Annotated in this window: 62 protein-coding genes, 1 tRNA gene and 1 riboswitch; of the genes, 58 read left to right on the top strand and 5 right to left on the bottom strand. The window is 44.2% G+C overall.

The window, feature by feature from the left end:
• A partial coding sequence (locus OCV99_RS04990; RefSeq protein ID WP_262574921.1) for an S-layer homology domain-containing protein occupies positions 1-721 on the top strand: 721 nt, incomplete at its 5' end.
• Between the two features lie 81 nt (positions 722-802).
• On the opposite strand, the gene OCV99_RS04985 is transcribed toward OCV99_RS04990, so the two are convergent.
• Positions 803-1,390 carry a TetR/AcrR family transcriptional regulator gene (locus OCV99_RS04985; RefSeq protein WP_158368799.1) on the bottom strand — a complete coding sequence of 196 codons (588 nt, stop codon included), beginning with the start codon at positions 1,388-1,390 and terminating at the stop codon, positions 803-805.
• A 109-nt stretch (positions 1,391-1,499) separates the two neighbouring features.
• Complete coding sequence (locus OCV99_RS04980; protein WP_158368797.1) at positions 1,500-2,534, bottom strand: proline racemase family protein; 1,035 nt, start codon at positions 2,532-2,534, stop codon at positions 1,500-1,502.
• 312 nt (positions 2,535-2,846) lie between these two features.
• On the opposite strand from OCV99_RS04980, the gene OCV99_RS04975 reads away from it, so the two are divergent.
• The 17 genes from OCV99_RS04975 (at position 2,847) to OCV99_RS04900 (ending at position 19,424) form a co-directional block, all read left to right on the top strand.
• A tRNA-Sec gene (locus OCV99_RS04975) sits at positions 2,847-2,944 on the top strand.
• Positions 2,945-3,108: 164 nt separating this feature from the next.
• A complete protein-coding gene (locus tag OCV99_RS04970; RefSeq protein ID WP_158368795.1) occupies positions 3,109-4,509 on the top strand; it encodes a proline reductase-associated electron transfer protein PrdC in 1,401 nt (466 codons plus the stop codon).
• 165 nt (positions 4,510-4,674) lie between these two features.
• Complete coding sequence (gene prdA, locus OCV99_RS04965) at positions 4,675-6,543, top strand: D-proline reductase (dithiol) proprotein PrdA (RefSeq protein ID WP_158368793.1); 1,869 nt, start codon at positions 4,675-4,677, stop codon at positions 6,541-6,543.
• A 16-nt stretch (positions 6,544-6,559) separates the two neighbouring features.
• A complete protein-coding gene (locus OCV99_RS04960) occupies positions 6,560-6,856 on the top strand; it encodes a CBO2463/CBO2479 domain-containing protein (protein ID WP_158368791.1) in 297 nt (98 codons plus the stop codon).
• Between the two features lie 2 nt (positions 6,857-6,858).
• Complete coding sequence (locus OCV99_RS18475; RefSeq protein ID WP_465245501.1) at positions 6,859-7,311, top strand: glycine/sarcosine/betaine reductase selenoprotein B family protein; 453 nt, start codon at positions 6,859-6,861, stop codon at positions 7,309-7,311.
• 27 nt (positions 7,312-7,338) lie between these two features.
• Positions 7,339-7,584, top strand: coding sequence for a proline reductase (locus tag OCV99_RS18470; RefSeq protein WP_004607306.1), 246 nt, complete (start codon positions 7,339-7,341; stop codon positions 7,582-7,584).
• A gap of 126 nt (positions 7,585-7,710) precedes the next feature.
• Positions 7,711-8,478, top strand: coding sequence for a proline reductase cluster protein PrdD (gene prdD / locus OCV99_RS04950; RefSeq protein ID WP_158368994.1), 768 nt, complete (start codon positions 7,711-7,713; stop codon positions 8,476-8,478).
• 13 nt (positions 8,479-8,491) lie between these two features.
• The gene (locus OCV99_RS04945) at positions 8,492-8,971 is read left to right on the top strand and encodes a glycine/sarcosine/betaine reductase component B subunit (protein WP_158368787.1); all 480 of its coding nucleotides are present in this window, start codon (positions 8,492-8,494) and stop codon (positions 8,969-8,971) included.
• 262 nt (positions 8,972-9,233) lie between these two features.
• Positions 9,234-9,330, top strand: a riboswitch (glycine riboswitch).
• Positions 9,331-9,477: 147 nt separating this feature from the next.
• Entirely contained in the window at positions 9,478-10,566 is a 1,089-nt protein-coding gene (gene gcvT, locus OCV99_RS04940) for a glycine cleavage system aminomethyltransferase GcvT (RefSeq protein ID WP_158368785.1), read from the top strand.
• A 30-nt stretch (positions 10,567-10,596) separates the two neighbouring features.
• Complete coding sequence (gene gcvH, locus OCV99_RS04935) at positions 10,597-10,974, top strand: glycine cleavage system protein GcvH (protein WP_158368783.1); 378 nt, start codon at positions 10,597-10,599, stop codon at positions 10,972-10,974.
• A gap of 21 nt (positions 10,975-10,995) precedes the next feature.
• The gene (gcvPA, locus tag OCV99_RS04930) at positions 10,996-12,306 is read left to right on the top strand and encodes an aminomethyl-transferring glycine dehydrogenase subunit GcvPA (RefSeq protein WP_227192456.1); all 1,311 of its coding nucleotides are present in this window, start codon (positions 10,996-10,998) and stop codon (positions 12,304-12,306) included.
• Between the two features lie 3 nt (positions 12,307-12,309).
• Entirely contained in the window at positions 12,310-13,740 is a 1,431-nt protein-coding gene (gcvPB, locus tag OCV99_RS04925; protein WP_227192455.1) for an aminomethyl-transferring glycine dehydrogenase subunit GcvPB, read from the top strand.
• A gap of 59 nt (positions 13,741-13,799) precedes the next feature.
• Positions 13,800-14,798, top strand: a complete 999-nt coding sequence (locus OCV99_RS04920; protein WP_158368780.1) for a lipoate--protein ligase — start codon at positions 13,800-13,802, stop codon at positions 14,796-14,798.
• 13 nt (positions 14,799-14,811) lie between these two features.
• Positions 14,812-16,218: a dihydrolipoyl dehydrogenase gene (gene lpdA, locus OCV99_RS04915; protein WP_158368778.1), complete on the top strand. Its 1,407-nt coding sequence runs from the start codon at positions 14,812-14,814 to the stop codon at positions 16,216-16,218.
• Between the two features lie 20 nt (positions 16,219-16,238).
• On the top strand, positions 16,239-17,918 hold the full coding sequence (locus OCV99_RS04910; RefSeq protein WP_158368776.1) for a formate--tetrahydrofolate ligase: 1,680 nt from the start codon (positions 16,239-16,241) through the stop codon (positions 17,916-17,918).
• A 14-nt stretch (positions 17,919-17,932) separates the two neighbouring features.
• The gene (locus tag OCV99_RS04905) at positions 17,933-18,559 is read left to right on the top strand and encodes a cyclodeaminase/cyclohydrolase family protein (RefSeq protein ID WP_158368774.1); all 627 of its coding nucleotides are present in this window, start codon (positions 17,933-17,935) and stop codon (positions 18,557-18,559) included.
• A gap of 10 nt (positions 18,560-18,569) precedes the next feature.
• On the top strand, positions 18,570-19,424 hold the full coding sequence (locus OCV99_RS04900; protein WP_158368772.1) for a bifunctional 5,10-methylenetetrahydrofolate dehydrogenase/5,10-methenyltetrahydrofolate cyclohydrolase: 855 nt from the start codon (positions 18,570-18,572) through the stop codon (positions 19,422-19,424).
• Between the two features lie 487 nt (positions 19,425-19,911).
• On the opposite strand, the gene OCV99_RS04895 is transcribed toward OCV99_RS04900, so the two are convergent.
• Positions 19,912-20,778 carry a TSUP family transporter gene (locus OCV99_RS04895; RefSeq protein ID WP_158368770.1) on the bottom strand — a complete coding sequence of 289 codons (867 nt, stop codon included), beginning with the start codon at positions 20,776-20,778 and terminating at the stop codon, positions 19,912-19,914.
• 311 nt (positions 20,779-21,089) lie between these two features.
• Between OCV99_RS04895 and OCV99_RS04890 the strand changes: the two genes are divergently transcribed.
• A complete protein-coding gene (locus OCV99_RS04890; RefSeq protein WP_158368768.1) occupies positions 21,090-21,782 on the top strand; it encodes a YcxB family protein in 693 nt (230 codons plus the stop codon).
• 60 nt (positions 21,783-21,842) lie between these two features.
• On the opposite strand, the gene OCV99_RS04885 is transcribed toward OCV99_RS04890, so the two are convergent.
• Entirely contained in the window at positions 21,843-22,769 is a 927-nt protein-coding gene (locus tag OCV99_RS04885; protein ID WP_227192454.1) for a permease, read from the bottom strand.
• A 508-nt stretch (positions 22,770-23,277) separates the two neighbouring features.
• On the opposite strand from OCV99_RS04885, the gene rpsJ reads away from it, so the two are divergent.
• From rpsJ to adhE, 39 genes are all read left to right on the top strand, one after another.
• On the top strand, positions 23,278-23,595 hold the full coding sequence (gene rpsJ / locus OCV99_RS04880; RefSeq protein WP_158368766.1) for a 30S ribosomal protein S10: 318 nt from the start codon (positions 23,278-23,280) through the stop codon (positions 23,593-23,595).
• 74 nt (positions 23,596-23,669) lie between these two features.
• Entirely contained in the window at positions 23,670-24,350 is a 681-nt protein-coding gene (rplC, locus tag OCV99_RS04875; protein ID WP_158368764.1) for a 50S ribosomal protein L3, read from the top strand.
• Between the two features lie 29 nt (positions 24,351-24,379).
• Positions 24,380-25,000 (top strand): 50S ribosomal protein L4, encoded by a 621-nt coding sequence (gene rplD / locus OCV99_RS04870; protein ID WP_158368762.1) that lies wholly within the window; start codon positions 24,380-24,382, stop codon positions 24,998-25,000.
• A complete protein-coding gene (gene rplW / locus OCV99_RS04865; RefSeq protein ID WP_158368760.1) occupies positions 25,000-25,305 on the top strand; it encodes a 50S ribosomal protein L23 in 306 nt (101 codons plus the stop codon). Before rplD ends, rplW begins: the two co-directional genes overlap by 1 nt.
• Before the next feature lie 207 nt (positions 25,306-25,512).
• A complete protein-coding gene (gene rplB / locus OCV99_RS04860) occupies positions 25,513-26,355 on the top strand; it encodes a 50S ribosomal protein L2 (protein WP_158368758.1) in 843 nt (280 codons plus the stop codon).
• Positions 26,356-26,378: 23 nt separating this feature from the next.
• Positions 26,379-26,660: a 30S ribosomal protein S19 gene (rpsS, locus tag OCV99_RS04855; RefSeq protein ID WP_158368756.1), complete on the top strand. Its 282-nt coding sequence runs from the start codon at positions 26,379-26,381 to the stop codon at positions 26,658-26,660.
• A gap of 31 nt (positions 26,661-26,691) precedes the next feature.
• Entirely contained in the window at positions 26,692-27,078 is a 387-nt protein-coding gene (gene rplV, locus OCV99_RS04850; RefSeq protein WP_158368754.1) for a 50S ribosomal protein L22, read from the top strand.
• Between the two features lie 11 nt (positions 27,079-27,089).
• Positions 27,090-27,743 carry a 30S ribosomal protein S3 gene (gene rpsC, locus OCV99_RS04845; RefSeq protein WP_158368752.1) on the top strand — a complete coding sequence of 218 codons (654 nt, stop codon included), beginning with the start codon at positions 27,090-27,092 and terminating at the stop codon, positions 27,741-27,743.
• A 3-nt stretch (positions 27,744-27,746) separates the two neighbouring features.
• Complete coding sequence (gene rplP / locus OCV99_RS04840) at positions 27,747-28,184, top strand: 50S ribosomal protein L16 (RefSeq protein ID WP_158368750.1); 438 nt, start codon at positions 27,747-27,749, stop codon at positions 28,182-28,184.
• Complete coding sequence (gene rpmC, locus OCV99_RS04835) at positions 28,174-28,380, top strand: 50S ribosomal protein L29 (RefSeq protein WP_158368748.1); 207 nt, start codon at positions 28,174-28,176, stop codon at positions 28,378-28,380. Before rplP ends, rpmC begins: the two co-directional genes overlap by 11 nt.
• A 21-nt stretch (positions 28,381-28,401) precedes the next feature.
• Positions 28,402-28,656: a 30S ribosomal protein S17 gene (gene rpsQ / locus OCV99_RS04830; RefSeq protein ID WP_158368746.1), complete on the top strand. Its 255-nt coding sequence runs from the start codon at positions 28,402-28,404 to the stop codon at positions 28,654-28,656.
• 21 nt (positions 28,657-28,677) lie between these two features.
• Positions 28,678-29,046 (top strand): 50S ribosomal protein L14, encoded by a 369-nt coding sequence (gene rplN, locus OCV99_RS04825; RefSeq protein WP_158368744.1) that lies wholly within the window; start codon positions 28,678-28,680, stop codon positions 29,044-29,046.
• Positions 29,047-29,063: 17 nt separating this feature from the next.
• Positions 29,064-29,384, top strand: a complete 321-nt coding sequence (gene rplX / locus OCV99_RS04820; RefSeq protein ID WP_158368742.1) for a 50S ribosomal protein L24 — start codon at positions 29,064-29,066, stop codon at positions 29,382-29,384.
• A 23-nt stretch (positions 29,385-29,407) separates the two neighbouring features.
• On the top strand, positions 29,408-29,947 hold the full coding sequence (rplE, locus tag OCV99_RS04815) for a 50S ribosomal protein L5 (RefSeq protein WP_158368740.1): 540 nt from the start codon (positions 29,408-29,410) through the stop codon (positions 29,945-29,947).
• 11 nt (positions 29,948-29,958) lie between these two features.
• Entirely contained in the window at positions 29,959-30,144 is a 186-nt protein-coding gene (locus OCV99_RS04810; RefSeq protein WP_154476718.1) for a type Z 30S ribosomal protein S14, read from the top strand.
• 159 nt (positions 30,145-30,303) lie between these two features.
• Positions 30,304-30,705, top strand: a complete 402-nt coding sequence (gene rpsH, locus OCV99_RS04805; protein WP_158368738.1) for a 30S ribosomal protein S8 — start codon at positions 30,304-30,306, stop codon at positions 30,703-30,705.
• Positions 30,706-31,002: 297 nt separating this feature from the next.
• Positions 31,003-31,545 (top strand): 50S ribosomal protein L6, encoded by a 543-nt coding sequence (gene rplF, locus OCV99_RS04800; protein WP_158368736.1) that lies wholly within the window; start codon positions 31,003-31,005, stop codon positions 31,543-31,545.
• Between the two features lie 17 nt (positions 31,546-31,562).
• The gene (rplR, locus tag OCV99_RS04795; RefSeq protein ID WP_158368734.1) at positions 31,563-31,931 is read left to right on the top strand and encodes a 50S ribosomal protein L18; all 369 of its coding nucleotides are present in this window, start codon (positions 31,563-31,565) and stop codon (positions 31,929-31,931) included.
• A gap of 14 nt (positions 31,932-31,945) precedes the next feature.
• Positions 31,946-32,455, top strand: a complete 510-nt coding sequence (rpsE, locus tag OCV99_RS04790; protein ID WP_158368732.1) for a 30S ribosomal protein S5 — start codon at positions 31,946-31,948, stop codon at positions 32,453-32,455.
• Between the two features lie 14 nt (positions 32,456-32,469).
• Positions 32,470-32,649 (top strand): 50S ribosomal protein L30, encoded by a 180-nt coding sequence (gene rpmD / locus OCV99_RS04785; protein ID WP_158368730.1) that lies wholly within the window; start codon positions 32,470-32,472, stop codon positions 32,647-32,649.
• A gap of 30 nt (positions 32,650-32,679) precedes the next feature.
• Positions 32,680-33,120: a 50S ribosomal protein L15 gene (gene rplO / locus OCV99_RS04780; protein WP_158368728.1), complete on the top strand. Its 441-nt coding sequence runs from the start codon at positions 32,680-32,682 to the stop codon at positions 33,118-33,120.
• Positions 33,121-34,437, top strand: coding sequence for a preprotein translocase subunit SecY (gene secY / locus OCV99_RS04775; protein WP_158368725.1), 1,317 nt, complete (start codon positions 33,121-33,123; stop codon positions 34,435-34,437).
• 56 nt (positions 34,438-34,493) lie between these two features.
• On the top strand, positions 34,494-35,138 hold the full coding sequence (locus tag OCV99_RS04770; RefSeq protein ID WP_158368722.1) for an adenylate kinase: 645 nt from the start codon (positions 34,494-34,496) through the stop codon (positions 35,136-35,138).
• 3 nt (positions 35,139-35,141) lie between these two features.
• Positions 35,142-35,927, top strand: coding sequence for a type I methionyl aminopeptidase (gene map / locus OCV99_RS04765; protein ID WP_158368719.1), 786 nt, complete (start codon positions 35,142-35,144; stop codon positions 35,925-35,927).
• 2 nt (positions 35,928-35,929) lie between these two features.
• Positions 35,930-36,178, top strand: a complete 249-nt coding sequence (locus OCV99_RS04760) for a KOW domain-containing RNA-binding protein (RefSeq protein ID WP_158368717.1) — start codon at positions 35,930-35,932, stop codon at positions 36,176-36,178.
• A gap of 15 nt (positions 36,179-36,193) precedes the next feature.
• Positions 36,194-36,412 (top strand): translation initiation factor IF-1, encoded by a 219-nt coding sequence (infA, locus tag OCV99_RS04755; protein ID WP_004607275.1) that lies wholly within the window; start codon positions 36,194-36,196, stop codon positions 36,410-36,412.
• A 161-nt stretch (positions 36,413-36,573) separates the two neighbouring features.
• Complete coding sequence (rpmJ, locus tag OCV99_RS04750) at positions 36,574-36,687, top strand: 50S ribosomal protein L36 (protein WP_005339020.1); 114 nt, start codon at positions 36,574-36,576, stop codon at positions 36,685-36,687.
• 370 nt (positions 36,688-37,057) lie between these two features.
• Positions 37,058-37,426, top strand: a complete 369-nt coding sequence (rpsM, locus tag OCV99_RS04745) for a 30S ribosomal protein S13 (protein WP_158368715.1) — start codon at positions 37,058-37,060, stop codon at positions 37,424-37,426.
• A 31-nt stretch (positions 37,427-37,457) separates the two neighbouring features.
• Positions 37,458-37,853: a 30S ribosomal protein S11 gene (rpsK, locus tag OCV99_RS04740; RefSeq protein ID WP_049729986.1), complete on the top strand. Its 396-nt coding sequence runs from the start codon at positions 37,458-37,460 to the stop codon at positions 37,851-37,853.
• A 64-nt stretch (positions 37,854-37,917) separates the two neighbouring features.
• A complete protein-coding gene (gene rpsD, locus OCV99_RS04735; protein ID WP_158368712.1) occupies positions 37,918-38,511 on the top strand; it encodes a 30S ribosomal protein S4 in 594 nt (197 codons plus the stop codon).
• Positions 38,512-38,570: 59 nt separating this feature from the next.
• The gene (locus OCV99_RS04730) at positions 38,571-39,530 is read left to right on the top strand and encodes a DNA-directed RNA polymerase subunit alpha (RefSeq protein ID WP_158368710.1); all 960 of its coding nucleotides are present in this window, start codon (positions 38,571-38,573) and stop codon (positions 39,528-39,530) included.
• 164 nt (positions 39,531-39,694) lie between these two features.
• The gene (locus OCV99_RS18200; RefSeq protein ID WP_158368708.1) at positions 39,695-40,231 is read left to right on the top strand and encodes a bL17 family ribosomal protein; all 537 of its coding nucleotides are present in this window, start codon (positions 39,695-39,697) and stop codon (positions 40,229-40,231) included.
• Positions 40,232-40,375: 144 nt separating this feature from the next.
• A complete protein-coding gene (locus OCV99_RS04720; protein ID WP_158368706.1) occupies positions 40,376-41,065 on the top strand; it encodes an ABC transporter ATP-binding protein in 690 nt (229 codons plus the stop codon).
• 19 nt (positions 41,066-41,084) lie between these two features.
• Complete coding sequence (locus OCV99_RS04715) at positions 41,085-42,686, top strand: permuted SH3 domain-containing protein (protein WP_158368704.1); 1,602 nt, start codon at positions 41,085-41,087, stop codon at positions 42,684-42,686.
• Between the two features lie 4 nt (positions 42,687-42,690).
• Complete coding sequence (locus tag OCV99_RS04710) at positions 42,691-43,926, top strand: ABC transporter permease (protein WP_158368702.1); 1,236 nt, start codon at positions 42,691-42,693, stop codon at positions 43,924-43,926.
• A 17-nt stretch (positions 43,927-43,943) separates the two neighbouring features.
• A complete protein-coding gene (locus OCV99_RS04705) occupies positions 43,944-44,330 on the top strand; it encodes a hypothetical protein (RefSeq protein WP_158368701.1) in 387 nt (128 codons plus the stop codon).
• A 129-nt stretch (positions 44,331-44,459) separates the two neighbouring features.
• A complete protein-coding gene (locus OCV99_RS04700) occupies positions 44,460-46,292 on the top strand; it encodes an NAD(P)-binding protein (protein ID WP_158368699.1) in 1,833 nt (610 codons plus the stop codon).
• Complete coding sequence (locus OCV99_RS04695) at positions 46,286-48,043, top strand: [FeFe] hydrogenase, group A (RefSeq protein ID WP_158368697.1); 1,758 nt, start codon at positions 46,286-46,288, stop codon at positions 48,041-48,043. The genes OCV99_RS04700 and OCV99_RS04695 overlap by 7 nt, the downstream gene beginning before the upstream one ends.
• Before the next feature lie 115 nt (positions 48,044-48,158).
• A complete protein-coding gene (adhE, locus tag OCV99_RS04690) occupies positions 48,159-50,774 on the top strand; it encodes a bifunctional acetaldehyde-CoA/alcohol dehydrogenase (RefSeq protein ID WP_158368695.1) in 2,616 nt (871 codons plus the stop codon).
• Positions 50,775-50,864: 90 nt separating this feature from the next.
• Here the strand turns inward: adhE and OCV99_RS04685 are convergent, their stop codons facing one another.
• A complete protein-coding gene (locus OCV99_RS04685; protein ID WP_158368693.1) occupies positions 50,865-51,761 on the bottom strand; it encodes a LysR family transcriptional regulator in 897 nt (298 codons plus the stop codon).
• Positions 51,762-51,775 lie beyond the last annotated feature (14 nt).

Below are 51,775 nucleotides of genomic sequence, written 5' to 3'. Positions count from 1 at the left end.
AGGCAATAAGTATACAGAAGAATCCTGGGCAGCATACCAGAAAGCTTTGAAAGATGCAGAGGAAGTTCTTGCAGATAAGGATGCAGACCAGGCAGCAGTTGATGCGGCAGTGAAAGCGCTTGCAGATGCGCAGGCAGCATTGAAGCAGGCAGGACTTCCGTATGATGATGTTACGGAAGGTGCATGGTATTATGATGCAGTTGCATACAATTATTATGCAGGAACCATGACCGGATTAAAACCGGATCATTTTGGACCTGCTGATACACTGGTAAGGGCACAGTTCGCAGCAGTACTTCATAAGATGAATGGTGAAGAAAAAGTAGAGTATACAGACAAGTTCCCGGATGTAAGGGAAAGTGACTGGTACAAGGATCCGGTTCTTTGGGCGGAAGCAAATGAGATTGTAACCGGATACACAGATACAAAACTCTTTGGACCAAACGATGATGTTACCCGTGAGCAGATGGCAACGATGATGTATCGTTATGCAAAGGATTACAAGAAGTATGAAGTAAGTGAAGGCGGCGATTACAGCTCATTCCCGGATGCAGATAGCGTACAGACATTTGCGCAGGATGCTATGAAGTGGGCAGTAAAAGAAGGCATTATCCAGGGTAAGACAATTGACGGCGTACTTTGCCTTGATCCGCAGGGAAGCGCAAATCGTGCAGAGTGTGCAACAATTATCCAGAGATTTATGGAGAAATACGAGAAGTAAAATTTCAGACAGGAAATAATCTCAGACAGAGGGCGGTGTGACTGATAACAGTCACACCGCCCTCTTAAAGCTTTTCTGTATTTATACGCCCTTCACAAACGTATCCAGTACATGAGGCAGCAGTTTGTCGCTGTAATCGGTGAGCGGAATCTTGCCTTTAGATAGTGCCCAGTCATACAGCAGAGCACGTTCATACATTGCGTAAATATCCATCAGTTCATCGGCTGTGGAAGTGTCTGCGAATTCCCCGGTGTCCAGCCCGTTTTGGATGATCTCTGTTATCCATTTGAAATAAAAGCGCTTATGGTCGGACAGAGACTTTTTATCCTTAGTGATAAGCTGGGAAGAGTAAAGGTATGCCAGCAAGTGGATGTCAACACTGGTTTCAATCATATAGAACAGCTCATGATTTAAAAACAGCAGCTTATCGCGTGAGGACGATTCGGGGCTGATAACGCCTGCTAATTCTTCGTATTTTTCATCAAATAAATCGGATAAAGAATTTAATAAAGCTTCTTTGCCCTTGAAGTAATGGTAAAAAGTCCCTTTTGAGGTCTTGGATGCTGCAATGATTTCCTCTACGGTAGTATGATCGTAGCCATTCTTGTAAAACAGATTCCAAGCGGCCTTTACAATGCGGTTCTTTGTCGATTGGCGTTTCCTTGCCATTGGGAATCCTCCTTTCTTTTTATTCCGGCGTATTTTCCTTTATCACAAACAAAGCGGATTCATGTGACTGAATCCGCTTTAAAAGACTTATTTATTGCCGTATGGTTAATTAACCTACCTGGAAACCATATTTCAACGGATCTTCCGGATCGATTAAGTATGTGGCAACGCCTGTCAGGTAGCAGCTTCCTGTAATCATCGGAATAACTGCATCGTAATCAGCGACTTTTGTAGTTTCTTTAATTACGCCCTTGAATAAAGAACCGATAAAGCTTTCGTAGATGAACTCTTCACCAACTTCAATTTCACCCCAGTGATGAAGCGTAGCAAGTTTAGCGCTTGTACCTGTTCCACATGGTGAGCGGTCAGCCATAGCATCACCGAAAATAACCACATTTCTCATGGTTGCCTTGTCCGGATTCGGAGTTGGGCCATAGAATTCAACCAGGTCTACTGTGTCGATGTCAAGCAGCGGGTGCTTTACAGGAATTTCTTTGTTGATTGCATCTAACATTTTCATTCCAAGTGCTGTATATGCCGGGACGGTCTTAGGATTAATCTCGCCGATATCCAGCTTGGTAGTATCAACCAGAGCAAAGAAGCTTCCGCCGAAGGAAATGGTGAATTCGATTTCCTGTCCGTCGATGGTTACTTTCTGGTTCTCTTTGTAAACAAATGCAGGTACATTTGTAAGGGTAACGCTTTCAACCTTTCCGTTCTTTACAATAGCCTTTGTGCGGATGATTCCGGCAGGAGCCTCAAGGATAACCTCATTTTCTCCTTCGTGGGATTCAACAAGACCTGCTTCTATAGCGACCGTAACAGCTCCGATTGTACAGTGACCGCACATGTTAAGGTATCCGCCTGTGTCCATAAACATTACCCCAAACTGTGCTTCTGGATTTACAGGCTCGCAGAGGAAAGCGCCGAACATGTCGTGGTGTCCTCTTGGCTCAAACATAAGAGCGGTACGAACATGATCGTAATTTTTTTCCATCCATTTCTTCTTCTCAATCATGGTGTTACCTTCTGGTTCCGGGAAACCTCCGATAACGATTCGGCAGAACTCGCCGACCGTGTGGGAGTCAACTACCTGGAGAGCTCCTTCAAAACGGTCAAAATTAACATTCGCTTTTAATTCCATATCTTTTACCTCCTGAATCGTGTGATTCTTATAGAAAAAAACTATAAGTGTTTTATAAAAGCACACGGAAAACCCCGTTTCCGCTGTGTCTTTTTTTAAAAAAGATTAAAAAATGTTAGTTTTTTAACAAGCAGACCATGTTCTAGACCCCAGTCTAGTATCTGTTCTAGTCAAAAGTGGATTCTATATTTATCATTATGAGGGAAAAACCTTGAAAAGTCAATGGTTTTTTGCTAATATAGAAGTGGGTAAAATTGGTGTTGAAATCTGTGAAAAACTGTGCTATTGTTAAGTGGCGTAAGGCAACAATACGGGGGTAGATGGGTGACTGGTGTGCCTCCTGGTCTTCAAAACCAGTGTGGGGCGTTAGGAGCGTCCTGGGTGGGTTCGATTCCCACATGCCCTCGCCAAAAAAAAGACAATGTTTTTGAAAAAGCTGATTTATAGATAAAAATTATAAACAAAACATTTTTCGGAAGATGTATAAACGGCAATGCCGGGAGTCAGAATAAGTAAACGGGATGGAGAGTTTCGTTTTTTACTTATTATAAAAAAGAAAAGGAGAGAATGTGTCATGGGAAATGTACAGATTTTATTGCGTCAGCATGTGGGCGCGCCGTGCGCACCATGCGTTGAGGTTGGGGCAGACGTAAAAAAAGGTACTTTGATTGCTGTGCCGACAGGACTTGGAGCTAATATTTTCTCAAGTGTTTATGGAAAAGTGACTGAGATTACGGAAGACCGGATTATTATTGAACCGGCCGAAGAACAGCCAGATGAGTTTGTGCCGATTGATGTGCCGGAAGATGCTTCTAAACTGGATATGGTGAAGGCAGCCGGAATTGTTGGTATGGGAGGTGCCGGATTCCCGACGGGCGTGAAGCTGAATATTAATCTTGCTGAGACACAGATGGGTGAGATTGACCCGGAGATTAATCCGGAACTTCCGGCGGATTTTAAAGTGGACTGCGGATATATTCTTGTAAATGCTGCTGAGTGTGAACCGGGACTGGAGCACAATATCAGACAGATTGAAGAGCAGTGCGACAAAGTAGTGCGCGGTGTGAAATACTGTATGGAAATTACACATGCAGACAAGGCTATTTTCGCAATTAAGAAGAAGAATCAGAAGGCGATTAAGACATTGCAGAAAGCGCTGGAAAGCGAACCTGCGATTTCCATGCATCTGCTGCCGGATATTTATCCGATGGGCGAGGAGCGTGCGGTGGTAAGAGAGTGCCTTGGCGTGAATCTTACAACGACACAGCTTCCATCTGCTGCAAGATCTGTTGTAGTCAATCTGGAGACAGCGGCGAAGGTTGCAGAGGCAGTTGATGAGAAGAAACCGTGTATTTCTAAGAATCTGACCGTCCGCGGCAAGCTGGTGGGCGGCAATGGAGCACATGTATTTATGGATGTTCCGGTAGGCGTAAGCGTTGGAGAACTGATCGAGCGCGCAGGCGGAATTGACGGCAAGTATGGCGAGATTATCATGGGCGGAGCATTTACCGGCAAGTCTACAGAGTTGGACGAGCCTATCACGAAGACGACCGGCGGAATTATCGTTACGGTTGAGTTCCCGGATCTCCATGGGGCGAATGTAGGAATCCTTGTCTGTGCATGCGGCGGAAGCGAGGCGCGTATGCGGGAGATTGCGGAAAAGATGAATGGTAAGGTTGTGTCTGTCTGCAGATGTAAGCAGGCGATTGAGAATAAGCCGGGGGCACCGCTTAAGTGTTTAAGACCCGGTAATTGTCCGGGACAGGTTAAGAACAACATGCAGTTTAAGAAGGACAAGTGCGAGTATATTATTATCGGCAACTGTTCCGACTGCTCCAATACGGTTATGGCATCCGGTCCTAAGATGGGACTTAAAGTCTTCCATCAGACAGACCATGCGATGCGGAGTGTTGGACATGCCTTGTATAGAAGCCTGAAGGTTTCCAAACAGGTGAGCCAGGACATTGATTTTTAAATCTGCAAAATCTGCAGAGTGTTTGTTGGTATTACTATTGCAGGCGGCAGTGTGAAAGACCCCCGATTCTTTTGCAGAGGAGGGCGCAAGGTTCTCCCGGAAGCCGTATGCGATTGTATATATACATTACATTAACATGTAAACCAAATAAGGAGGGAAAACAATATGTCAATTACAGCTGAAACAGCTAAAGCTCATGCTCATGATCCTGCGGTTTTATGTTGTAGAGCCGAAGCCGGCATTACAATTGAACCTGCGAATCTGGAAGATCCTGCGATTTTCGATGATTTGGTAGATTCAGGATTATTGAACCTCGATGGTTGCCTGACTATCGAAGAAGTTTTAGGAGCAACACTTACAAAAACATGTGATTCTCTTGCTCCGTTGACCGTTGATGTATTAGATGGAGTAAAGGCTCCGTCAGCACCTGCGGCAGAAGAAGAGGAGGAAGCTGTAGAGGAGGCACCGGCTCCGGCAGCACCGGTTGCGCCGGTTGCAGCAGCACCGACAGCAGGAGGAATGCTGAAAATCCACATCGGAGAAGGTAAAGATATTGACCTTCAGATTCCGGTTGGAGCACTTGGCGGCGGCGCGGCAGTAGCAGAAATTGCACCTGCGGCACCTGTGGCAGCAGCGGCAGGAGCAGAAGCTCCGGCAGCAGAAGCGGAAGAAGAGAAGGTTGTAAGATCTTTAACAAGAAAGCATTTTAAGATCACAGAGGTTAAGAGAGGACCGGAGACGAAGATTGAAGGAACAACTCTTTACATCCGTGAAGGAATTGAAGCAGATGTTATCGCAGATCAGGAACTGGTTAAAGATTTCCATCTGGAAATCATCACTCCGGATTTATATCACACATACTCTGAGACGATCATGGATGTTCAGCCGATCGCTACGAAAGAGGGCGACAGCGACATCGGAACAGGCGTTACCAGAGTGCTGGACGGCGTTGTTATGATGCTGACAGGTACAGATGAAGGTGGAGTTCAGATTGGTGAGTTCGGTTCTTCTGAAGGATATCTGGATGAGAATATCATGTGGGGACGTCCGGGATGCCCGGATAAAGGAGAAATCTTTATCAAAGGTAATATTATCATTCAGGAGAAGACGAATATGGAACGCCGTGGGCCTATGGCAGCTCACACAGCGTTTGATATTATCACACAGGAAATCCGCGAAGTTATGAAGAAGCTTGACGAGAGCCTGGTTGTTGACACCCAGGAACTGAAGCAGGTTCGCCGTCCCGGAAAGAAGAAAGTTGTTATCGTTAAGGAAATCATGGGACAGGGAGCTATGCATGACAACTTCATTCTTCCTGTAGAGCCAGTCGGCGTTCTTGGCGCAAGAGCGAACGTAGACCTTGGAAATGTTCCGGTTTGTGTATCTCCGCTGGAAGTTCTTGATGGATGTATCCATGCATTGACTTGTATCGGACCTGCATCAAAAGAGATGTCCAGACATTACTGGAGAGAGCCATTGGTTCTGGAAGCTCTTCATGATGAAGAGGTTGACCTCTGCGGCGTGGTATTCGTAGGATCACCTCAGATTAACGCAGAAAAGTTCTATGTATCTAAGCGTGTAGGACACACTGTAGAGATGATGGATGTTGACGGAGCGTTTGTTACAACAGAAGGTTTCGGTAACAACCATATTGACTTCGCAAGCCATATTGAGCAGATTGGTATGAGAGGAATCCCGGTAGTTGGTATGTCTTTCTGTGCAGTACAGGGTGCGCTCGTTGTTGGTAACAAGTATATGACATATATGGTTGACAACAATAAGTCTGAATCCGGTATTGAAAATGAAGTACTTGGATGTAATACCCTTGCTCCGGAAGATGCAGTCCGCGCACTTGCTATGCTGAAGACAGCTATGGCGGGAGAAGAAGTAAAGGCTGCTGAGAAGAAGTGGAATCCAAACGTCAAGTCTACAAATGTTGAATTAATTGAAGCTGCTTATGGCAAGAAGTTAGAGCTTGAGGATAATGAACAGTCTCTGCCGATGAGCCAGAAGCGTAAAGAGAAATATGACTAATTCAGGTGTTTAAAGAATGAACAATGAAGGCTTGAAATATGGCGATAAAATCATTTACATGGAGGGTGTTGTAGTAGAGGTTGATGATTGCAGTATCAGTGTCGACTTAAAAGGGCGCCTGGGATTTTTTAAAGCGCCGAAGCGGATGTTTATCTGCGATACGGAACCCAAAGTGGGACAGGAGTTCGGATGGAATATGAGTTTCCCGGAACAGCTTAGTCCTGAAGTAAATGAAAAATATGTCAGCAACATGGAAAAAGAACGACGCAAACAAGAAGAAATGCGTAAGCGTTTGGATAATAAGGAGGTCTAAAAATGAGTTTAACGGTTGTTAAAGGTTTACAATCTGAAATATTCGTTCCTATTACTCCGCCGTCTGTATGGACTCCTGTAACAAAAGAGCTTAAGGATATGTCTATTGCTCTTGCTACAGCGGCAGGTGTTCATAAGAAATCCCAGGAAAGATTTAATCTTGCTGGTGACTTTACGTGGAGAAAGATAGAGAACACAACGCCATCCAGTGAGTTAATGGTATCTCACGGCGGCTATGATAACAGTGATGTTAACAAGGACATTAACTGTATGTTCCCAATTGACAGAATCCATGAGTTAGCAGCAGAAGGATTCATCAGAGCTTGTGCTCCTGTTCATGCTGGATTCATGGGCGGCGGCGGAAACCAGGAAAAGTTTAAAGGCGAGACTGGTCCGGCTATCGCACAGATGTTTAAAGAAGAGGACGTTGACGCAGTAGTTCTCACCGCTGGATGAGGAACCTGCCACCGCTCTGCAGTATTGGTGCAGAGAGCGATTGAAGAAGCTGGAATTCCTACAATTATTATTGCAGCTCTTCCGCCGGTTGTTCGTCAGACCGGTACTCCTCGTGCAGTTGCTCCGTTGGTACCTATGGGTGCTAATGCAGGTGGACCGCACAATGTTGAACAGCAGACACAGATTGTAAAAGCGACACTGGAGCAGTTGGTAGAAATCCAGACTCCTGGAAAGATTGTTCCGCTGCCATTTGAGTATGTAGCAAAGATCTAATGTCTATGAAGGGCAGATGTATAACATCTGCCCTTTTATGATATAAAAAATCAAAACAATATATTGGAAAAAAATATGAGATATTGTATAATATAAAATATGAATTGCTATGGAGGTGACGTGAAATTGGCTGATGAAATCAAAGATCTGCGGCGTTTGGTAATCAAAGCGTTCCACATGACAGATGTGGAGTGGGGCGAGCATAATGATATTACAGTAGACGGGCATATGACGGTTAGCAAAGAAATGATTGACCAACTGGTGGCTGAGGAAGAATTTCTGGAAAAGATTGATATTCAGATTATTAAGCCGGGCGATCATGATCGCTGGACGAATACCATTATGGATATTATTCCGATTTCTACTAAGGTTCTTGGAAAGCTTGGAGAAGGGATTACCCACACGATTACCGGAGTCTATGTGATGCTTACCGGAGTGGATGTGAATGGCAAGCAGTGCCATGAATTTGGATCATCGGAAGGGAATCTGAAGGAGAAGCTTTATTTAAATCGGGCCGGTACGCCGGGAGACGATGATTATATTATTTCCTTTGATGTTACGCTGGCTGCGGGCATGGGACAGGAAAGACCGGGTCCTACGGCGGCTCACCGCGCCTGTGACAAGTTTATTCAGTCCTACCGCGATAAAATGAAGAAGTTTAAGGGCGATAAGTGTACGGAAAGGCATGAGTATCATGATATTGTGCGGCCGGGCAAGAAACGTGTTCTGATTATTAAACAGGTGGCAGGACAGGGAGCAATGTATGATACACATTTGTTTGCAAAAGAACCTTCTGGTGTGGAAGGCGGAAAATCTATCATTGATATGGGGAATATGCCGGTTATTCTGACTCCGAATGAATACCGCGACGGCATGATTCGTTCCATGCAGTAGGAGGTGTGTAAGAATGGGAATTGGTCCTTCAACAAAAGAAACATCGTTACATCATTTTAGGGATCCACTTTTGGAGGTAGTATCGGAAGATACGGATTTGGATCTGATGGGCGTGATGCTGGTAGGTTCGCCTGACGGCAATGAAGATAAGATGCTGGTAGGCACGAGAGCGGCTGTGTGGGCGGAATGTATGCGCGCAGACGGCGTTATCCTTTCCTGTGACGGATGGGGAAACAGCCATGTGGATTATACGAATACCATTGAACAGATTGGTACGCGCGGCATTCCGGTAACAGGTATTACCTTTAATGGTACGGTTGCCCAGTTCGTCGTTGTAAATGATTATCTTGATGCCATCGTAGATATTAATAAGAGTGCGACTGGTGAGGAGACGGATGTTGTGGGCGAGAACAACATGGACCGCATTGACTGCCTGAAAGCGAAAGCACTTCTGAAGCTTAAGATGCGCAAGAAAGATCAAGAAGGTAAATAAAAGCAGAAGCAATAGAGGGGCGCTTTGATGTAAGGCGTCCTTTTTATATGAAAAATTTTAATATACATATTGGGATTGCCAATAAATATAAAGTGCTTAAGTGGAAAAATCCTCGAAAATAGGGTGTTTTTAAGAAAATGTGAAAAAATCAACAATAATGTGAAAAAATAGCCAAACTTTTATGGTTGTATTGCACAAAAAAGACGTTGACAAATGAAAATACGATGGATATAATAAGGGCAAATCAAGGATAGGTAATTGGTTGATGAATTCAAGAGAGATCCTGGTATGATTTGCAGGACGCCGAAGGGGCAAGAGGAGATTTGAAACTCTCAGGCAAAAGGAATTGAATTCGGACAAAGCTCTGGAGGACAGACGACAGGGAACTGAAACATTCATTTAGATGAATGTTCCGGTTCCTTTTTTATAGTATAGGAAAGTTTTCGCTTTCCTATACTATAAAAGGCTCTGACAGACTTTATATACCAGGAAAAGGAGGAGCAAAAATGGAATTGAAGACACCATTGTATGACGCACATGTAAAAGCCGGAGGAAAGATCGTGCCGTTTGGCGGATATTTATTGCCGGTACAGTATGAGGCGGGGGTAATCAAAGAACATATGGCGGTCCGCACTCAGGCAGGACTGTTCGATGTATCTCACATGGGAGAGGTGCTGTGTGAGGGCAAGGATGCACTTGCGAATCTTCAAATGATTTTGACGAATAACTTTGACAATATGGTGGACGGACAGGCAAGGTACAGTCCCATGTGTAATGAAGATGGCGGTACGGTTGATGACCTTATTGTTTATAAGAAATCAGATGAGCATTATTTTATTGTTGTGAATGCGGCAAATAAGGATAAGGATTATCAGTGGATGCTTGCTCATCAGTTTGGTGAGGTGACATTTACCGATGTGTCTGAGCATTATGCGCAGCTTGCATTGCAGGGTCCGAAGGCAATGGAGATTTTGAAAAAACTTACGGCGGAGGAAAATATTCCGAAAAAGTATTATCACGCTGTATTTGACACAGAGGTTGCAGGAATCCCGTGTATTATTTCCAAGACAGGATATACAGGGGAAGACGGTGTAGAGCTTTATCTTGACAGCGCTGATGCGGAGAAGATGTGGGATATTCTTTTGGAGAATGGAAAAGAAGAAGGGCTGATCCCCTGTGGGCTGGGAGCAAGAGATACGCTTCGTATGGAAGCGGCAATGCCGCTTTACGGACATGAGATGGATGATACGGTATCCCCATTGGAGACGGGGCTGGGATTTGCCGTGAAAATGGCAAAGGAAGATTTTATCGGTAAGGCAGCTCTGGAAGACAAGAAAGCGCCTCAGAGAAAGCGTATTGGCCTGAAAGTAACTGGGCGCGGAATTATCAGAGAGCATCAGGATGTTTTTAAGGACGGATGTAAGATCGGAATTACCACTTCCGGTACGCACTGCCCATATCTTGGGTATCCCATTGCAATGGCGCTGGTGGAAGAAGGAACGGCGGAGATCGGCGATAAGTTAGAGGCAGAAGTAAGAGGGCGTAAAGTGGAAGCTGAGGTTGTGGCGCTTCCGTTTTATAAAAGAAGTAAATAATCATTATAAAGAGAAAAGGAGACAGGAACAATGGAAGTAAGAGAAGGATTATTATATTCAAAATCACATGAGTGGGTAAAGGAAGAGGGAGATGTTGCAGTAATTGGACTTACTGATTTTGCACAGTCAGAGCTTGGAGATCTGGTATTCGTAAATCTCCCGGAAGAAGAGGATGAAGTTACGGTAGGAGAAGCATTTTCAGATGTAGAGTCTGTAAAAGCAGTATCTGACGTATATTCACCGGTATCCGGCGTGGTATGTGAAGTGAACGAAGAACTTCTGGATGCGCCAGAGAGAATCAATGAGGCTCCATATGATGCATGGTTTGTAAAAGTAAAAGACATTACAGATAAAGAAGAACTTTTGACAGCGGAAGAGTACAAGGCATTTGTAGAGAGCGAAGAATAAAAGAAGGGCGGTGGACGCTTTATGGGAAATTATATTCCTGGAACGAAGCAGGAACAAAAGGAAATGCTTGCTGAGATAGGCTTTGAGTCTATGGAAGATTTATTCGGGCATATTCCGGATGAAGTAAAGGTGAAAGACGGGCTTCATATTCCAGAAGGAATGTCGGAGCTGGAAGTCAGAAGAAAGATGAGCCAGATAGCGGCAAAGAATAAAGTGTTCCCTGTGATTTTCAGAGGAGCAGGCGCGTATCGGCATTATATTCCATCTGTTGTAAAGAGCGTAATATCCAAAGAAAACCTGGTAACGGCATATACGCCATACCAGGCAGAGATTAGTCAGGGAATCTTGCAGTCTATTTTTGAGTATCAGACGATGATCTGCGAGCTTACGGGCATGGACGTATCGAATGCATCTGTATATGACGGGGGCAGTGCGGCGGCGGAGGCGGTTGCCATGTGCAGGGAAAGAAAGCGCAGTAAGGCGCTGATTGCGGCGACAGTAGATCCCCATGTGCTTGAGACGGTGAAAACATATTGTTATGGCAATGAAATGGAACTGGATGTGATTCCAGAGAAAGACGGAGCGGTAGACCTGGAAGCGCTTCGTGCTCTTGTGGATTCCGGGACGGCGTGCGTATACATCCAGCAGCCGAATTATTATGGAAGTCTGGAAGACGCTGAAGCAATCGGAGAGGTTGCGCATGAAGCGGGAGCAAAATATATTATGGGCGTGAATCCGATTTCACTTGGAATCATCAAAACTCCGAGGGAATATGGCGCAGACGTGGCGGTAGGCGATGGACAGCCGCTTGGGCTTTCACTGGCATTTGGCGGCCCATATCTTGGATTTATGGCATGTGTGTCAGGTATGACAAGAAAATTGCCGGGAAGAATTGTAGGGCAGACCAAGGATCACAACGGAAAGACGGGATATGTGCTTACCCTCCAGGCGAGAGAACAGCATATCCGAAGAGAGAAGGCTTCCAGTAATGTATGCTCCAACCAGGCGTTGTGTGCGCTGGCAGTAGGCGTATATCTGGCATCCATGGGAAGTGAAGGGCTTAAGAATGTGGCGGTTCAGTGTACATCAAAAGCTCATTATATGGCAAGGGAATTAGAAAAGGCAGGATGTCGTGTAGAGAACCAGGGAGAATTTTTTCATGAATTTGTTACGGTATCAGATGCCCCGGCAGAGAGCATCCTTTCCGCACTGGAAAAAGAGGGAATTCTCGGAGGCTATCCGCTGGATGAACATAGAATTTTGTGGTGCTGTACAGAGATGAACAGCAAAGAAGATATTGACAGGGCTGTAGCCATCGTAAAGGGGGTGTAAAGGATGTTAATATTTGAAAAAGGAAAAGAAGGCAGAGGCTTAAGCCTGCTTCCGGAGTGCGATGTGGAAGTAATCATGCCGGAAGATAAGAACCGAAGGGAGCGTGCGTTGCATTTGCCGCAGCTTTCCGAAACTGAGATTAGCAGACATTACACAGAGCTTGCGAAGAAATGCCATGGAGTCAATGACGGCTTTTATCCGCTGGGTTCCTGTACGATGAAGTATAACCCGAAGATTAATGAGGATATGGCTTCTCTGCCCGGATTTACGGAGATTCATCCGCTGCAGCCGGAGCACACGGTTCAGGGATGCATGGAAGTAATGAAGACACTGGAAGACTACCTGTGTGAGATTACTGGAATGGAGAGGATGACGCTGCAGCCAGCTGCGGGAGCGCACGGAGAATTTACGGGTCTTCTGCTGATTAAAGCGTACCACGAAAGCCGGGGAGATAAGAAGAGAACCAAGATTATCGTTCCTGATTCCGCCCATGGCACGAACCCGGCCAGCGCTGTTATGGCAGGTTACTCTGTGGTAAGCGTACCATCCGGGGAAGATGGATGCGTAGACCTGGAGAAATTGAAAGAAGCGGCAGGGGATGACGTAGCAGGACTGATGCTTACCAATCCGAACACGGTGGGGCTGTTCGATAAAAATATTCTTGAGATTACCAGAATCATCCATGACTGCGGCGGACAGTGTTATTATGACGGTGCGAACCTGAATGCGGTAATGGGTACGGTACGCCCGGGAGATATGGGATTTGACGTCATTCATCTGAATCTTCATAAGACATTTTCCACGCCTCATGGCGGGGGCGGCCCAGGAAGCGGTCCCGTGGGATGCAAGGAGCATCTGGTACAGTTCCTTCCGTCTGTACTGGTGGAAGGTACAGAGGAGCTTTCCTTTAAGAAGGCGGAGCACAGTATCGGCGAGATGAAGGACTTCTACGGAAACTTCCTTGTGGCAGTGCGGGCGCTGACCTATGTGATGACCCTTGGAAAAGAAGGAATCCCGGAGGCAAGTGGCAATGCAGTTCTTAATGCAAATTATATGATGTATAAGCTGAAAGACCTTTATACCATGGCGTATGACGAAGTGTGTATGCATGAATTTGTTATGAGTCTTTCGGATCTGAAGAAAAAGACGGGCGTGGCTGCGATGGATATCGCCAAAGGACTTCTGGACAATGGCATCCATCCGCCGACCATGTATTTCCCGTTGATTGTAGATGAGGCGTTGATGGTAGAGCCTACCGAGACGGAGTCGAAGGAAACGCTGGATCAGGCAATCCAGGTATTCAGGGAGTTGTACAAATTGGCTGAGGAAGATGCTGAGAAGCTTCACATGGCGCCAGTCAATACGCCGGTAACTAGGCTGGATGAAGTAGGAGCGGCAAGACATCCTGTATTGAGATATGAATTTGAAAAATAGTATTATGATATGGGAGTTCGAGGCGGACTTGTCCGCTTTGTTTTGAGAGAGGTATTACAATGATTAAGAAGCTATCTTATATAGAAAGTGAAAATACCGTGCCTTATCAGAATCTTGCAATGGAGGAGTATCTGCTCCTCCATTGTGGCAAAGAGGAGTGCATCCTATATCTTTGGCAGAATAGGAATACGGTTGTTATCGGGCGTAACCAAAATGTATGGAAAGAATGTCTGGTGAGCAAGCTGGAGGAAGAGAATGGTTATCCGGTGCGCAGGCTCTCCGGCGGTGGCGCGGTCTATCATGATTTGGGGAACCTGAATTTCACTTTCCTTGTGCGCAAGGATAATTACGATGTGGACAGACAGCTTTCCGTTATCCTTGAGGCGGTAAAGAAGCTGGGAATCCATGCGGAGAAGTCAGGAAGAAATGATATATTGATTGACGGCCATAAATTTTCAGGTAATGCATTTTACGAGCAGGGCGACTGCTGCTACCATCACGGGACTCTGATGGTAAATGTAGATATGGGAGAGCTGTCAAGATATCTGACTGTGTCTAAGGAGAAGCTTCAGTCGAAGGGTGTGGATTCTGTGAGGGCAAGAGTGGCCAACTTGACAGAATATGCTCCGGGGCTTACAATTGATAAGTTAAAGCAAAAGCTGCTGGAAGCATTTGAAGAGGTATACGGTCTGGAAGCAGAGATTCTAAAAATGGAAGACCTGGACGCCGGAGAAATTGAAGAGCGGACAAAGCATTTTGCTTCCTGGGACTGGGTGTTCGGGCGAAAACTGGATTTCCAGTATGAGCTTTCTAACCGTTTCCCATGGGGACAGGTAACCTTTCAGATGAAAGTGAAGAATGGGCGGATAGAGGATATGAATGTATATTCTGACGCCATGAAGCAGGATCTGATGCCGGAAATCAGAAATTATCTTAAGAACGTCCGTTATGATAAAAAAGCAATCTGTACAGAGCTTAGTCTTTATTGGTCTGAAGATAAAGAAATGGAGCAGATGATGAAAGATATAATAGAATGGATCGGGACTGTAGATTTATAAAGGAGATGCATTTATGGGCGAGAGATTTGATGTGATTGTCATCGGCGGTGGACCGGGAGGTTATGTGGCGGCAATCAAAACAGCGAAAGCAGGATTTAAGACGGCGGTCATCGAAAACCGGCGGGTGGGAGGCACATGCCTGAACCGAGGCTGTATTCCGGCGAAAGCGATGGTACATGCTTCTTCCATTTACCGGGAAATGAAAGAGAGCGCTGTATTTGGTGTTGAGGCTTCGGAGGTTTCCTATGATTATCATAAGATTCTGGAATATAAAGAAGATACCACGGATAAGCTGTGCCAGGGAATCGAACAACTGTTAAAGGCAAATGGAGTTACTCTTATTTCAGGAAAAGGAACCCTTGAGAAAGGTAAAACGGTACGGGTCGTTTCCCAGGAAGGCGAAGTATGCTATGAAGCGGAGAAAATTATCCTGGCGGCAGGCTCTAAACCTCTGATTCTGCCGATTCCGGGGCTGGAGCTTCCAGGAGTTTTGACCAGTGACGAATTGTTTCGGTTAGAAGAGGCGCCGGAGAGCCTGGTGATTATCGGTGGCGGAGTCATCAGTGTGGAATTTGCAAGTGTATACGCGAATCTGGGATGCAAGGTGACGATTGTGGAGGCTATGCCGAGGCTGATTCCGAATATGGACAAGGAGATTTCCCAGAATTTGAAAATGATTTTGAAAAAGCGGGGAATAGATATTCACACTTCTGCGGCTGTTCAGCGGGTAGAGGAAGAAGATGGACAGTACGCCTGCGTATTTGTGGAAAAAGAAAAGGAAGTAAGAGTTTCCGCTCAGTATGTTCTGTGTGCGGTGGGCAGGTGTCCGAACACCGAGGGGCTGTTTGGAGAGGGCGTGCAGCCGGCTATGGAGCGCGGACGAGTGGTTGTGGATGAGGATTTTAGAACCAGTATAGAGGGAGTCTACGCCATCGGTGATTTGGTGAAAGGTATGCAGTTAGCGCATCTGGCAAGCGCGCAGGGTGTTTATGTGGCAGAAAGGCTTATGGGGAAAGAGCCGGCCATTGACGTGCATACAGTTCCCGGTTGTGTGTATACAGATCCTGAGATTGCATCTGTCGGCATGACGGAAGATGAGGCAAAAGAGCAGGGAATCGCTGTGAAGACTGGTAAGTTTATTATGAGCGCAAATGGAAAGTCCTTGATTACAAAGGAAGAGCGCGGATTTGTTAAGGTGATTGTAGAAGCAGAGACAGACGTGATTGTCGGTGCGCAGCTGATGTGTGCGAGAGCGACGGATATGATCGGAGAGCTGGTAACGGCAGTTGTAAACCGTCTGACGGTACAACAGCTTTTAAGGGGAATGCGGGCTCATCCGACCTATAACGAAGCTATAGCAGAAGCACTGGAGGATGCTGTAGGAGAAGCGGTACATATAATGCCGAAGAAAAAAAGATAAACAGAAAGGTGGTATGTAAAATGGGGTTTAAAAGTGATATTGAAATTGCTCAGGAAGCACAGATGAAGGTGATTAACGAGATTGCGGATTCTATTGGCATTCCGGATAAATATGTAGAAAATTACGGAAAATATAAGGCGAAGATTGATTATCGTTATTATAAGGATGAATTGGAGACTCGTCCTGATGCGAAAGTGATTCTGGTAACGGCAATCAATCCGACTCCGGCGGGAGAAGGAAAGACGACGACGACGATCGGTCTGGCGGATGCGATGAACCGCCTGGGCAAAAAGACGATGGTAGCGCTGCGGGAGCCTTCGCTTGGTCCGGTATTTGGGGTGAAAGGCGGAGCGGCAGGCGGAGGTTACGCGCAGGTTGTTCCGATGGAGGATATTAATCTTCATTTTACAGGAGATCTTCATGCGATTGGAGCTGCCAACAATTTGATTGCAGCGATGCTGGATAACCATATCCATCAGGGAAATGCACTGGATATTGATACGAATAAAGTTACGTGGAGACGTTGTGTAGATATGAATGACCGTCAGCTCCGCTCTATTGTGGACGGGTTGGGAGCTAAGGCAGATGGAGTGACCAGGCAGGATGGATTTGATATTACGGTGGCTTCCGAAATTATGGCAGTATTTTGTCTGGCAAATGATATTCTGGATCTGAAAGAACGTGTGTCTAAGATTATTGTAGCGTATTCAAGAGAAGGCAAACCTGTTACGGCAGGAGACCTTCATGCGGAAGGCGCGGTGGCTGCGCTTCTTAAAGATGCGTTAAAGCCGAATCTGGTGCAGACATTGGAAGGAACGCCTGCATTTATCCATGGCGGGCCATTTGCGAACATTGCTCACGGCTGTAATAGCGTTATTGCCACGAAGATGGGAATGAAGCTGTCAGATTATATGATTACAGAAGCGGGATTCGGTGCAGATTTGGGAGCGGAGAAATTCATTGATATTAAGTGCCGTATGGCAGGTATCCGTCCGAATGCAGTAGTTCTGGTGGCTACAATTAAAGCGCTGAAATATAACGGCGGCGTGCCGAAGACAGAATTGCAGACAGAGAATTTGGAGGCGCTTGAAAAAGGAATTCCAAACTTGCTGAAACATATTGAGAATATTACAAAGGTATATCATCTTCCGGTAGTAGTAGCGATCAATGCTTTTCCGACAGATACGGAAGCGGAGCTTGCGCTTGTCCGCGAGAAATGTGAAGAGTTGGGCGCAAATGTAGCGTTGTCTGAGGTGTGGGCGCGCGGCGGCGAAGGCGGAGAAGAGCTCGCAAAAGAAGTAATCCGTCTTTGTGAAGGTGAGAGTACGATGGAATATGTGTACGATGTCAATGCGTCTGTAAAAGAGAAGATTGAAGCAATTGCAGCAAAGGTGTACGGAGCTGACGGAGTGGATTACACACCCAAGGCAAATAGGGAAATTAAGAATCTGGAAGCAATCGGGCTCGGAAATCTCCCAATCTGTATGGCGAAGAACCAGTACTCATTGACAGATGATGCAAAGAAACTGGGAAGGCCGGAGAACTTCCGGATTACGATTCGTGATATTACAGCTTCTGCGGGAGCAGGTTTCCTGGTTGCCCTTACAGGCGATATTATGAAGATGCCGGGACTTCCGAAGGTACCTTCCGCAGAAAAGATTGATGTAGACGCCGACGGCGTAATATCAGGCTTGTTTTAAGGAGAAGAAAGATTATGATGTTAGAGCAGAAAACCACAGATTTTCTGGAAGTATTATCCTCTGCCGCACCGGTTCCGGGCGGCGGAGGCGCATCAGCGGCGGTAGGCGCGTTTGCGTCAGCCCTTGGAATGATGGTGGCAAACCTTACAATTGGAAAGAAAAAGTATGCTGATGTGGAAGCGGAAATTATAGAAAGAAAGGAACGCCTTCTGGTTCTTCAGAAGAAGCTGATAGAGCTGACGGACAAAGATGCGGAAGCATTTGAGCCGTTGTCAAAAGCGTACGGACTTCCCAAAGAGACGAAGGAGCAGATAGAAGAGAAAGAGCGTGTAATGGAGAAAGCGCTGTATGAGGCGAGTATTGTGCCGCTTGAAATTATGAAGACTGTTTCCGAGGTTATGGATGAGTTAAAGGCATTGGGCGAGAAGGGAAGCAGGATTGCAATCAGCGATGTGGGAGTTGCGGTTCTGTTTGCACGTGCGGCGCTGGAGGGTGCTTCCCTTAACATTTATATTAATACCCGCCTTATGAAAGACAGGGAACAGGCAGAACGTCTAAATCGGGAATCGGACCATATGATTACAGAAGTACGGAAGCTGCAGGAAGAAATCTATGCAGGCGTGCTGGAGAAGATTCGATAGGAGGAAAAAGATGAGTGTATTAATGAAGGGAGCCGATGTGGCGAACGCCATGAAGGAAGTGCTGATAAATAAAGTGGAAGCTCTGAAAGAAGAAGGGACTGTTCCGTGTCTGACCATCGTGAGGGTGGGAAACCGGCCGGATGACCTGGCTTATGAGCGGGGTGCGAAGAAGCGTATGGAAATGACGGGAATTACATGCAGGGTACTGGAGCTCCCGGAAAAGATTACACAGTCAGAGTTTGAAGAAGAATTCCGAAAGGTAAATGATGATCCGGCTGTTCATGGAATTCTTCTTTTCCGCCCTCTGCCAAAGCAGTTGGATGAAGAGCCGATTAAGGCAATGATTCATCCGGAAAAGGATATGGACTGTATGAGTCCGGTAAATGTTGCGAAAGTATTTGCGGGCGACGAGACAGGATATGCGCCTTGTACGGCAGAAGCAGTGATGGAGATGCTGGATTATTATGACATTGATCCGAAAGGGAAAAATGTTACCGTAGTGGGAAGGAGTATGGTGGTTGGCAAGCCTTTGTCTATGATGCTGCTTAAGAGGCATGCGACGATTACAGTCTGCCACACGAGAACGGTTAATCTGATGGAAATCTGCCGCGGTGCGGAGATTCTTGTTGCTGCGGCAGGAAAGGCCAGAATGATAACGGCGGATATGGTTGGCGAAGGCGCAGTTGTTGCGGACGTAGGGATTAATGTGGATGAAGCCGGCAATCTGTGTGGAGACGTGGATTTTGATGCTGTAGAGCCAAAAGCGTCTTATATCAGCCCGGTGCCGAGAGGTGTGGGAAGTATTACAACTTCTGTTCTGGCTAAGCATGTGGTGCGCGCGGCTGAAAGGGCAAGCGGGAAGTAAAAACGGCGGGATTTGAATCAGCGTGATAATAAGTTAATGATTTACCATGTTAAAGTAAACAAAAAAAGAGGACTAAAAAGGGGATTGTTTGTCAACGTGCATAAAATTGATTGTTTTGAAAATTAGTGTATTGACGATTAAAAAAAGTGGTGATATATTATAAACATCTTAAATGTGTGACATTTAAGTGAGACCAATTTGGTTGTTATTGCAGTTACGCTGTTGCCGGTTATTTCCCCCAAGAATGACCTTGCGGCAGTGAACTCCAATTGATATATACATTCCTCGAAAGAGGAGCATTCCCCAGCTTTGTATATAAACAAAACTGCAATGCAACGAGGAAAAACCTCTCAATGACATACCAAAAAGAAAGGGCACGACATATTCAGATGTCGTGCCTTTTCTTTTTGAGTTAAATTAACCTGCGCCCGGAGGACGCAGGTTTCCAAAATGTGAGGCGGGGGCTGCCTCATTGATAAAACGTCGTTTAAGCTTTTGTCGCATCTTTAAAGAAGATGATTGCGCAAATAATCATGACCGCTGTTACGATCCAGGTTAATACGGTGAGCGGGAGTGATGTGATGATAAAGCATGCAACCAGAACACCGATTACGCCGGAAATAGTAAGTACCAGAGAAGTTGCTCTGTTGTATTTTCCTTCTTTTACGAATTTAATACCAGCGGATGGCATCAGGAATGCACAGGAACCCATCATAATTGGGAAGGCAATATCTGCACTTAAGCCCAGCAGCAGACACAGCGCCATACATGGAGCGTAAAGTCCGAGACCAACAATCATAAGAGCGCCCAGAACAAAGTTGATGAGAACGCCAATGACAAGTTTGGCTCCGGTAAGACCACTGGCGGTTCCGACGATGCCGAAAGGTCCGATGCCTGTAAGCTTGCATATCATAACAATTGCAAGTGCAATCAATGCACAGCCGAGAGCGATACGTACTTTCTTCAAATCCCATTTTGATACAACGGAAGCACCGATAACAGCTCCCAGGACAGCAGCGCCGATCATAAGAACCAGTGTAAGCGGATCTACAGTTACCTTCTGGATGAAGACAACTGCTTCCGTAACAACCGGGATGGCGTATGCTACGTTCAGTGTTCCCGGAATCAGGTCATCGGGACAGGTTTTGGTGAATTTAAAAGCCGTCGTTGAGGTTGCATAACTTCCGATTCCAAGCGTATCAAAGAAGTTTGCCAGCGCTCCGATAATGATGGCGGGTATGTATTTTACACTTTTAAAATCTTCCTTGTGTTTCAGTACATCCCTTACATAGTAAACCCCGAAAACTGCAGTCCATATAATCAGGACCCATACTAAGATTTTTGCGACACTCATATTGATTCCTCCTCTAGATTAACTATTTGATATGAGCTATCAAAATAAATGAAAAAAGGCGTTCGCCCTACTGGTGACCGCCTTCGGTTATAAGATACTCATATATTATACTTTCTCTGTCAATATTTTGTCAATATTATATTGAAAAATACTGTTACAAAATAGAATATATTTATAGATATTTATGCCGGAAGCTATTGACGGAGAGGCGGGGTAATTATTATAATTATCAATATATAGATAGTTGGACAGGAAAGAACTTGCCTGATATTCTGTATAATGCTGCAGAACGGAGGAAATGAAAAGTGGAGATGGAAAAGAATGCTGTACAGACATGCGGGGATGAGACGGAAGACAGCAGGGAGTTTAAGAGAGCGAAATACATTGTACGGGTCAGGCGGGACAAAAAGCTTTTGAAGACTTTTGTAAAGTTTTCGAATCGGATCCGTCATCCGCGTGTGACGGTATATTTGGTTACGGTTGGAGCGATGCTGGTAGCGCTGCCGATTGCGAATAAGGACATTGCGCTTCCGGGGGTAATTATTTCTTATGCTGTAGGGGCGCTCATGCTGCTGTTTGCGTTGTTCCGGCATAATATATCTGTAAGTATGATGGCGGACAATCCGGCGACAAAACTGGATGTGGAACTTACCTATCTGTTGGGAAGTACCGGCATTCAGGTAGAGGAAGGCGGAAAGATTGAAAACTTTGGAAATTATAAAAAAATATACCGCGTGTGGGAGGATGAGAAGTTTTTCTATTTGGGGATGAATGAAGATGATTTGTTGGTTTTCCCAAAGGAGAATTTTGAAACGGGAGATCCGGGAACTTTCCGGGATTTTATTCTGGATAAGAGCAGAGTGGATTTTCGCTGGGTACCCACCAGGCCGGATAACATCATAAAAAACAGGATTGCGCAGATGCGCTGGAACATGGCAAAGGAAGACGAAGAAGAGACGGAGAAAAAAGAAAAGAAGGAAAAGAAGAAGAAAAAAGGCATTTGATTTAACGCAAATGCCTTTTATGTACTTTCTATATTCAATTGTAAAGGAAATGCCTGCTAACTAGGCTGCAGAGCCTTTCTTGATACCGTCGTGCAGATATAAGAATGCTGTGAAGTATACGACAACAACGATAACCTTTGTAAGGACATCCAGTGGTAAGCTTTTTACAAATGCATAAGCTACGTATACACCAAGGGAGCCTGCGATAGCCTGTGTCCAGGAACAAACCATATCAAATTTACCTTCTTTAATAAACTTCGGTCCATTACCAAATGCCATCAGGAATGCACAAGATCCCATCATAGCCGGGAATGCACAGTTCGCATCCATTCCCAGTGCAAGAACCATAGCCATACAAGGTGCGTAAAGACCAACACCGATACACATAAGAGCACCGAAGATAAAGTTTCCAACAACAGCGATAACCAGTTTACCGCCGGAAAGTGCGGTTGCAGTACCCTGAGTACCGAACGGACCAACACCTAAGTTCTTCATAAGAACAACGGTTGCAAGAAGGAAAAGACCGACAAACAATGAGAAGCGGACTTTCTTTCTGTCGAATTTGGAAACGATACCGGCCATTACGATAGAACCTGCAATAGCAGCAACGATCATAAGTACAAGTGTAAGAACATCCATTTCAACAATGCCGAAGAAAAGGAATGCTTCCACACATACAGGTACGGTGTCACCTACATTAAGAGTGCCGGGAACCAGCGCGTCATCTACGGACTTTGTCATCTTGAACGCAGCGGAAGTCGGAGCAAAAGAACCGATTCCTAAGGTATCAAGGAAGTTTGCGACAAATCCAATGATTGAAGTTACAACGATGTGTTTCTTTCCGAACTGCCATAACTCTTCACCTGTCATACCCGTTACGGCGTCCCTTTCTGAGCTTGCACGGAGTTCTTTGTTCTTCCTAAGCATAAGAACTACGGTAAGAACGATGCCGATTAAACATAATCCTTTCAAAATATACATGCCCATAATTCAACCCTCCAGATTATAAAATATTTAGTTGTAAAAACGAAACAGACAAAACATACAACACGATACCCCGATATATCCTATTCTATATATAATATTATCTGTCTCTCTTTCACTAATTTTAACAATATATGCAGGGAAAGTCAATTATATTTATTAAAAAATGATAAAATGGGTTAAGAATTGCTTAAGAAATAGAAAAATGGATTGTACGAAAAAAAATACAATAATTCTTGAAAAAGGCTTGAAATATTTCTTTCCTTCCTTTATACTGAAAAAGCTGTGACATGATAGCGATGAAGCGTGAGGTTGCTGCCCGAAAGTGGCAGGTTTTCCGTGGAGCGAATGTCAAGTTAGGAAACTGGCGACAAGTCACTGTACGAAACTACTATAACAGCCACTGAGATGTGGTAACAACGTGTGAGTTTCTCACGACACACACGGGAGAGTGTACAGTCACCGCTTGTCGTACTGAAGTTAAAAGTACGAAAAGGAGGCGACTTTTTTTATGGCAAGTCAAGTAATGAGAATCACTTTGAAGGCGTATGATCACCAGTTGGTGGATGCATCCGCAAAGAAAATCATCGAAACTGTTAAGAAGAATGGATCACAGGTGAGCGGACCGGTACCGCTTCCGACAAAGAAGGAAGTAGTTACAATTTTAAGAGCTGTTCACAATTATAAAGATTCCAGAGAACAGTTTGAGCAGAGAACTCATAAGAGACTTATTGATATCATCACACCAACCCAGAAGACGGTTGATGCACTGTCAAGACTGGAGATGCCAGCTGGCGTTTACATTGATATCAAAATGAAAAACAAGTAAGAACGCAGTAATTCCTATATTTAGGATGAACACCCGAAACGGTGTTCCGCTGTAAATCACAGGAGGTAATTATAATGAAGAAAGCTATCTTAGCTACAAAAGTCGGAATGACTCAGATCTTCAACGAAGACGGTACGCTTACACCAGTAACCGTACTTCAGGCTGGTCCCTGCGTAGTGACACAGATTAAGACCGTTGAGAATGACGGATATAGTGCAGTACAGGTGGGCTTCGTTGACAAGAAAGACAAAATCGTAAATAAAGACAAGAACGGTAAGAAAGAGATCGTTCATCGTCATGGAGTAACAAAAGCTGAGCAGGGACATTTTGCAAAAGCAGGCGTTTCCGGCAAGAGATTTGTAAGAGAATTTAAATTTGATAATGCTGATGAATATACACTGGCACAGGAAATCAAGGCTGACATTTTTGCGGTCGGCGACAAGGTGGATGCTACCGCAATTTCAAAAGGTAAAGGATTCCAGGGTGCAGTTAAGAGACATAATCAGCACAGAGGACCAATGACACACGGTTCTAAGTTCCACCGTCACGCAGGTTCCAACGGTGCGGCATCTGATCCGAGCAAAGTATTTAAGGGCAAGAAAATGCCGGGACAGATGGGCAACAAGAAGATTACAATTCAGAATCTTGAGGTTGTGCGCGTAGATGCAGAGAACAATCTGCTTCTTGTTAAGGGTTCTGTACCGGGACCGAAGAAGTCTTTAGTAACTATTAAAGAGACAGTGAAAGCTATCTAGGCTTAGCTAAGAAAGGAGGAACACTAGAGATGGCAAACGTAGCAGTTTACAATATCGAAGGTAAAGAAGTTGGTACAATCGATTTGAATGATGCTGTATTTGGTGTAGAAGTGAATGAACACTTAGTGCACATGGCAGTGGTAAACCAGCTTGCAAATAAACGTCAGGGAACTCAGAAAGCTAAGACCCGTTCTGAAGTGTCCGGAGGCGGAAGAAAACCATGGAGACAGAAAGGAACAGGTCATGCAAGACAGGGTTCAACAAGAGCTCCACAGTGGACAGGCGGCGGAGTGGTATTTGCTCCGGTACCGAGAGATTATTCATTTAAGATGAATAAGAAAGAGAAGAGAGCAGCTCTGAAATCCGCTCTCAGTGCAAAGGTAGAAGAGAAGAAATTCATCGTAATTGATGAGATTAAGCTCGATGAAATTAAGACAAAGAATTTTGTGAATATTCTTAAGAACTTAGATGTGAAGAAAGCATTAGTAGTATTAGAAGACGGCAATACGAACGCTGAGATTTCTGCAAGAAATATCGCGGATGTGAAGACAGCTAAGACTAATACGATCAATGTGTACGACATCTTAAAATACAACACAGTAATCGCAACGAAAGCTGCTGTTGCAACTATCGAGGAGGTGTACGCATAATGGCAAATATTCAGTATTATGATGTAATCCTTAAACCAATCGTAACAGAAAAGAGCATGGAGCTTATGGGTGACAAGAAATACACATTCCTTGTACACACAGAGGCGACAAAGAGCCAGATCAAGGAAGCTGTTGAGAAAATGTTCGCTGGAACAAAGGTTAAGAGTGTAAACACGATGAACCTTGATGGTAAGAAGAAGAGAGTTCGCGGAACATTCAAATATGGCAAGACAGCTAAGACGAAAAAAGCAATTGTTCAGCTTACGGCTGAAAGCGCAGATATTGAAATCTTCGAGGGTCTGTAGACTTGACGAAAGCAAGCGTAAGCGCAGGTTGAGTCCTAGTCGGGACCCGTTCCCAAGCGTTAGCGATGACGAGCCGGCAGGCGAAGGAAGAGCTTAGGCGCACGGAACCTGTAGACTTGACGAAAGCAAGCGTAAGCGCAGGTTGAGTAAAAATATACGGTGCAAATCCGTGAAAAGAATAACCAGAAATTGAAAGGAGAAGTAATCATGGGAATTAAAACATATCGCCCATATACGCCTTCCAGAAGACAGATGACTGGATCTGATTTCTCTGAAATCACAAAGACAACGCCAGAAAAATCTCTGTTAGCTCCAAAGAGCAGACAGGCAGGACGTAACAATCAAGGTAAAATTACAGTTAGACACCGCGGAGGCGGAGCTAAGAAGAAATATAGAATTATTGACTTTAAGAGAAGAAAAGATGGTATTCCGGCAAAGGTAATCGGAATTGAGTATGATCCGAACAGAACAGCGAATATCGCTCTTATCTGCTATGAAGATGGTGAAAAGGCATATATCCTTGCACCGGCAGGATTACAGGTAGGATGGAAAGTAATGAACGGACCGGAAGCAGAAGTGTTGATTGGTAATTGCCTGCCGCTTTCTGAGATCCCGGTTGGTACACAGATTCATAATATTGAGCTTCATCCCGGAAAAGGCGGACAGATGGTTCGTTCCGCGGGTAACAGCGCTCAGCTGATGGCAAAAGAAGGGAAATACGCTACTCTTCGTCTTCCGTCAGGAGAAATGAGAATGGTTCCGCTTGAGTGCCGTGCATCTGTCGGTGTAGTAGGCAATGGAGATCACAGCTTGATTAATATTGGTAAAGCAGGACGTAAACGCCATATGGGTATCAGACCTACTGTTCGTGGTTCTGTTATGAACCCGAATGACCATCCGCATGGTGGTGGTGAAGGTAAGACAGGAATCGGCCGCCCGGGTCCGTGTACTCCGTGGGGTAAACCGGCTCTTGGTCTTAAGACTCGCAAGAAGAATAAACAGTCTAACAAGTTAATCGTAAGAAGACGTGATGGTAAAGGTATTAAATAATAGATTCGTAAGGAGGTAGAACCATGGCTCGTTCACTTAAAAAAGGACCATTCGCAGATGCAAGCCTGCTTAAGAAGATTGATGCAATGAACGCATCAGGCGACAAATCAGTTATCAAAACATGGTCTCGTCGTTCTACAATCTTCCCAAGCATGATTGGACATACAATTGCAGTTCATGACGGAAGAAAACATGTGCCTGTATATGTAACAGAAGATATGGTTGGACACAAGCTCGGAGAGTTCGTTGCAACCAGAACTTACAGAGGACATGGTAAAGACGAAAAGAAATCTAAAGTCAGATAATAAACAGTGTATTTGAAAGGAGGGTTCATCCATGGCAAAAGGACACAGATCCCACATCAAGAGAGAGAGAAATGCGATTAAGGACACAAGACCTTCAGCTAAATTATCTTATGCTCGAGTTTCTGTTCAGAAAGCATGCTTTGTATTGGATGCCATCAGAGGTAAGGATGTAACGACAGCGCTTGGTATTTTGACATATAATCCAAGATATGCTTCAAGTTTAATAAAGAAATTATTAGAGTCAGCAATCGCAAATGCTGAGAATAACAATGGTATGAATGTTGAGAATCTCTATATTGCAGAAGCTTATGCAAATAAGGGACCAACAATGAAGAGAATCAGACCAAGAGCACAGGGAAGGGCTTACAGAATCGAAAAGAGAATGAGTCACATTACACTTGTGCTTGATGAAAGATAAGGAGGGCAATCATGGGACAGAAAGTTAATCCTCATGGCTTGAGAGTCGGTATTATTAAAGATTGGGACTCTAAATGGTATGCAGAGAAAGAGTTTGCAGATTACCTTGTTGAAGACCATGAAATCAGAACATTTCTTAAAAAGAAATTATATAGTGCCGGTGTTTCTAAGATTGAGATCGAAAGAGCATCAGACCGTGTTAAAATCATCATTTATACAGCTAAGCCGGGTGTGGTAATCGGTAAAGGCGGATCTGAGATTGAGAAGGTGAAAGCTGAACTTACCCGGTTTACAGATAAGAAATTAGTTGTTGATATTAAAGAAGTTAAGAGACCGGACAAAGACGCTCAGTTAGTAGCTGAGAACATCGCACTTCAGTTAGAGAACCGTATTTCTTTCAGACGTGCTATGAAATCTTGCATGTCCAGAACAATGAAAGCAGGAGCACTTGGTGTGAAGACATCCGTATCCGGACGTTTGGGCGGAGCTGATATGGCTCGTACAGAGTTCTACAGTGAAGGAACAATTCCGCTTCAGACATTGAGAGCAGACATTGACTACGGATTCGCCGAAGCAGACACGACTTACGGCAAAGTTGGCGTGAAGGTATGGGTTTACAAAGGCGAAGTTCTTCCGGAAAAAGCAGCAAAGGAAGGAGAGAGATAAATCATGTTAATGCCAAAAAGAGTAAAACGTCGTAAACAGTTCCGTGGCTCCATGAAAGGAAAAGCCCTTCGTGGAAACACGCTTTCCTATGGTGAATATGGTATTGTTGCAATGGAGCCGTGCTGGATCCGTTCCAATCAGATCGAGGCAGCCCGTGTCGCTATGACTCGTTATATTAAGCGTGGCGGTAAAGTTTGGATCAAAATATTCCCAGATAAACCAGTAACTACGAAACCAGCTGAAACACGTATGGGTTCCGGTAAAGGTACCTTAGAATACTGGGTGGCTGTTGTTAAGCCAGGCCGCGTAATGTTTGAGATCGCAGGCGTGCCTGAAGAAGTGGCAAGAGAAGCGCTTCGTCTTGCAACACACAAGTTACCTTGTAAATGTAAAATCGTTTCTCGCGCAGACTTAGAAGGCGGTGATAACAGTGAAAATTAATGCATTTGTAGAAGATTTAAGGACAAAATCAGCTGCAGAGCTGAACGAAGAATTAGTAGCTGCTAAGAAGGAGCTTTTCAACTTAAGATTCCAGAACGCAACAAATCAGTTAGATAACACGAGCAGAATTAAGGAAGTCAGAAGAAACATTGCCAGAATTCAGACCGTTATTACTGAGAAGGCTAAAGCAGAGTAGTTCGGAAAGGAGTAGAAGACCGTGGAAAGAAATTTGAGAAAAACACGTGTAGGCAAAGTTGTCAGCAATAAGATGGATAAAACAATCGTCGTTGCAGTTGAAGACCACGTAAAACATCCGCTTTACAACAAGATTGTAAAAAGAACTTATAAATTAAAAGCTCATGATGAAGAGAATGTATGCAACATCGGAGATAAAGTAAAAGTAATGGAAACGAGACCGTTGTCCAAGGATAAGAGATGGCGCCTTGTTGAAGTTATGGAAACAGTGAAATAGTATATAAGGAGGGAAACCTGCATGATACAGCAAGAAAGCAGACTTAGAGTAGCAGACAACACAGGTGCGAAAGAGTTACTTTGTATCCGTGTGCTTGGTGGTTCAACCAGAAGATATGCAAGCATTGGTGACATTATCGTTGCGACTGTTAAAGATGCAACACCAGGCGGCGTTGTTAAAAAAGGTGATGTAGTAAAAGCTGTAGTTGTACGTACGGTAAAAGGTACTCGTCGTAAAGATGGTTCTTATATCCGCTTCGACGAAAATGCTGCTGTAATTATAAAAGATGATAAGAATCCAAGAGGAACCCGTATCTTTGGGCCAGTGGCGAGAGAGCTTCGTGACAAACAGTTTATGAAAATTGTTTCCTTAGCTCCGGAAGTACTTTAAGGAGGTGCGAGAATAAGATGGCAACTATGAAAATCAAAAAAGGCGATACAGTTAGAGTAATTGCCGGTGCAGATAAAGGAAAAGAAGGCAAAGTCATTTCCGTAGATCAGAAGAATGGTAAAGTTGTTGTTGAGAATGTCAACATGCTGACTAAGCACACAAAACCAAGCATGGCAAACCAGAACGGCGGCATCATTCACCAGGAAGGACCAGTTGATATTTCTAATGTAATGTACGTCCACAAAGGAAACGCTGTCAGAGTCGGTTTTAAAATGGACGGAGACAAAAAAGTTCGTGTCGCAAAAGTGAAAAACGGCGAAAACGAAGTGATTGATTAATTTGAGGAAGGAGGTCCAAAGCTTTGAGTAGACTGAAAGAACAGTATCAGAACGAGATTGTTGACGCAATGATCAAGAAGTTTGGTTATAAAAATATTATGGAAGTTCCGAAGCTCGACAAGGTTGTAATCAATATGGGCGTCGGAGAAGCAAAAGATAATGCGAAACTTCTGGATTCTGCAATTGGTGACCTTGAGAAGATCACGGGACAGAAAGCAGTTGTTTGTAAAGCAAAGAAATCAGTTGCTAACTTCAAATTAAGAGAAGGAATGGCAATCGGATGTAAAGTTACTTTAAGAGGAGAAAAGATGTATGAGTTTGTTGATCGTCTGATTAACCTTGCACTTCCTCGTGTACGTGACTTCAGAGGGGTAAACCCGAATGCATTCGATGGAAGAGGAAATTACGCCCTTGGTATTAAAGAGCAGCTTATCTTCCCGGAGATTGAGTATGATAAGGTGGATAAAGTAAGAGGTATGGACGTGATTTTTGTTACAACCGCTAAAACAGATGAAGAGGCACGTGAACTGCTTACACAGTTCAATATGCCGTTTACAAAATAAGGAGGTAAATTATGGCTAAAACAGCAATGAAAATTAAACAGCAGCGTAAGCAGAAATTCTCTACAAGAGAATACAGCCGTTGCAGAATTTGTGGCCGTCCGCATGCATATTTAAGAAAATATGGAATCTGCCGTGTTTGCTTCCGTGAGCTGGCATATAAAGGACAGATCCCAGGCGTAAAGAAAGCAAGCTGGTAGCCCGAAAGCAACTTGGTGAAAGCAAGCCGTCGGCGCAGCTTGAGCCTAGTGCGAGGGCGTTCTTCGAGATAAGCGAGGTGTTTTCGAGCATGGCGAGAAGAACTTCCTTATGAAGAACTTCATTATTGAAACTTCACTAGAAAAGGAGGATAATATTTCATGACTATGAGTGATCCAATCGCAGATATGCTTACAAGAATCCGTAATGCGAATACTGCTAAACATGATACAGTAGATATTCCTGCATCTAAGATGAAATTATCTATTGCAGAGATTTTACTGAATGAAGGATATATTGAGAAATATGATGTCGTAGAAGACGGAGCGTTCAAAACAATCCGTGTAACATTAAAATACGGCGCTGACAAGAATGAGAAGGTTATTTCCGGTCTGAAGAGAATTTCCAAACCAGGTCTGCGTGTATACGCAAGCTGTGAGGAACTTCCGAAGGTATTGGGCGGACTCGGAACGGCTATTATTTCAACAAATCAGGGTGTTATTACTGATAAAGAAGCAAGAAAAATGGGCGTAGGCGGAGAAGTTCTCTGCTTCGTGTGGTAAGCACTGAACACTTAGCGAATCTGAGCGTGAGCGAAAGATGAGCTTAGTGAGAAGGCTGTTCTTTGAGATTAGCAAGAGTGAGCCGTAAGGCGAAGCTTGAGCTTAGCGAAAAGAACTTCCTTATAAAAATGAGTACAGAGGAAACACCGCAGTCACTAGGTTCGGGAAGATCTCACCAAGTGTCTGGGTGTACGTTCGTACTAAACTCGAAAAGACCTCGTTAAGTACTCACAGCAACTGAAAACAGAGCAGACTAAAGCATCTGCTCCGAGAATTTAAGTTAAGGAGGATTAGGCAATGTCACGTATAGGAAGACTGCCAATCGCAGTTCCGGCAGGCGTTACTGTTGAAATTGCAGAAAATAATAAAGTGACTGTAACAGGTCCAAAAGGAACTCTTTCTAAAGAGCTTCCGTCAGAGATGGAAATCAAGCAGGAAGGCGATGAAATTATCGTTACGAGACCGAATGATTTAAAGAGAATGAAATCTCTTCACGGTCTTACAAGAACACTGATTAACAATATGGTTGTTGGTGTAACAGAAGGATATAAGAAAGTCCTGGAAGTGAATGGTGTTGGTTACAGAGCAGCAAAATCAGGCAATAAACTGACACTTAGCCTGGGATACTCCCATCCGGTAGAGATGATTGATCCAGAAGGTATTGAGACTGTTCTGGAAGGACAGAACAAGATTACGGTTCAGGGGATTGATAAAGAAAAAGTAGGCCAATACGCAGCTGAAATCAGAGACAAGAGAAGACCGGAGCCATACAAAGGCAAAGGTATTAAATATGCTGATGAAGTTATCAGACGTAAAGTTGGTAAGACTGGTAAGAAATAAATAAGGAGAGTGTGAAAATGGTTAGCAAAAAATCTAGAAGCGAAGTTCGTGTGAAAAAACACAAAAAATTACGTAACCGTTTCAGCGGTACAACTGAATGCCCGCGTTTAGCAGTATTCAGAAGTAATAATCATATGTATGCTCAGATTATTGACGATACAGTTGGCAACACTCTGGTTTCCGCTTCCACTCTTCAAAAAGAAGTGAAGGCAAACTTGGAAAAAACCAACGACGTTAATGCAGCAGCATATTTGGGAAAAGTCATTGCAGAAAGAGCACTGGAAAAAGGCATTAAAGATGTTGTTTTTGACAGAGGCGGCTTTATATATCATGGCAAGGTTCAGGCATTAGCAGACGCAGCTAGAGAAGCTGGGCTGAATTTCTAGAAGGAGGAGCACACATGAAACAAGAACGTATTGATGCTAGTTCATTAGAATTAACAGAAAAAGTAGTATCAATTAAACGTGTTACCAAAGTTGTTAAGGGTGGCCGTAACATGAGATTCACAGCTTTAGTTGTTGTAGGTGATGGAAATGGCCATGTTGGTGCAGGTTTAGGAAAAGCAACTGAAATTCCTGAAGCGATCCGCAAAGGAAAGGAAGATGCAACGAAGAAGCTTATTTCTGTAGCATTAAATGAAAATGGAAGTATTACACATGATTTGATTGGTAAGTTCGGAAGCGCTTCCGTATTATTGAAGACAGCTCCGGAAGGTACTGGTGTTATCGCCGGAGGTCCGGCGCGTGCCGTTATTGAGATGGCGGGAATCAAGAACATCCGTACAAAATCTTTGGGTTCCAACAATAAGCAGAACGTAGTTCTTGCTACAATTGAAGGTCTTAAAGAGATTAAAACTCCGGAAGAGGTTTCAAGACTTCGCGGCAAATCAATAGAAGAGATTGTAGGCTAAGGAGGTAGACCGAAATGGCAAATTTGAAAATCACGTTAGTAAAATCTACAATCGGTGCTGTACCAAAGCATAAAAGAACCGTTGAAGCTTTGGGTTTAAAGAAGCTTAACAAGACAGTTGAACTTCCTGATAACGCAGCTACAAGAGGTATGATTAAACAGGTTCAGCACTTAGTAAAAGTAGAAGAAGCTTAATTGAATAATATCGAGTAAGGAGGTGTCATGATGGACTTATCAAATTTAAGACCTGCTGATGGGGCGAAACAGAGCAATAATTTCAGAAGAGGACGTGGACACGGTTCAGGAAATGGTAAGACTGCCGGAAAAGGACACAAGGGTCAGAAAGCTCGTTCCGGCGGCACAAGACCTGGTTTTGAAGGCGGACAGATGCCGTTATATAGAAGAATTCCTAAGAGAGGCTTTACAAACAGAAATACAAAGACAATCGTAGGAATTAATGTAAGCGCACTGGAAGTATTTGACAACGATGCAGTTGTTTCTGTAGAGACATTGGTAGAAGCAGGCATTGTAAAAAATCCAAGAGATGGAGTTAAAATCCTCGGAAATGGAGAGTTGACAAAGAAGCTTACAGTTCAGGCTAATGCATTCAGTGCTGGTGCAGCGGCTAAAATTGAAGCTCTTGGCGGAAAAGCAGAGGTGATCTAATTGTTTAAAACATTACAAAGGGCATTTCAAATCAAAGATATCCGGAAAAAGATTTTCTATACCTTTATGATGTTAGTTGTAATCAGACTTGGATCTCAACTGCCTACACCGGGCATCAATGCAAGCTATATTCAGGACTTTTTTGCACAGAATACGGGGGAAGCGTTTAACTTGTTTAACGCTTTCACCGGTGGTTCTTTTGAGCAGATGTCAATTTTTGCCCTGAGTATTACACCATACATCACATCTTCCATTATTATGCAGCTTCTTACCATTGCAATTCCGAAGTTGGAGGAGATGCAGAAAGAAGGAGAAGATGGAAGGAAGAAAATTGCATCTATTACCCGTTATGTTACGGTAATACTTGCTTTGATTGAATCTACCGCAATGGCAGTCGGGTTCGGACGCCAGGGACTGCTTGAGGAATACAATTTTGTAAATGCAGCAATTGTTGTCCTGACTTTGACAGCGGGTTCTGCATTCCTTATGTGGGTTGGTGAAAGAATCACAGAAAAAGGTGTGGGAAATGGTATCTCCATCGTGTTGGTAATCAACATCATTTCCCGTGTTCCAAGTGATATGACGACACTGTACGAACAGTTCGTAAAAGGAAAGAGCATCGCATCTGCAGCGCTTGCAGTTTTGATTATTCTTGCGATTATTCTGGCGCTTGTTGTTCTGGTAGTTATCCTGCAGGGCGGCGAGAGAAGGATTGCAGTACAGTATTCTCAGAAAATGCAGGGAAGAAGGACTTATGGAGGACAGTCTACCCATATTCCTCTTAAAGTCAATACAGCCGGAGTAATTCCGATTATCTTCGCTTCTTCGCTGATGCAGTTCCCGATCGTAATCGCATCTTTCATGGGAAAAGGCGACGGAACAGGAATCGGAAGTGAGATCCTCAGGGGTCTGAACCAGGCAAACTGGTGTAATCCGCAGAATATAAAATATACATGGGGATTGCTTGTGTATATTGTACTTACGGTATTCTTTGCATATTTCTATACATCCATCACATTTAACCCGATGGAGATTGCAAACAATATGAAAAAAAGCGGAGGATTTATTCCTGGTATCCGTCCGGGAAAACCGACAATTGAGTATTTGACAAAAATATTGAATTATATTATCTTTATCGGAGCGTGCGGACTCGTGCTGATACAGCTTGTGCCAATCTTCTTTAATGGTTGGCTGGGAGCGAGCGTATCCTTCGGCGGAACTTCTCTGATTATTATTGTCAGTGTTATTTTGGAGACAATTAAGCAGATTGAAGCACAGATGCTGGTACGTAATTATAAAGGATTTTTGAACAGCTAATATTTTGACTCGCGGAAATTCTCCGCGGGTTAAAATACTATAAGGAGGAAATGCATATGAAGATTATTATGTTGGGCGCGCCTGGAGCGGGCAAAGGAACACAGGCAAAGAAAATTGCGGAAAAGTATAGTATTCCGCATATCTCAACGGGAGACATTTTCCGCGCGAATATTAAAAATGGCACAGAATTGGGGAAAAAGGCGAAAACATATATGGATCAGGGACTTCTGGTTCCGGATGAGCTGGTTGTAGATTTGGTTGTAGACCGTGTAAATCAGGACGATTGTAAGAACGGCTATGTGTTGGATGGATTCCCGAGGACGATTCCGCAGGCAGAGGCGCTTACAAAGGCGTTGGCGGCAATGGATCAGAAGATGGATTATGCCATTGATGTAAATGTTCCGGATGAGAATATTGTGAACCGTATGTCCGGAAGAAGAGCATGCGTAGGGTGCGGCGCCACCTATCATTTAAAATATGCTCCGACAAAAACAGAGGGGATCTGCGATGTTTGCGGCAAAGAATTGATTTTAAGAGACGACGATAAGCCGGAAACTGTTCAGAAGCGTCTGAATGTATACCATGAGCAGACACAGCCGTTGATTGATTACTATACGGCTGCCGGGATTTTGAGAACTGTGGATGGAACGGTAGATATTAATGATGTGTTCCAGGCTATCGTTGATATTTTAGGAGCGTAGAATATGCCAATTACTATAAAATCAGCAAGAGAAATTGAACTTATGGAAGAAGCCGGAAGAATTTTGGAGTCTGTACATAAGGAACTGGAGAAGGCAGTGCATCCCGGGATGACAACTCTTGAGATTGACAGGTTAGGGGAGGAGATTATCCGAAGCTTCGGATGTGTTCCTTCCTTCCTGAATTATAATGGCTATCCGGCGTCAATCTGTGTGTCCGTGAATGATGAAGTTGTCCACGGCATACCGAGCAGTAAGCGTATCCTGAAAGAAGGAGATATTGTGAGCCTGGATGCCGGAGTCATTTATAAAGGGTATCATTCCGATGCGGCAAGAACCCATGCAGTCGGCGAAATCAGTAAAGAAGCGGCTGATCTGATAAAGGTAACCCGGGAAGCTTTTTTTGAAGGTATAAAATATGCAAAAGAAGGCAACCATTTATTTGATATTTCAGCAGCAATCGGCAAATATGCCGGAGAGCGGGGATATGGAGTGGTCCGGGACCTGTGTGGGCATGGAATTGGAACCAGTCTGCATGAATCGCCGGAAATACCGAATTATGAGATGAACCGAAAAGGGATCCTTTTGAAAGCGGGAATGACGCTTGCTATCGAGCCTATGATTAATATCGGCGGATGGGAAGTTGACTGGCTTGCAGATGACTGGACAGTAGTAACCAGGGATCATTCATTGTCTGCACATTATGAGAATACAGTACTTATTACAGAGGATGAACCGAGACTTCTGACCCTGACCGGGAATTCTTTGCAGAACAGCCTGGGAGAAATATAATAATGGGAAGATATGAGAAGGGAATGCTTGCTAGATCAAAGGCAGGTCATGATGAAGGCAGAGTGTATATCATAGCAGATACGGACGATGCATATGTATATTTAGCAGACGGAAGGATCCGGACATTAGATAATCTAAAAAAGAAAAAGAAAAAGCATGTGCAGCCGGTCTGCAGGAAATATGATATAATCGGAATGGACGATGTAGAAATCAAGCGTATCATAAAAGAATGGGTCAGGAAAGAAGAATAACAGGAGGGAAAATATATGTCAAAAGCTGATGTAATCGAAATTGAAGGAACAGTAGTTGAAAAACTGCCAAATGCAATGTTTCAGGTAGAGTTGGAGAATGGACATCAGGTACTTGCGCACATCAGTGGAAAGCTGAGAATGAATTTTATTAAAATATTGCCGGGAGATAAGGTAACACTGGAGCTGTCCCCTTATGATCTTTCTAAAGGAAGAATCATCTGGAGGGATAAATAATCTAAAAAAACTATTGACTTTGCTCATCTGCTGACTTATAATATATAAGCATGTTTCCGGGCATTTTTATGCAATCGGGTTGTCATTAAGGGAAAAAGACCGGATTTACAGGAAATATGCGGGTAACGGAAGTCAGCCAATGGATGAAAGGAGGATTTGACGTGAAGGTTAGATCATCAGTAAAACCAATTTGCGAAAAATGCAAAGTAATCAAAAGAAAAGGAAGCGTTCGCATTATCTGCGAGAATCCAAAGCATAAACAGCGTCAGGGATAAACATTGAACACTTAATGAGCGCGAGGCGGTAGCCGAAGTGCGAATTTAGTGAACCGAACATCCTTATATTATGATTATATTACAGTAGTTTATGCAACACAAATTAGGCGGCTGATAGTTGACACGCCAGGAGGCGTGTAGACTATTTTAAATATACAAGGAAGCACCTTTAGCCGGTGAAAATCCTCGTATATTGCTTGAATGCCGGCCCGTCATTACCGGATATTCTGGTGGCGGTATATTGATAATTGATGCCGTGCCATAGAAGATGCGGTGGCCGGAAAGGGTGTGAATACCGAACACGCCTGGGTGAAGCGGGAGCGGAACCCCTATGAAAGACAATGAATGAAAGAAAATGGAGGAAAATCACATGGCTCGTATTGCAGGTGTAGACTTACCAAGAGACAAACGTGTTGAAATCGGATTGACTTATATCTACGGAATTGGCAGAACAAGTGCAAACCGTATTTTGGCAGAAGCAGGAGTAAATCCTGATATCCGCTGCAGAGATTTAACAGATGAAGATGTTAAGAAGATCAGCGCGGTAATTGATGAAACACAGGTTGTTGAAGGTGATCTCCGTAGAGAGATTGCGCTCAACATCAAGAGGTTGCAGGAGATTGGATGCTATAGAGGTATCCGTCACAGAAAAGGACTTCCGGTTCGTGGTCAGAAAACAAAGACTAATGCAAGAACAAGAAAAGGTCCGAAGAGAACAGTAGCAAATAAAAAGAAATAAATTAAAGAGGAAAGCGTAGGTTAGTTTTATTATGGCAAAGAAAGTTACAAAGAAAGTGACAAAAAAACGTGTCAAGAAAAACGTTGAACACGGACAGGCACACATCCAGTCATCTTTTAACAACACAATTGTTACGTTGACAGATGCACAGGGAAATGCTCTTTCATGGGCAAGTGCAGGCGGTCTGGGATTTAGAGGTTCAAGGAAATCTACCCCTTATGCAGCACAGATGGCAGCTGAGACAGCAGCTAAGGCGGCATTGGTACATGGACTGAAATCCGTAGATGTTATGGTTAAGGGACCAGGTTCAGGAAGAGAAGCGGCAATTCGTGCTCTTCAGGCATGCGGAATTGATGTGACAAGCATTAAGGATGTTACACCGGTGCCACACAACGGATGCCGTCCGCCGAAACGCAGAAGAGTGTAGTCGTAGAGCGTTTCATGAAAGCAAGCTGATAATTATCCAATAATTTTAGGAGGAAATAAAGAACATGGCAGTAAATAGAGTTCCGGTTCTTAAAAGATGTCGTTCACTTGGAATGGACCCAGTCTATTTAGGAATTGATAAAAAATCTAACAGACAGTTAAAAAGAGCCAATAGAAAAATGAGCGAGTATGGTCTTCAGCTGCGTGAAAAGCAGAAAGCTAAATTTATCTATGGCGTATTAGAGAAGCCTTTCAGAAATTATTATAAAAAAGCAAAACAGATGAACGGTATGACAGGTACGAATCTGATGGTTATTTTGGAGTCAAGATTGGACAATGTCGTATTCCGTATGGGACTTGCAAGAACACGCCGTGAGGCAAGACAGATTGTTGACCATAAACATGTACTTGTAAATGGTAAACAGGTAAATATCCCATCTTATCTTGTAAAAGCTGGTGATGTAATTGAAATCAAAGAGAAGTGCAAAGACTCCCAGAGATACAAAGACATTCTGGAAGTAACAGGCGGACGTATGGTTCCGGCATGGATTGAAGTAGATGCAGAGAACTTAAAAGGTACTGTAAAAGAGCTTCCGTCCCGTGACGAAATTGATGTTCCTGTTGATGAAATGTTGATTGTCGAATTATATTCTAAATAAATAAGATTTAGATAATTAACCCTCGATAAACCGAATAACCCAGAAGGAGGGACTGTATAGTGTTTGATTTTAATAAACCAAATATAGAAATAACTGAAATTTCAGAAGACAAGAGACATGGGAGATTTGTTGTAGAACCTTTGGAAAGAGGCTACGGAACAACACTTGGAAATTCTCTGAGAAGAATCATGCTTTCTTCACTTCCGGGAGCTGCGATCAGCCAGGTGAAGATTGATGGAGTACTGCATGAGTTCAGTTCTATTCCGGGTGTCAAAGAAGATGTTACAGAGATCATCATGAACCTGAAATCACTGGCTATCAAGAACACGTCTGATACAGATGAACCGAAGACGGCTTATATTGAGTTTGAAGGCGAAGGTGTTGTGACTGGGGCAGATATTCAGGTGGATTCGGATATTGAGATTATGAATCCGGAGACTGTTATCGCTACGTTGAATGGCGGCGCTGACAGTAAGTTATATATGGAGCTTACAATTACGAAGGGCAGAGGTTATGTAAGTGCCGATAAGAACAAGAACGAAGAATTGCCGATAGCAGTGATTCCGATTGATTCTATTTATACTCCGGTAGAGCGCGTGAACCTTACAGTAGAGAATACACGTGTTGGACAGATCACAGACTTTGATAAACTGACGCTGGATGTGTGGACAAACGCAACATTAGCGCCGGATGAAGCTGTCAGTCTGGCAGCGAAAGTACTTAGCGAGCATCTGAAATTATTCATTGATTTATCAGAAGTTGCACAGGCAGCCGAGGTAATGATTGAAAAAGAAGATGACGAGAAAGAAAAAGTGCTTGAGATGAGTATTGACGAGCTGGAATTGTCTGTTCGCTCTTATAACTGCCTGAAGAGAGCGGGAATCAATACGGTTGAAGAATTGACTAACAGAACTCCGGAAGATATGATGAAAGTTCGTAATCTTGGCCGTAAATCTCTGGAAGAGGTTTTGGCGAAATTAAAAGAGCTTGGCTTAGAACTAAGCCAGGGAGAGGAGTAGAGCGGACGAAGTCCGCGATGCCGATTGAACTGCTAATGTTCAAGCGGCTTCCACTAATCGTAGCGAAAACGAGCCGTCAGTAAGTCCGAAGATGCATGACGGCAGCATTTGGCTAGTAAGCCCGAAGATGCGTAACCAGATGTTAGAATATGGAGGATATGAAAATGGCAAAGTATAGAAAGCTTGGCAGAACAGCAAGCCAGAGAAAAGCATTGTTAAGAAACCAGGTAACAGCTCTGATTAACAATGGAAAAATCAGAACAACTGAGGCAAAAGCAAAGGAAATCCGCAAGATTGCAGAAGGTCTGATTGCCTTGGCTGTAAAAGAGAAAGATAACTATGAAGAGGTTACTGTTAAAGCAAAGGTTGCCCGGAAAGACAAAGACGGCAAGAGAGTGAAAGAAGTTGTAGATGGTAAGAAAGTTACCGTATATGACGAAGTTGACAAGACAATTAAGAAAGATAAGCCGTCCAGACTTCATGCAAGAAGACAGATGCTGAAAGTTCTTTATCCGGTAAAGGATGTTCCGACAGAAGCAGCAGGAAGAAAGAAAAATACAAAAGAAGTTGATCTTGTTGCGAAACTGTTTGATGAAATTGCTCCAAAGTATGCAGACCGCAGCGGTGGTTATACAAGAATTGTAAAGATTGGCCAGCGTAAAGGTGATGCAGCTATGGAAGTTCTGATTGAGCTTGTATAAAAGAGATTAAGTGTGACGCACTCTGAGAAATCAGGGTGCGTTTTTTTTAAGCGGTTCTTGCTTTTATATGGAAACAGTGCTATTATTGTACTAGTTAAGCAATACAATAATATAGCGTTACAAATGAATGAAGGGAAGGGGAAGATGGGTGAATTAATTAAGATTGAAGATGTGTATAAGATATACAATCCGGGAGAGAATGAGGTTCATGCTTTGGATGGAATCAGTCTGACGATTGAAGAAGGAGAATTTGTGGCGATTATCGGCCATTCCGGTTCGGGAAAGTCTACTTTTATGAATATGCTGGGGTGTTTGGATGTTCCTACTTCCGGGAAATATTATCTTCAGGGAAAAGATGTTTCTGCTTTGAATGACAACCAGCTTTCTGATATTCGCAACAGGCAGATTGGTTTCATTTTTCAGGGGTTTAATTTGATTTCTAATATAGATGCATTAGGCAATGTGGAGCTTCCTCTTATTTACCGGGGAGTGGATAGGAAGACCCGTCGGGAGATGGCGCGGGAAGCCCTGGAGATGGTAGGGCTTGGCGAGCGTATGCATCATAAACCGGCTGAGATGTCCGGCGGTCAGCAGCAACGGACGGCGGTGGCGAGAGCGATTGCGGCAAAACCATCGATTATACTTGCTGATGAGCCGACCGGTAATCTGGATTCTAATTCCACAAAAGAGATTATGGGGATTTTGTTGAAACTGCATTTGTCGGGAAGGACGGTAATCGTGATTACTCATGACCCGGAGATAGCGGAACAGGCAAAAAGAGTCATCCGTATCAGTGACGGGAAGATAGAGGCGGATTACCGGAATAAAGAATAGTTATCTGAGGAGGGAGAAAATGTTTAAAAAGAGTAAAGAATCCGTGGAGGATAAGAAGAATAAGAAGGAAGAACGAATAACAGAGAGGAAGCCAAAAAAGAAATTGCCGGGGTGGGTTATTCTTCCAATCCTGGCGGTGATTTGTCTGCTCTTCTTCGGTGTTTCTCAATTGGCCGGCGCTTCCGAAGAAGAACAGCTTCATGTGACACAAGCACAGCGAGAAGACATCCGTCAGGTTTATCATACGTCTGGAATTGTGGAGAGTGAAAAAACAAAAGTCTTTTATTCGCCGGTAAATGCACCGGTGGAGAACAATTATGTAAAAGTAGGAAGTACGGTGAAGGCAGGAGACATACTGGTGACATTTGATACAACGAATCTGGAAAGGGATAATGAACAGTCCCAGCTCAATATTCAGTCAGCGCGATACTCGAATCAGGATACAATTGCCCAGAGTGAACGAGCGGCCGCCAGTGCAGCGCAGGCAGAACAACAAGCAGCAGCATCTGTTCAGAGCCTGGAGAATCAGATTGCTGCCAAAGAGGCGGAATTGAATGAATTGTATGCACAGGCAGAAGCCGAAGCGGCACAGGCAGAGCAGAATCAGACGGAAATCACCAATCTGCAGTCTCAGATCGCCCAACTTGATGAGGCGCTGAACGAGAATGAGAAAAACCAGATAGATGTACAGACCAAGATAGAAACGGCTGTTTCGGAGGAAGAGAAGAATACTTGTCGGAATTTACTGGGAGAACTGGAAAAGGAGCATCTTGACTTGTCGAATGCAAAAGCAGGAAAGGAAAATGAACTTTCCGGGAAGTTAAATACTTCTGCTTCTGAGACGGCACAACTGATTCAGGCCGGTGAGCAGGAACTGGAAGCTTTGAAATCCAGCCTTACATCGGCGGAGGGCAGTGCCCAGACGGGAGTAAGTACCGGGCTTACTGATGCGCAGCGGAAAAATATGCAGGTTTCTGAGAATCTTGCGGAACTTGCGGGACTTAGCACAGAGGAGCTGCTGGCAAAAGGAAAAGAAGGAGTCAGGGCAGAATTTGACGGAGTTATTGCTGATACGAAGCTGGATGCGTCTGGCATGGTCGTTCAGGGAGGTGAGCTATTTACTCTGGCGAGCACGAAAGAAGTGTGTGTAAAGCTGGAAGTATCCGCCAATGATTTTGATAATCTTGTGATTGGAAGCAGCGCAGATATTAAAATCGGGCAGTATTCTTATCAGGGGACGTTAAAGTCGGTGAATAAAATTGCGGTTCTTAATCAAAAAGGAAATCCTGTTATTGGTGCAGAGATCCATGTTGATAATCCGGATGAAAATATCTGTATTGGAGTCAGCGCTAAAGTAGAACTGGCGGTTGCGGATAAGGAGATGGTTCTTTGCATACCATCTGAAGTGGTGAATACTTCGGCGGATGGAGATTTTGTATATGTGCTTCGGGATGGGATCGTAGAAAAGCAGGAAATTGAATTAGGAATTGCGTCAGATAGCAAGGTTGAAGTTGTAAAAGGACTTCAGGAGGGTGATAAAGTTGTGTCAGATACTTCCGATAACATCAGAGAGGGAATGAAAGCGTCTGCCATTATAGAAGAAGCGGTATCTGAGGAGTAGAAGAATGGGACAATTTGGTGAATACATAAAAATGGCTCTTTATAATATCAAAGAGAATAAAGGAAGATCTTTTCTTACCATGCTTGGAATCATCATCGGAATTGCTTCGGTTATTACGATTGTATCAATTGGAAATGGATTGAAAGCGGACGTGATGGCAACTGGTGAAGTAAAAAGCGTTACGGTGATGGTGGATTTGGAAGAAACGACAAATACGGAGTTGATTACGTGGCAGGATATACAGGTATTAAAAGAAAGCTTAGAAGACCGCGTGACAGGCATTGTATCTATTTCACAGGTGATTGGTAAGGTGGAGACAAGAAAAGGAAGTTTTGATGCTTACGTAACGCTTACAACGCCGGATGAAGAAAATGATCCTTTACAGAAGCCGGTGATAAGGGGTACTTATTTTACAGAGGATGATGTGCAAAACGGTGTTCCAGACTGTGTCCTGGATAAGGCGAGCGCTCTTTACCTTTTTGGAACGACGGATATTATAGGCATGGATCTTGACCTGGAAATTGAAAACAGTATTCAGACCCTGCGTGTGAAAGGCATCCGCGATGGTGATGCAGAGGAAATGGCGGCAAATGAAGAAGCGATGGAGATGTTTGGAATGCAGATGCCGGTATTCTTAGAGCTTCCCTATACAGTGTCAGAAAACTGGGGGGAGCAGCCGGGGAATTTTTCCGCTATTACGCTTTATCTGGCGGAAGGACAGGACGAAAACGCGGCGGCAAAAGCGGCAGTCCGGATATTAAACTCCCGGCATTTAAATGATGGAGAAAATCTATTTACAAAGCAGCAGTCAACGGATATGCTGAATATGATGGGGACCATTCTGGATGGAGTAACAGCGTTTATTGCCTTCGTGGCAGGAATTTCCCTGCTGGTAGGAGGAATAGGCGTCATGAATATTATGCTGGTATCCGTCACGGAACGTACCAGAGAAATTGGGATTCGTAAAGCTCTGGGAGCAAAAACCTCATCCATTATTGCACAGTTCTTGTGTGAATCAGCCATTATATCCGGGATAGGAGGGGTGATAGGTATTTTGGCAGGAGCGGGCATTTCCGGGCTGGTGACCGCTCTGGAGATAGGAGGTTTGTCAGCAAAGCTGTCTCCGGCCGCAATTATCCTGACTACATGTTTTTCATGTGGAATCGGAATTGTTTTTGGCATATATCCTGCCAGAAAAGCGGCTAAAATGAGTCCGATAGAAGCGTTAAGGCAATTATAGACAAGGAGGAAAAGAGTATGTTTAAACCCAAAATGTTACTGAAAGTTGTGTCTGTTATTTTAATTATTGCAGGTGTTTTAGGATTAATATCCACGGTTATCAGCTATGTGATGATTCCGCAGATGGGAGAAATCCCGGGAGTGGATATGAGTATCCTGGAAGAGGCGTTCACACCGCTGAATCTGATTCTGTCGGTTATCAGCAGTATCAGCTGCGTTTGTGCAGGTATTTTTGGAATCAGCGGCAAGTCTGCAAAATGGGCATCTGTATTTGCAGGAATTTGGACGGTAATATTGATCATATCTACGGTACAGGGAATCGTAAATGGGACATTTACATTTCTTGTTGTGTTAGATTATCTGCTCCCGGCATTATATTGGTGGGGACTTTACCAGTCAAAATAAATGTTAAAATAATGACTATGCTGTTAAATAATCTACTTATAGAAAATCTGATTACATCCGGTTAATTTAGTGATATAATGAATAAACCTGATACAGAAGCAGAATTTTTCAAAAAGAGAGGTAAAAAAGATGAGTAGATTAGAAATTGCTTCTCCGAACAGGGCTAAGATTGTAATGGAGGGACTTTACAAAGACCTTGAGCGGAGAATCGAGTCGAGTCCACCGGGCTTATGCCCGGTGGATATGGCGCGTGCATTTTTGGAGCTGTGTCACGCGCAGACCTGCGGCAAATGCGTCCCGTGCCGAATCGGGCTGGGACAGCTGAACCATTTTATCAAGGATGTGCTGGATGGAAAGGCGACAATGGAGACGCTGGATATTATGGAAGAGACAGCACTTTCTATTATGGAATCTGCCGATTGTGCCATTGGGTATGAGGCTGCCCATATGGTGTATAAGGGGTTGGTTGGATATCGGGATGATTATATCGAGCACATCAAGAACGGACGTTGTACTTGTACATATAATCAGCCGGTGCCATGTGTGGCATTATGCCCGGCTCATGTGGATATTCCGGGATATGTTGCCCTGGTTGGGGAGGGCAGATATGCCGATGCAATCCGTCTGATAAGGAAGGACAATCCCTTCCCTACAACCTGTGGATTTATTTGTGAGCATCCCTGTGAGGCGAGATGCCGCAGGAATATGGTGGATGATTCTGTCAATATCCGTGGTTTGAAGCGTGTGGCGGCTGATTTTGCGGGTGAGGTGGAACCTCCGGCATGTGCGCCGAGCACAGGCAAAAAGGTTGCTGTCCTGGGAGGCGGTCCCGGAGGACTTAGTGCGGCTTATTATCTGCAGCTTATGGGACATCAAACAACCGTGTTTGAGATGCTTCCGAAGCTTGGAGGAATGCTTCGGTACGGCATCCCGAATTACCGTCTTCCCAAAGAACGTCTGGATGAGGACATTAACAGTATTCTGAAAACGGGCGTGGAGGTGAAGTACGGTCTTAAGATTGGGCAGGACATCAGCATTCAGAAGCTGCGGGAGCAGTATGATGCTGTGCTGATTACCATTGGGGCGAGCACAGATAAGAAGCTTGGCCTGGAAGGCGAGGATGCAGATGGCGTATTGTCGGCAGTGCAGTTCCTGCGGAATGTCGGGAAAAATGAGATTATGGATCTTACCGGTAAGGAAGTTGCGGTTATTGGCGGTGGTAATGTGTCTATGGATGCTGTTCGTACAGCAAAACGTCTTGGGGCGAAGAAGGTAAGCATCGTATACAGAAGGCGAGTGGCAGATATGACCGCACTTGCGGGAGAAATCGAGGGAGCTGTGGCGGAAGGCATTGAGCTGCAGACCTTGAAGGCACCATCGGCTCTGGATATTGATGAAAACAACCATATCAAAGGAATCTATGTGACTCCACAGATGGTAAGTGCGATTAAAGATGGACGTGCAAGCATCAAGCCTACCGGAGAAGAGGATGTGTATATTCCGTGTGATATTCTGGTGGTGGCAATCGGGCAGAATATTGAGACACGCCATTTTGAAGAGGCGGGTATTCCGGTATCCCGCGGTAAAATTCTGACAAAAAGCAGTGGTACATTTGAAAACATGCCGGGAGTATTTGCAGGCGGAGACTGCGCAAGCGGTCCGGCATCTGTAATTAAGGCAATTGCAGCGGCTAAGGTAGTAGCTGCCAATATAGATGAATATTTGGGATATCACCATGAGATTTCCTGCGACGTGGAAATTCCGAAAGCTAATTTGGATGACAGGACTCCTTGCGGACGTGTGAATCTGACAGAAAGAGAAGCCTGTGAGAGGATATGCGACTTTGAAGGGGTAGAAAATTGTATGACAGAGAAAGAGGCAAAGCAGGAGGCATCCAGATGCCTGCGCTGCGATCACTTTGGATACGGAATATTTAAAGGAGGCAGAGAAAAATTATGGTAAATATTACGATTGATGGAAAACAGATTTCGGTAAGCGAAAATACCACGATTATGGAAGCCGCCAAAGCAAATGGAATTCCGATTCCCAAGCTTTGCTATCTGAAAGGGATTAATGAAATCGCGGCCTGTCGTGTGTGCGTGGTGGAGCTGGAAGGAAAAGAGAAGTTGATTACTTCTTGTAATAATGTGGCGGAAGAAGGAATGGTAATTTATACCAACAGCCCGAAAGTGCGTAAGCACAGAAGGACAACGGTGGAATTGATCTTATCCCAGCATGACTGCCAGTGTGTGACCTGTCCGAGAAGCGGGAACTGCAGCCTGCAGAAGATTTCCAATGACCTGAATATTTTGGAGATTCCGTTTAAACAGGAGCTGGAGCGTCAGAATTGGAACCGCAAGTTTCCGTTGATTCGTGATTCTGTAAAGTGTATCAAATGTATGCGCTGTGTTCAGGTGTGTGATAAGGTTCAAAGCCTTGGTGTCTGGGACGTAGAAGGTACAGGCTCCCGGACTACGGTTAATGTCTCCGGACACCGCACGATTGAATCGGCGGATTGTTCTCTCTGCGGCCAGTGCATTACCCACTGTCCGGTAGGAGCGCTTGCGGCGCGGGATGATACAGAGAAGGTCTGGGACGCGATCGCAGATAAAAATAAAGTAGTGGTGGCGCAGGTGGCGCCTGCCGTTCGTGCAGCCTGGGGAGAGGAGCTTGGGATTGAACCGAAGGACGCAACAGTAGGTAAGATCCTGGATTCCCTGAAACGGATGGGTGTGGATTATGTGTTTGATACTACATTTTCTGCGGATTTGACAATTATGGAAGAAGGCCATGAATTTGTGCAGCGGTTTACCGGCGGCGAGCTGAAGGAGCGCCCCATGTTCACCTCCTGCTGTCCGGGATGGATTCGTTTCATTAAGACACAGTTTCCACATTTGGTGAGATATCTTTCTTCTGCAAAATCACCGCAGCAGATGTTCGGCGCGGCGATGAAGACTTATTTTGCAGAAAAGATAGGCGTGGCGCCGGAAAATATTTATACTGTATCGGTGATGCCGTGTGTGGCGAAAAAAGGCGAGCGCGAGATGGAACTGTTCTATGGCGAGTATGCAGGGCATGATATTGATGCAGTAATTACCACGCGAGAGCTGGCAAAGATGATTCGCTCTGCTCATATCAGCCCGGATACTTTGAAGGATATTGAAAGTGACCGCCCGATGCAAGAGGGTACCGGAGCCGGAGTTATTTTCGGGGCAACCGGCGGTGTAATGGAGGCCGCTCTGCGTTCTGCATATTATATTATTAAGGGACAGAATCCTCCGGTAGACGCATTTACGGCTGTCAGAAGCCGGGGATTCAACGAGAATGATGGTGTGCAGGAGGCAAACTTCCAGATTAATGACATTACCATAAGGACAGCGGTTGTCAGTGGGCTTAGCAATGCGAGAGCGCTTCTGCAGAAAATCGAGCGTGGAGAAGTGCATTATGACTTTGTAGAGGTTATGGCATGTCCGGGCGGATGTGTCGGCGGCGGCGGACAGCCAATCCATGACGGCGAAGAGCGAGCATTCGAGCGTGGTAAGAATCTGTACTATTTGGACGATAACGCAAAGCTTCGTTTCTCCCATGAAAACCCGGATGTTCTGACGATGTACGAGGAGTACTTTGAGAGACCGATGTCTCATAAGGCACATATGCTGTTACATACAGAGCATGATGCGGAAGTTGTCAATTACGGAAAAGGGATGTGTTAAAAAATTCACATTATCGTTAAAAAAATGTCAAAAACATATTGACAAATAATTAACAAGCGGTTATACTAGGAGCCAAGATAAAGAAAACAACACATTTCTAGTGGAGGAAAACATTATGGCAAAGAAGAAAGAAGTAGTACCAGAGATTGTTGACAGCGTTGAGACTCTCGAAGCGAAGATGAAAGCGATGCGCGAGGCGCAGAAGATTTTCGCAACATATTCACAGGAGCAGGTGGATAAGATTTTCTTTGAAGCAGCCATGGCAGCCAATAAGATGCGAATTCCGTTGGCAAAGCAGGCAGTAGAAGAAACCGGCCGCGGCGTAGTGGAAGATAAGGTTATCAAGAATCACTATGCAGCAGAATATATTTACAATGCTTACAAAAATACGAAGACCTGTGGAGTTATTGAGGAAGATGCTGCATACGGAATTAAGAAGATTGCAGAGCCGATTGGTCTCGTGGCAGCAGTTATTCCGACGACAAATCCGACATCAACAGCAATCTTTAAGACATTGATTTGTCTGAAGACGAGAAATGCGATTATTATCAGTCCGCATCCGGCAGCAAAGGCATGTACAATTGCAGCAGCAAAGGTTGTTCTTGATGCGGCAGTTAAGGCAGGGGCACCGGAAGGAATCATTGGATGGATTGATACGCCTTCACTGGAACTTACCAATACAGTTATGAAGGATGCAGATATTATTCTTGCAACAGGCGGTCCCGGAATGGTTAAAGCTGCTTACTCTTCAGGAAAACCGGCACTTGGCGTTGGCGCTGGTAACACACCGGTTATTATTGATGATACGGCAGATGTAAAGATGGCAGTAAACTCTATCATCCATTCTAAGACATTTGATAACGGTATGATTTGTGCTTCCGAGCAGTCTGTAACTGTATTGGACAGCATTTATGATGAAGTAAAGAAAGAGTTTGCATATCGTGGCTGCTATTTCCTGAAAAAAGGTGAAGAACTTGATAAAGTCCGCAAGACTATTATTATCAATGGCGCTTTGAATAATAAGATTCCTGGAAAATCTGCATATGAGATTGCGAAGCTTGCAGGTGTAGAGGTTCCGGAGAATACAAAGATTCTGATTGGCGAGGTTGAGTCTGTAGATATTTCTGAAGAATTTGCTCATGAGAAGTTATCTCCGGTACTGGGAATGTACAGAGCGAAGACTTTTGATGAGGCGCTTGCTAAGGCAGAACAGCTTGTAGCTGACGGCGGATACGGTCATACTGCATCTCTGTATATCCATCCGGCAGAGAAGGAAAAGATTGCAAAACATGCAGCGGCAATGAAGACATGCCGTATTCTGATTAACACACCTTCTTCTCATGGTGGTATCGGTGACTTATATAACTTCAAGCTGGCTCCGTCTCTTACGCTTGGATGTGGTTCCTGGGGTGGAAACTCTGTATCTGAGAACGTGGGCGTAAAACACTTGATTAACATTAAGACTGTTGCAGAGAGGAGAGAAAACATGCTGTGGTTTAGAACACCTGAGAAGGTTTACTTTAAGAAAGGCTGTATGCCGGTAGCGCTTGATGAACTGGGAACAGTTATGCATAAGAAGAAAGCGTTTATCGTAACAGATACTTTCCTGTATAAGAATGGATACGTTGCTCCGATTGAAGAAAAATTGGATGAAATGGGAATTCAGCATACATGCTTCTATGAAGTTGCTCCGGACCCGACATTGCAGTGTGCAGAAAAAGGTGTGGATCAGATGAGAGCTTTTGAGCCTGACACGATTATCGCTCTTGGCGGCGGTTCGGCTATGGATGCTGCAAAGATTATGTGGGTAATGTACGAGCATCCGGAAGCAAACTTTGAAGATATGGCTATGGATTTCATGGATATCCGTAAGAGAGTATTTACCTTCCCTAAGATGGGCGAGAAAGCTTACTTCGTAGCAATTCCAACATCCTCCGGTACAGGTTCTGAGGTGACGCCGTTTGCAATCATCACTGATGCTGAGACTGGTGTAAAATGGCCGATTGCTGATTATGAATTGCTGCCGAATATGGCAATTGTAGACGTAGACAATATGATGACACAGCCAAAAGGACTGACAAGCGCTTCTGGTATTGATGTTATGACACATGCGATTGAGGCTTATGTATCTATCATGGCAACAGATTATACAGATGGTCTTGCTATGAAAGCTGTGAAGATGGTATTCGATTATCTGCCATCTGCATATGAAAACGGGGCAAATGATCCAGTTGCAAGAGAGAAGATGGCAAATGCATCCTGTATGGCAGGTATGGCTTTTGCAAATGCATTCCTTGGACTGAACCATTCTATGGCTCATAAACTGGGAGCATTCCATCACTTGCCGCATGGTGTTGCAAATGCAGTGCTTTTGACAGAGGTTATGAGATACAATGCAGCAGAAGTTCCGACTAAGATGGGAACCTTCTCACAGTATCAGTACCCACATGCACTTGCAAGATACGCAGAATTAGGACGTTTCGCAGGATGCCAGGGTGCAACCGATGAAGAAGTATTTGAAAACTTCCTTGCAAAATTGGAAGATCTGAAAGAAAAGATTGGCATTAAAAAATCCATCAAGGAATATGGTATTGACGAGCAGTATTTCCTGGATACATTGGATGATATGGTAGAGCAGGCATTCAATGACCAGTGTACCGGAGCAAATCCAAGATATCCGTTGATGAAAGAAATGAAAGACATTTATCTCAAATGCTATTATGGCAAATAGTTTTTCTCATAAGTTTTTCTCACAAAGAAGGGCGCCGCGAGTTTTATGCGGCGCCCTTTGTTGTCTTGAAAAATCCTTGTATAAAAAGATTCAATATTTCTGCTGTTTCAGACAGAACTGCAGGAAATCTTCGGTGGCAGGAGTCGTATGGACTGCCTGTGGAAAAATACAGAAAAAATCAATGGAATCATGCATTTCGGTTACATGGATTTCTGCAAGTTCTCCGCTGTTTAAGTATTCTTTAACAGCACACCGGTATAGAAAGGAAATGGCAAGGTCTTCTTTTAAATACTGGATAATGGAGTACATACTTCCGGCCTCAAAAGGAATATTGAATGTATCCAAATCATAACCCAGGCGTTGTAAGGAATCTTTGAGAATCTGATATGCATGGGAAGAACGATTCCTGTATACAATTTTTTCAGAAGTCAGCCGGGCCAGTGACACGTGTTTTCCTGCTAGTGGATGTCCGGGATTGCATACACAGCAAATAGGCTCGCTGCAGAATAGGCGACGTTCAAGCTCCGGACAGAAATCGATCTGGTCGGAAATCAGGAAATCAATAATCCCGTCGTGGAGCTGCTGTTCTAATTTTTTTGATGTTCCGATAAAGGAGCGAATCCGGCAGGTGGGTTCCTGGGCTGAATAAGCAGATATCAGACCCGGAAGGATAAATTCCCCTATAGTTGGATTGGAACCAATGGATATGACAGGAAGTTCATCTGCGTCGGAAATATTCTGGATATTCTGCAGGATAGCATTAGACAGAATATGAAGATGTGAAATTTCTTTCAGTAAATATTCTCCTTCTTTTGTCAGCGAAAATTGACGGTTTTGATAAACAATCAATTTCCTGTGGTAATATTGTTCCAGATACCGGATATGCTGTGAGACAGCAGGTTGCGTAATGTTCAGGTTTTTGGCCGTCTTGGTATAATTTTTGGTATGGCATAAATCTAGAAAAGTTAACAATCGAAAGTCAAGCATAATAACCTCCTTTG

Origin of the sequence: Dorea acetigenes, assembly GCF_025567385.1 — a bacterium.
Taxonomy (GTDB): Bacteria; Bacillota; Clostridia; order Lachnospirales; family Lachnospiraceae; genus Claveliimonas; species Claveliimonas acetigenes.
Note: the sequence above shows the minus strand (reverse complement) of the source record. Positions and strands in the feature narration are given on the sequence as shown.

What these genes read in the sequence shown, in the direction of transcription:
- prdA (WP_158368793.1), top strand. Translation starts at nt 4,675, where the DNA reads ATGTCAATTACAGCTGAAACAGCTAAAGCTCATGCTCATGATCCTGCG.
- OCV99_RS04985 (WP_158368799.1), bottom strand. Translation starts at nt 1,390, where the DNA reads ATGGCAAGGAAACGCCAATCGACAAAGAACCGCATTGTAAAGGCCGCT.
- rplF (WP_158368736.1), top strand. Translation starts at nt 31,003, where the DNA reads ATGTCACGTATAGGAAGACTGCCAATCGCAGTTCCGGCAGGCGTTACT.
- rpsM (WP_158368715.1), top strand. Translation starts at nt 37,058, where the DNA reads ATGGCTCGTATTGCAGGTGTAGACTTACCAAGAGACAAACGTGTTGAA.
- gcvPB (WP_227192455.1), top strand. Translation starts at nt 12,310, where the DNA reads ATGTTAATATTTGAAAAAGGAAAAGAAGGCAGAGGCTTAAGCCTGCTT.
- rpsJ (WP_158368766.1), top strand. Translation starts at nt 23,278, where the DNA reads ATGGCAAGTCAAGTAATGAGAATCACTTTGAAGGCGTATGATCACCAG.
- rpsE (WP_158368732.1), top strand. Translation starts at nt 31,946, where the DNA reads ATGAAACAAGAACGTATTGATGCTAGTTCATTAGAATTAACAGAAAAA.
- OCV99_RS04720 (WP_158368706.1), top strand. Translation starts at nt 40,376, where the DNA reads ATGGGTGAATTAATTAAGATTGAAGATGTGTATAAGATATACAATCCG.
- rplX (WP_158368742.1), top strand. Translation starts at nt 29,064, where the DNA reads ATGGCAACTATGAAAATCAAAAAAGGCGATACAGTTAGAGTAATTGCC.
- rplR (WP_158368734.1), top strand. Translation starts at nt 31,563, where the DNA reads ATGGTTAGCAAAAAATCTAGAAGCGAAGTTCGTGTGAAAAAACACAAA.
- OCV99_RS18200 (WP_158368708.1), top strand. Translation starts at nt 39,695, where the DNA reads ATGGCAAAGTATAGAAAGCTTGGCAGAACAGCAAGCCAGAGAAAAGCA.
- rpsC (WP_158368752.1), top strand. Translation starts at nt 27,090, where the DNA reads ATGGGACAGAAAGTTAATCCTCATGGCTTGAGAGTCGGTATTATTAAA.
- OCV99_RS04980 (WP_158368797.1), bottom strand. Translation starts at nt 2,534, where the DNA reads ATGGAATTAAAAGCGAATGTTAATTTTGACCGTTTTGAAGGAGCTCTC.
- OCV99_RS04770 (WP_158368722.1), top strand. Translation starts at nt 34,494, where the DNA reads ATGAAGATTATTATGTTGGGCGCGCCTGGAGCGGGCAAAGGAACACAG.
- OCV99_RS04710 (WP_158368702.1), top strand. Translation starts at nt 42,691, where the DNA reads ATGGGACAATTTGGTGAATACATAAAAATGGCTCTTTATAATATCAAA.
- OCV99_RS04960 (WP_158368791.1), top strand. Translation starts at nt 6,560, where the DNA reads ATGAACAATGAAGGCTTGAAATATGGCGATAAAATCATTTACATGGAG.
- gcvT (WP_158368785.1), top strand. Translation starts at nt 9,478, where the DNA reads ATGGAATTGAAGACACCATTGTATGACGCACATGTAAAAGCCGGAGGA.
- rpsS (WP_158368756.1), top strand. Translation starts at nt 26,379, where the DNA reads ATGGCTCGTTCACTTAAAAAAGGACCATTCGCAGATGCAAGCCTGCTT.
- adhE (WP_158368695.1), top strand. Translation starts at nt 48,159, where the DNA reads ATGGCAAAGAAGAAAGAAGTAGTACCAGAGATTGTTGACAGCGTTGAG.
- rplN (WP_158368744.1), top strand. Translation starts at nt 28,678, where the DNA reads ATGATACAGCAAGAAAGCAGACTTAGAGTAGCAGACAACACAGGTGCG.
- rpmD (WP_158368730.1), top strand. Translation starts at nt 32,470, where the DNA reads ATGGCAAATTTGAAAATCACGTTAGTAAAATCTACAATCGGTGCTGTA.
- rpsK (WP_049729986.1), top strand. Translation starts at nt 37,458, where the DNA reads ATGGCAAAGAAAGTTACAAAGAAAGTGACAAAAAAACGTGTCAAGAAA.
- OCV99_RS04695 (WP_158368697.1), top strand. Translation starts at nt 46,286, where the DNA reads ATGGTAAATATTACGATTGATGGAAAACAGATTTCGGTAAGCGAAAAT.
- OCV99_RS18475 (WP_465245501.1), top strand. Translation starts at nt 6,859, where the DNA reads ATGAGTTTAACGGTTGTTAAAGGTTTACAATCTGAAATATTCGTTCCT.
- rplW (WP_158368760.1), top strand. Translation starts at nt 25,000, where the DNA reads ATGGCAAATATTCAGTATTATGATGTAATCCTTAAACCAATCGTAACA.
- rplV (WP_158368754.1), top strand. Translation starts at nt 26,692, where the DNA reads ATGGCAAAAGGACACAGATCCCACATCAAGAGAGAGAGAAATGCGATT.
- OCV99_RS04705 (WP_158368701.1), top strand. Translation starts at nt 43,944, where the DNA reads ATGTTTAAACCCAAAATGTTACTGAAAGTTGTGTCTGTTATTTTAATT.
- rplB (WP_158368758.1), top strand. Translation starts at nt 25,513, where the DNA reads ATGGGAATTAAAACATATCGCCCATATACGCCTTCCAGAAGACAGATG.
- OCV99_RS04945 (WP_158368787.1), top strand. Translation starts at nt 8,492, where the DNA reads ATGGGAATTGGTCCTTCAACAAAAGAAACATCGTTACATCATTTTAGG.
- OCV99_RS04905 (WP_158368774.1), top strand. Translation starts at nt 17,933, where the DNA reads ATGATGTTAGAGCAGAAAACCACAGATTTTCTGGAAGTATTATCCTCT.
- gcvPA (WP_227192456.1), top strand. Translation starts at nt 10,996, where the DNA reads ATGGGAAATTATATTCCTGGAACGAAGCAGGAACAAAAGGAAATGCTT.
- rplC (WP_158368764.1), top strand. Translation starts at nt 23,670, where the DNA reads ATGAAGAAAGCTATCTTAGCTACAAAAGTCGGAATGACTCAGATCTTC.
- lpdA (WP_158368778.1), top strand. Translation starts at nt 14,812, where the DNA reads ATGGGCGAGAGATTTGATGTGATTGTCATCGGCGGTGGACCGGGAGGT.
- OCV99_RS04890 (WP_158368768.1), top strand. Translation starts at nt 21,090, where the DNA reads ATGGAAAAGAATGCTGTACAGACATGCGGGGATGAGACGGAAGACAGC.
- OCV99_RS04700 (WP_158368699.1), top strand. Translation starts at nt 44,460, where the DNA reads ATGAGTAGATTAGAAATTGCTTCTCCGAACAGGGCTAAGATTGTAATG.
- infA (WP_004607275.1), top strand. Translation starts at nt 36,194, where the DNA reads ATGTCAAAAGCTGATGTAATCGAAATTGAAGGAACAGTAGTTGAAAAA.
- rpsD (WP_158368712.1), top strand. Translation starts at nt 37,918, where the DNA reads ATGGCAGTAAATAGAGTTCCGGTTCTTAAAAGATGTCGTTCACTTGGA.
- OCV99_RS04685 (WP_158368693.1), bottom strand. Translation starts at nt 51,761, where the DNA reads ATGCTTGACTTTCGATTGTTAACTTTTCTAGATTTATGCCATACCAAA.
- gcvH (WP_158368783.1), top strand. Translation starts at nt 10,597, where the DNA reads ATGGAAGTAAGAGAAGGATTATTATATTCAAAATCACATGAGTGGGTA.
- rplD (WP_158368762.1), top strand. Translation starts at nt 24,380, where the DNA reads ATGGCAAACGTAGCAGTTTACAATATCGAAGGTAAAGAAGTTGGTACA.
- OCV99_RS04885 (WP_227192454.1), bottom strand. Translation starts at nt 22,769, where the DNA reads ATGGGCATGTATATTTTGAAAGGATTATGTTTAATCGGCATCGTTCTT.
- OCV99_RS04910 (WP_158368776.1), top strand. Translation starts at nt 16,239, where the DNA reads ATGGGGTTTAAAAGTGATATTGAAATTGCTCAGGAAGCACAGATGAAG.
- rpsH (WP_158368738.1), top strand. Translation starts at nt 30,304, where the DNA reads ATGACTATGAGTGATCCAATCGCAGATATGCTTACAAGAATCCGTAAT.
- map (WP_158368719.1), top strand. Translation starts at nt 35,142, where the DNA reads ATGCCAATTACTATAAAATCAGCAAGAGAAATTGAACTTATGGAAGAA.
- OCV99_RS04810 (WP_154476718.1), top strand. Translation starts at nt 29,959, where the DNA reads ATGGCTAAAACAGCAATGAAAATTAAACAGCAGCGTAAGCAGAAATTC.
- OCV99_RS04920 (WP_158368780.1), top strand. Translation starts at nt 13,800, where the DNA reads ATGATTAAGAAGCTATCTTATATAGAAAGTGAAAATACCGTGCCTTAT.
- OCV99_RS04900 (WP_158368772.1), top strand. Translation starts at nt 18,570, where the DNA reads ATGAGTGTATTAATGAAGGGAGCCGATGTGGCGAACGCCATGAAGGAA.
- rplO (WP_158368728.1), top strand. Translation starts at nt 32,680, where the DNA reads ATGGACTTATCAAATTTAAGACCTGCTGATGGGGCGAAACAGAGCAAT.
- OCV99_RS04895 (WP_158368770.1), bottom strand. Translation starts at nt 20,778, where the DNA reads ATGAGTGTCGCAAAAATCTTAGTATGGGTCCTGATTATATGGACTGCA.
- rplP (WP_158368750.1), top strand. Translation starts at nt 27,747, where the DNA reads ATGTTAATGCCAAAAAGAGTAAAACGTCGTAAACAGTTCCGTGGCTCC.
- OCV99_RS04715 (WP_158368704.1), top strand. Translation starts at nt 41,085, where the DNA reads ATGTTTAAAAAGAGTAAAGAATCCGTGGAGGATAAGAAGAATAAGAAG.
- OCV99_RS04970 (WP_158368795.1), top strand. Translation starts at nt 3,109, where the DNA reads ATGGGAAATGTACAGATTTTATTGCGTCAGCATGTGGGCGCGCCGTGC.
- OCV99_RS04760 (WP_158368717.1), top strand. Translation starts at nt 35,930, where the DNA reads ATGGGAAGATATGAGAAGGGAATGCTTGCTAGATCAAAGGCAGGTCAT.